Annotated in this window: 51 protein-coding genes and 1 pseudogene (2 of these 52 running past the window's edge); 27 read left to right on the top strand and 25 right to left on the bottom strand. The window is 74.2% G+C overall.

Going from position 1 to position 56,016, the window contains the following annotated elements:
* Both ACZ7BZ_RS25640 and ACZ7BZ_RS25635 read right to left on the bottom strand, forming a co-directional pair.
* On the bottom strand, positions 1-3,331 hold the 5' portion of the coding sequence (locus ACZ7BZ_RS25640) for a Pls/PosA family non-ribosomal peptide synthetase (RefSeq protein ID WP_470360330.1). 557 nt of this gene lie to the left of the window's left edge; the window shows 3,331 of its 3,888 coding nt (coding positions 1-3,331); the start codon lies at positions 3,329-3,331; its stop codon lies off the left edge, out of view.
* Between the two features lie 422 nt (positions 3,332-3,753).
* Positions 3,754-4,929: an FAD-dependent monooxygenase gene (locus ACZ7BZ_RS25635; RefSeq protein ID WP_470360329.1), complete on the bottom strand. Its 1,176-nt coding sequence runs from the start codon at positions 4,927-4,929 to the stop codon at positions 3,754-3,756.
* 164 nt (positions 4,930-5,093) lie between these two features.
* Here ACZ7BZ_RS25635 and ACZ7BZ_RS25630 point away from each other — a divergent pair, with 164 nt between their 5' ends.
* On the top strand, positions 5,094-5,702 hold the full coding sequence (locus tag ACZ7BZ_RS25630; RefSeq protein ID WP_470360328.1) for a TetR/AcrR family transcriptional regulator: 609 nt from the start codon (positions 5,094-5,096) through the stop codon (positions 5,700-5,702).
* Positions 5,703-5,758: 56 nt separating this feature from the next.
* Here the strand turns inward: ACZ7BZ_RS25630 and ACZ7BZ_RS25625 are convergent, their stop codons facing one another.
* Positions 5,759-6,424 carry a TetR/AcrR family transcriptional regulator C-terminal domain-containing protein gene (locus ACZ7BZ_RS25625; RefSeq protein WP_470360327.1) on the bottom strand — a complete coding sequence of 222 codons (666 nt, stop codon included), beginning with the start codon at positions 6,422-6,424 and terminating at the stop codon, positions 5,759-5,761.
* Between the two features lie 131 nt (positions 6,425-6,555).
* On the opposite strand from ACZ7BZ_RS25625, the gene ACZ7BZ_RS25620 reads away from it, so the two are divergent.
* Together ACZ7BZ_RS25620 and ACZ7BZ_RS25615 are read left to right on the top strand one after the other, a co-directional pair.
* Positions 6,556-6,888, top strand: a complete 333-nt coding sequence (locus ACZ7BZ_RS25620) for a hypothetical protein (RefSeq protein ID WP_470360326.1) — start codon at positions 6,556-6,558, stop codon at positions 6,886-6,888.
* A 296-nt stretch (positions 6,889-7,184) separates the two neighbouring features.
* Positions 7,185-8,807: an alpha/beta hydrolase gene (locus tag ACZ7BZ_RS25615; RefSeq protein WP_470360325.1), complete on the top strand. Its 1,623-nt coding sequence runs from the start codon at positions 7,185-7,187 to the stop codon at positions 8,805-8,807.
* Between the two features lie 370 nt (positions 8,808-9,177).
* On the opposite strand, the gene ACZ7BZ_RS25610 is transcribed toward ACZ7BZ_RS25615, so the two are convergent.
* Complete coding sequence (locus ACZ7BZ_RS25610; protein WP_380523486.1) at positions 9,178-9,921, bottom strand: ABC transporter ATP-binding protein; 744 nt, start codon at positions 9,919-9,921, stop codon at positions 9,178-9,180.
* A gap of 402 nt (positions 9,922-10,323) precedes the next feature.
* Here ACZ7BZ_RS25610 and ACZ7BZ_RS25605 point away from each other — a divergent pair, with 402 nt between their 5' ends.
* From ACZ7BZ_RS25605 to ACZ7BZ_RS25595, 3 genes are all read left to right on the top strand, one after another.
* Positions 10,324-13,659: an FtsX-like permease family protein gene (locus ACZ7BZ_RS25605; RefSeq protein ID WP_470360324.1), complete on the top strand. Its 3,336-nt coding sequence runs from the start codon at positions 10,324-10,326 to the stop codon at positions 13,657-13,659.
* The gene (locus tag ACZ7BZ_RS25600; RefSeq protein ID WP_470360323.1) at positions 13,656-16,463 is read left to right on the top strand and encodes a hypothetical protein; all 2,808 of its coding nucleotides are present in this window, start codon (positions 13,656-13,658) and stop codon (positions 16,461-16,463) included. The genes ACZ7BZ_RS25605 and ACZ7BZ_RS25600 overlap by 4 nt, the downstream gene beginning before the upstream one ends.
* A gap of 130 nt (positions 16,464-16,593) precedes the next feature.
* Positions 16,594-17,583, top strand: coding sequence for an ABC transporter ATP-binding protein (locus ACZ7BZ_RS25595; RefSeq protein ID WP_380458124.1), 990 nt, complete (start codon positions 16,594-16,596; stop codon positions 17,581-17,583).
* 7 nt (positions 17,584-17,590) lie between these two features.
* On the opposite strand, the gene ACZ7BZ_RS25590 is transcribed toward ACZ7BZ_RS25595, so the two are convergent.
* Both ACZ7BZ_RS25590 and ACZ7BZ_RS25585 read right to left on the bottom strand, forming a co-directional pair.
* On the bottom strand, positions 17,591-17,773 hold the full coding sequence (locus tag ACZ7BZ_RS25590) for a hypothetical protein (RefSeq protein WP_380458126.1): 183 nt from the start codon (positions 17,771-17,773) through the stop codon (positions 17,591-17,593).
* Positions 17,774-17,923: 150 nt separating this feature from the next.
* Positions 17,924-19,480 (bottom strand): AMP-binding protein, encoded by a 1,557-nt coding sequence (locus ACZ7BZ_RS25585; RefSeq protein WP_470360322.1) that lies wholly within the window; start codon positions 19,478-19,480, stop codon positions 17,924-17,926.
* A 140-nt stretch (positions 19,481-19,620) separates the two neighbouring features.
* On the opposite strand from ACZ7BZ_RS25585, the gene ACZ7BZ_RS25580 reads away from it, so the two are divergent.
* From ACZ7BZ_RS25580 to ACZ7BZ_RS25570, 3 genes are all read left to right on the top strand, one after another.
* On the top strand, positions 19,621-20,262 hold the full coding sequence (locus ACZ7BZ_RS25580; RefSeq protein WP_380458132.1) for an AAA family ATPase: 642 nt from the start codon (positions 19,621-19,623) through the stop codon (positions 20,260-20,262).
* Positions 20,263-20,376: 114 nt separating this feature from the next.
* Positions 20,377-20,946, top strand: coding sequence for a GNAT family N-acetyltransferase (locus ACZ7BZ_RS25575; protein ID WP_470360394.1), 570 nt, complete (start codon positions 20,377-20,379; stop codon positions 20,944-20,946).
* 75 nt (positions 20,947-21,021) lie between these two features.
* Positions 21,022-21,774, top strand: a complete 753-nt coding sequence (locus tag ACZ7BZ_RS25570; protein WP_470360321.1) for a thioesterase II family protein — start codon at positions 21,022-21,024, stop codon at positions 21,772-21,774.
* A 27-nt stretch (positions 21,775-21,801) separates the two neighbouring features.
* Here ACZ7BZ_RS25570 and argJ read toward each other — a convergent pair whose 3' ends face one another.
* Positions 21,802-22,956 carry a bifunctional glutamate N-acetyltransferase/amino-acid acetyltransferase ArgJ gene (gene argJ / locus ACZ7BZ_RS25565; protein ID WP_470360320.1) on the bottom strand — a complete coding sequence of 385 codons (1,155 nt, stop codon included), beginning with the start codon at positions 22,954-22,956 and terminating at the stop codon, positions 21,802-21,804.
* A 277-nt stretch (positions 22,957-23,233) separates the two neighbouring features.
* Here argJ and ACZ7BZ_RS25560 point away from each other — a divergent pair, with 277 nt between their 5' ends.
* Entirely contained in the window at positions 23,234-24,472 is a 1,239-nt protein-coding gene (locus tag ACZ7BZ_RS25560) for a styrene monooxygenase/indole monooxygenase family protein (RefSeq protein ID WP_470360319.1), read from the top strand.
* Between the two features lie 22 nt (positions 24,473-24,494).
* Here the strand turns inward: ACZ7BZ_RS25560 and ACZ7BZ_RS25555 are convergent, their stop codons facing one another.
* A complete protein-coding gene (locus ACZ7BZ_RS25555) occupies positions 24,495-25,985 on the bottom strand; it encodes a carboxylesterase/lipase family protein (RefSeq protein WP_470360318.1) in 1,491 nt (496 codons plus the stop codon).
* 95 nt (positions 25,986-26,080) lie between these two features.
* Between ACZ7BZ_RS25555 and ACZ7BZ_RS25550 the strand changes: the two genes are divergently transcribed.
* The 7 genes from ACZ7BZ_RS25550 (at position 26,081) to ACZ7BZ_RS25520 (ending at position 32,486) form a co-directional block, all read left to right on the top strand.
* A complete protein-coding gene (locus ACZ7BZ_RS25550; RefSeq protein WP_470360317.1) occupies positions 26,081-26,701 on the top strand; it encodes a TetR/AcrR family transcriptional regulator in 621 nt (206 codons plus the stop codon).
* A 197-nt stretch (positions 26,702-26,898) separates the two neighbouring features.
* The gene (locus ACZ7BZ_RS25545; protein WP_470360316.1) at positions 26,899-27,945 is read left to right on the top strand and encodes a TIGR03617 family F420-dependent LLM class oxidoreductase; all 1,047 of its coding nucleotides are present in this window, start codon (positions 26,899-26,901) and stop codon (positions 27,943-27,945) included.
* Positions 27,946-28,242: 297 nt separating this feature from the next.
* On the top strand, positions 28,243-28,611 hold the full coding sequence (locus ACZ7BZ_RS25540; protein ID WP_470360315.1) for a hypothetical protein: 369 nt from the start codon (positions 28,243-28,245) through the stop codon (positions 28,609-28,611).
* Positions 28,608-30,467, top strand: a complete 1,860-nt coding sequence (locus tag ACZ7BZ_RS25535) for a GMC family oxidoreductase (protein WP_470360314.1) — start codon at positions 28,608-28,610, stop codon at positions 30,465-30,467. Before ACZ7BZ_RS25540 ends, ACZ7BZ_RS25535 begins: the two co-directional genes overlap by 4 nt.
* Complete coding sequence (locus ACZ7BZ_RS25530; protein WP_470360313.1) at positions 30,464-31,336, top strand: hypothetical protein; 873 nt, start codon at positions 30,464-30,466, stop codon at positions 31,334-31,336. The genes ACZ7BZ_RS25535 and ACZ7BZ_RS25530 overlap by 4 nt, the downstream gene beginning before the upstream one ends.
* Positions 31,333-32,001: a ribonuclease FAU-1 family protein gene (locus ACZ7BZ_RS25525; protein ID WP_470360312.1), complete on the top strand. Its 669-nt coding sequence runs from the start codon at positions 31,333-31,335 to the stop codon at positions 31,999-32,001. Before ACZ7BZ_RS25530 ends, ACZ7BZ_RS25525 begins: the two co-directional genes overlap by 4 nt.
* 14 nt (positions 32,002-32,015) lie before the next feature.
* The gene (locus ACZ7BZ_RS25520) at positions 32,016-32,486 is read left to right on the top strand and encodes a hypothetical protein (protein ID WP_470360311.1); all 471 of its coding nucleotides are present in this window, start codon (positions 32,016-32,018) and stop codon (positions 32,484-32,486) included.
* On the opposite strand, the gene ACZ7BZ_RS25515 is transcribed toward ACZ7BZ_RS25520, so the two are convergent.
* From ACZ7BZ_RS25515 to ACZ7BZ_RS25495, 5 genes are all read right to left on the bottom strand, one after another.
* Positions 32,452-33,519, bottom strand: coding sequence for a bile acid:sodium symporter family protein (locus ACZ7BZ_RS25515; RefSeq protein ID WP_470360310.1), 1,068 nt, complete (start codon positions 33,517-33,519; stop codon positions 32,452-32,454). The genes ACZ7BZ_RS25520 and ACZ7BZ_RS25515 overlap by 35 nt on opposite strands.
* Positions 33,516-33,821, bottom strand: coding sequence for a hypothetical protein (locus ACZ7BZ_RS25510; protein WP_470360309.1), 306 nt, complete (start codon positions 33,819-33,821; stop codon positions 33,516-33,518). Before ACZ7BZ_RS25510 ends, ACZ7BZ_RS25515 begins: the two co-directional genes overlap by 4 nt.
* Complete coding sequence (locus ACZ7BZ_RS25505; protein WP_470360308.1) at positions 33,818-34,705, bottom strand: isocitrate lyase/PEP mutase family protein; 888 nt, start codon at positions 34,703-34,705, stop codon at positions 33,818-33,820. The genes ACZ7BZ_RS25510 and ACZ7BZ_RS25505 overlap by 4 nt, the downstream gene beginning before the upstream one ends.
* A gap of 279 nt (positions 34,706-34,984) precedes the next feature.
* Complete coding sequence (locus ACZ7BZ_RS25500) at positions 34,985-35,860, bottom strand: class I SAM-dependent methyltransferase (protein WP_470360307.1); 876 nt, start codon at positions 35,858-35,860, stop codon at positions 34,985-34,987.
* Between the two features lie 230 nt (positions 35,861-36,090).
* Complete coding sequence (locus ACZ7BZ_RS25495) at positions 36,091-36,639, bottom strand: PadR family transcriptional regulator (RefSeq protein ID WP_470360306.1); 549 nt, start codon at positions 36,637-36,639, stop codon at positions 36,091-36,093.
* Positions 36,640-36,787: 148 nt separating this feature from the next.
* Between ACZ7BZ_RS25495 and ACZ7BZ_RS25490 the strand changes: the two genes are divergently transcribed.
* Positions 36,788-38,086, top strand: coding sequence for an MATE family efflux transporter (locus tag ACZ7BZ_RS25490; RefSeq protein ID WP_470360305.1), 1,299 nt, complete (start codon positions 36,788-36,790; stop codon positions 38,084-38,086).
* 122 nt (positions 38,087-38,208) lie between these two features.
* Here the strand turns inward: ACZ7BZ_RS25490 and ACZ7BZ_RS25485 are convergent, their stop codons facing one another.
* Both ACZ7BZ_RS25485 and ACZ7BZ_RS25480 read right to left on the bottom strand, forming a co-directional pair.
* Positions 38,209-38,667 carry a flavodoxin family protein gene (locus ACZ7BZ_RS25485; RefSeq protein WP_470360304.1) on the bottom strand — a complete coding sequence of 153 codons (459 nt, stop codon included), beginning with the start codon at positions 38,665-38,667 and terminating at the stop codon, positions 38,209-38,211.
* Between the two features lie 111 nt (positions 38,668-38,778).
* Positions 38,779-39,690 carry an alpha/beta hydrolase family protein gene (locus ACZ7BZ_RS25480; protein WP_470360303.1) on the bottom strand — a complete coding sequence of 304 codons (912 nt, stop codon included), beginning with the start codon at positions 39,688-39,690 and terminating at the stop codon, positions 38,779-38,781.
* Positions 39,691-39,792: 102 nt separating this feature from the next.
* Between ACZ7BZ_RS25480 and ACZ7BZ_RS25475 the strand changes: the two genes are divergently transcribed.
* The 5 genes from ACZ7BZ_RS25475 (at position 39,793) to ACZ7BZ_RS25455 (ending at position 43,701) form a co-directional block, all read left to right on the top strand.
* Positions 39,793-40,362 (top strand): TetR/AcrR family transcriptional regulator, encoded by a 570-nt coding sequence (locus tag ACZ7BZ_RS25475; RefSeq protein WP_470360302.1) that lies wholly within the window; start codon positions 39,793-39,795, stop codon positions 40,360-40,362.
* Positions 40,363-40,582: 220 nt separating this feature from the next.
* Positions 40,583-41,416, top strand: a complete 834-nt coding sequence (locus ACZ7BZ_RS25470) for a helix-turn-helix domain-containing protein (protein ID WP_470360301.1) — start codon at positions 40,583-40,585, stop codon at positions 41,414-41,416.
* Between the two features lie 101 nt (positions 41,417-41,517).
* Positions 41,518-42,420, top strand: a complete 903-nt coding sequence (locus ACZ7BZ_RS25465) for a hypothetical protein (protein ID WP_470360300.1) — start codon at positions 41,518-41,520, stop codon at positions 42,418-42,420.
* 52 nt (positions 42,421-42,472) lie between these two features.
* Positions 42,473-43,201, top strand: a complete 729-nt coding sequence (locus ACZ7BZ_RS25460) for a hypothetical protein (RefSeq protein ID WP_470360299.1) — start codon at positions 42,473-42,475, stop codon at positions 43,199-43,201.
* The gene (locus ACZ7BZ_RS25455) at positions 43,198-43,701 is read left to right on the top strand and encodes an Rv0361 family membrane protein (protein WP_470360298.1); all 504 of its coding nucleotides are present in this window, start codon (positions 43,198-43,200) and stop codon (positions 43,699-43,701) included. The genes ACZ7BZ_RS25460 and ACZ7BZ_RS25455 overlap by 4 nt, the downstream gene beginning before the upstream one ends.
* A gap of 109 nt (positions 43,702-43,810) precedes the next feature.
* Here ACZ7BZ_RS25455 and ACZ7BZ_RS25450 read toward each other — a convergent pair whose 3' ends face one another.
* Positions 43,811-45,211: an MFS transporter gene (locus ACZ7BZ_RS25450; protein WP_470360297.1), complete on the bottom strand. Its 1,401-nt coding sequence runs from the start codon at positions 45,209-45,211 to the stop codon at positions 43,811-43,813.
* A complete protein-coding gene (locus ACZ7BZ_RS25445; protein WP_470360296.1) occupies positions 45,208-45,798 on the bottom strand; it encodes a TetR/AcrR family transcriptional regulator in 591 nt (196 codons plus the stop codon). The genes ACZ7BZ_RS25450 and ACZ7BZ_RS25445 overlap by 4 nt, the downstream gene beginning before the upstream one ends.
* Before the next feature lie 74 nt (positions 45,799-45,872).
* Here ACZ7BZ_RS25445 and ACZ7BZ_RS25440 point away from each other — a divergent pair, with 74 nt between their 5' ends.
* Positions 45,873-46,076, top strand: coding sequence for a hypothetical protein (locus ACZ7BZ_RS25440; RefSeq protein ID WP_470360295.1), 204 nt, complete (start codon positions 45,873-45,875; stop codon positions 46,074-46,076).
* Positions 46,077-46,115: 39 nt separating this feature from the next.
* On the opposite strand, the gene ACZ7BZ_RS25435 is transcribed toward ACZ7BZ_RS25440, so the two are convergent.
* Positions 46,116-46,292: an antitoxin gene (locus ACZ7BZ_RS25435; protein WP_380458184.1), complete on the bottom strand. Its 177-nt coding sequence runs from the start codon at positions 46,290-46,292 to the stop codon at positions 46,116-46,118.
* Positions 46,293-46,560: 268 nt separating this feature from the next.
* Here ACZ7BZ_RS25435 and ACZ7BZ_RS25430 point away from each other — a divergent pair, with 268 nt between their 5' ends.
* Both ACZ7BZ_RS25430 and lpdA read left to right on the top strand, forming a co-directional pair.
* The gene (locus ACZ7BZ_RS25430) at positions 46,561-48,147 is read left to right on the top strand and encodes a M28 family peptidase (RefSeq protein ID WP_470360393.1); all 1,587 of its coding nucleotides are present in this window, start codon (positions 46,561-46,563) and stop codon (positions 48,145-48,147) included.
* 267 nt (positions 48,148-48,414) lie between these two features.
* Entirely contained in the window at positions 48,415-49,821 is a 1,407-nt protein-coding gene (gene lpdA, locus ACZ7BZ_RS25425; protein ID WP_470360294.1) for a dihydrolipoyl dehydrogenase, read from the top strand.
* A 69-nt stretch (positions 49,822-49,890) separates the two neighbouring features.
* On the opposite strand, the gene ACZ7BZ_RS25420 is transcribed toward lpdA, so the two are convergent.
* From ACZ7BZ_RS25420 to ACZ7BZ_RS25405, 4 genes and pseudogenes are all read right to left on the bottom strand, one after another.
* The gene (locus ACZ7BZ_RS25420) at positions 49,891-50,226 is read right to left on the bottom strand and encodes a GNAT family N-acetyltransferase (protein WP_470360293.1); all 336 of its coding nucleotides are present in this window, start codon (positions 50,224-50,226) and stop codon (positions 49,891-49,893) included.
* Positions 50,227-50,381: 155 nt separating this feature from the next.
* A pseudogene (locus ACZ7BZ_RS25415) lies at positions 50,382-50,774 on the bottom strand (zinc-binding dehydrogenase); the annotation flags it as partial.
* A 251-nt stretch (positions 50,775-51,025) separates the two neighbouring features.
* A complete protein-coding gene (locus ACZ7BZ_RS25410; RefSeq protein WP_470360292.1) occupies positions 51,026-52,279 on the bottom strand; it encodes a threonine/serine exporter family protein in 1,254 nt (417 codons plus the stop codon).
* A gap of 178 nt (positions 52,280-52,457) precedes the next feature.
* Complete coding sequence (locus ACZ7BZ_RS25405) at positions 52,458-53,165, bottom strand: Tat pathway signal sequence domain protein (protein WP_470360291.1); 708 nt, start codon at positions 53,163-53,165, stop codon at positions 52,458-52,460.
* A gap of 195 nt (positions 53,166-53,360) precedes the next feature.
* Between ACZ7BZ_RS25405 and ACZ7BZ_RS25400 the strand changes: the two genes are divergently transcribed.
* Complete coding sequence (locus ACZ7BZ_RS25400; RefSeq protein WP_470360290.1) at positions 53,361-53,777, top strand: alpha/beta hydrolase; 417 nt, start codon at positions 53,361-53,363, stop codon at positions 53,775-53,777.
* Positions 53,778-54,058: 281 nt separating this feature from the next.
* Here the strand turns inward: ACZ7BZ_RS25400 and ACZ7BZ_RS25395 are convergent, their stop codons facing one another.
* From ACZ7BZ_RS25395 to ACZ7BZ_RS25385, 3 genes are all read right to left on the bottom strand, one after another.
* On the bottom strand, positions 54,059-54,700 hold the full coding sequence (locus ACZ7BZ_RS25395; RefSeq protein WP_470360289.1) for a DedA family protein: 642 nt from the start codon (positions 54,698-54,700) through the stop codon (positions 54,059-54,061).
* A gap of 65 nt (positions 54,701-54,765) precedes the next feature.
* Complete coding sequence (locus tag ACZ7BZ_RS25390) at positions 54,766-55,383, bottom strand: TIGR03086 family metal-binding protein (protein ID WP_470360288.1); 618 nt, start codon at positions 55,381-55,383, stop codon at positions 54,766-54,768.
* Positions 55,384-55,721: 338 nt separating this feature from the next.
* Positions 55,722-56,016 carry the 3' end of a DUF2599 domain-containing protein gene (locus tag ACZ7BZ_RS25385; protein ID WP_470360287.1) on the bottom strand. Its footprint extends 758 nt past the window's final position, so 295 of the gene's 1,053 nt are visible here — the last part of the coding sequence; its start codon lies beyond the right edge, outside the window; the stop codon is at positions 55,722-55,724.

The raw sequence follows: 56,016 nt of genomic DNA, 5'->3' as shown, positions 1-56,016 counted from the left end.
GCAGCGGGGAGCCGGCCGCCAGCCAGGACAATGCCGCCACTGTCAGCAGGCCCAGCGCCCCCGAGGCCAGCACCGGCAGCAGCCGGGCCAGCTCGACCAGCCCGCGCGCCCAGCGCAGCCGGGTCGGCGGCTCGTAGGTCAGGCTCTGGTCCGCCTGGTCCGCCGAGCGAGGCAGCCGCATCGGCGGCATGCCCAGGTACGAGCTGCCCTTCTTCGCCTTCTTCGGCGTCGCCGACAGCACGCCCACCAGGCCCCGCTTGGGCACCGAGCGGCCCGGCGCGGTCATCCCCGAGTTGCCGAGGAAGGCCCGCTCGCCGATCTTCGCCTCGCCCAGGCGCATCCAGCCGCCGCCCAGCTCGTACGGTGCGATCAGGGTGTCGTCGGCCAGGAACGCACCGTCCCCGACGGTGGTCAGGCTGGGCAGCGCCAGCACCGTGGACACCTCGGCGCCCCGGCCGACCCGCATCCCCAGTGCCCGCAGCCACAGCGGGGTCACCAGGCCGGCGTACAGCGGGAACAGCACCTCGCGGGCCCGGTCCATCAGCTGGCTGACCGTCCAGGCCTGCCAGCTGACCCGGCCGTGCAGCGGGTGCACTCCGGACACCAGGCCGAGGCTCAGCAGCCGGACCAGCACCACCAGCTGCGCCGCGTACAGCGCGCCGTACGCCAGGGTGGCGGGCAGCAGGCCGAGCAGCGCGTCGCCGAGGGCCGGACCGAGCTCCGTGCCCTGGTCGACGAAGCGGAAGAGCACGGCGAGGGCGGCCGCGGCCGGCAGCACCGGGAGCAGGCCGAGCAGGGCGTCGCCGGCGCCGTACACCGCGGCCCAGAGGGGACGGCGGACCGGGGCCTGCTTCGGCCAGGACCACTCGGCCCGGCCCAGCTTGACGGCGGGCGCGCCGCCCCAGCGCTGGCCGGTCGGCACCTGGCCGGTGACGCTGGAGCCGGGCAGCACCTGGGAGTGCTTGCCGACCCGGGCCCCGGGAAGCAGCGTCGAACGGGTGCCGACCACCGCGCCGGCGCCGACCTTGACCTGCCCGACCTCCAGCCGGTCGCCGTCCAGCCAGTAGCCGGACAGGTCGACCTCGGCCTCGACGGCGCAGCCCCGGCCCAGCTTGAGCAGCCCGGTGACCGGCGGCAGCGAGTGGAGGTCCACCTCGGGGGCGACCTTGGCGCCCAGTGCCCGGGCGTAGGGGACCAGCCAGGCGCCGGACAGCCCGGTCGCGCCGCTCAGCTCGGTGAGCCGCTCGGCCGCCCAGAGTCGCAGGTGCACGGAGCCGCCGCGCGGGTAGCTGCCGGGGCGCAGCCCGCGCAGCAGCAGCCGGGCTCCGCCGGCTCCGATTGCCAGTCGGCCCGGCGCGGTGAACAGCACCAGTGCGCCCGCGCCGACCGCCCACCAGGAGGCGGTGGGCGCCCACGGGTAGTCGCCGACGTACGAGAGCAGGTTCCCGGCGGCCAGCAGGGCGACCGTCCAGCGCAGCCCGACCACGGTGAACAGCGGTACCAGCAGCAGCAGTTGGAGCAGCTTGGCCCGGGTCGGCACCAGGGAGACGGTACGGGCCTCGCCGCCCTCACCGGCGGTGCGCTCCAGGTGGCGGGCGAGCTTGCGCAGTGTCGGGTGCTGGTAGATGTCCAGCACGGCGGCGTTCGGGTAGCGGGTGCGCAGCAGGGTGGTCAGTCGGGCGGCGGCCAGGCTGCCGCCGCCGATCGCGAAGAAGTCGTCTCGCGCGCCGCCCACCTGCACGCCGAGGATCTCGGCCCACTGCTCGGCCAGCCACGCCTCGGTGCCGTACAACTGCTCGCTCGGTCCGGCGGCCTCCAGCTCGGGCAGCGGCCAGGGCAGGGCGCTGCGGTCGACCTTGCCGGAGGTGCGGGTGGGCAGGGCGTCGACCGGGGCGAGCAGCGGCACCAAGGCGGCGGGCAGCTCTGCGCGCAGCCGTTCGACGGCCTGCTCGCGGTCGAAGTCGTCCTGGACGACCAGGTAGCCGACCAGCAGCTGGTTGCCGCCGCGCGCGGTGCGCACGGCCGCGGCCGCGCCGGCCACGCCGGGCAGCGCCTGCAGGGCGGCGTCCACCTCGCCGAGTTCGATCCGGCGCCCGCCGAGCTTGATCTGCTCGTCGGTGCGGCCGAGGAACAGCAGGCCGGCCGGGTCGGCCTGGACCAGGTCGCCGCTGCGGTAGGCGCGCTCCCAACCCAGCGAGGGCAGCGGGGCGTACTTCTCGGCGTCCTTCTCCGGGTCGAGGTAGCGGGCCAGGCCGACCCCGCCGATCACCAGCTGGCCGGTGCCGCCGGGGGCGACCGGCTGCCCGGCCCCGTCCACCACGGCGAGGTCCCAGCCGTCCAGCGGCAGGCCGATCCGGACCGGCCCCTCGCCGGTCAGCAGGGCGGCGCAGGCGACCACGGTGGCCTCGGTCGGGCCGTAGGTGTTCCACACCTCGCGGCCCTCGGTGACCAGGCGCTGCACCAGCTCGGGCGGGCAGGCCTCGCCGCCGAAGATCAGCAACCGGACCTCGTTCAGCGCCTCGGCCGGCCAGAGCGCGGCCAGGGTCGGGACGGTGGAGACCACGGTGATCTCCTGCTCGGCCAGCCAGGGGCCGAGGTCGGCGCCGCTGCGCACCTGGGAGCGGGGGACGGGCACCAGGCAGGCGCCGTGCCGCCAGGCCAGCCACATCTCCTCGCAGGAGGCGTCGAAGGCGACGGACAGCCCGGCCATCACCCGGTCGCCGGGGCCGATCGGCTCCTCCTGGAGGAAGAGCGAGGCCTCGGCGTCGACGAAGGCGGCGGCGTTGCGGTGGGTGACGGCGACGCCCTTGGGCTTGCCGGTCGAACCCGAGGTGAAGATGATCCAGGCGTCGTCGGCCGGGGTGGGGCGCCGCTCCACGGCGGGCGGGCGCTCGGTGGTGGTGCTCAGGGCACGCCCGGCGCCGAGCACGGCGGCCACGGCGGCCTCGCCGAACACCAGCTGGGCGCGCTCGTCCGGATCCTCGGCGTCCACCGGGACGTAGGCGGCGCCGGCGGCCAGCACGGCCAGGATGGAGACGTACAGGTCGTTGGTGCCGGAGGGCACCCGGACGCCGACCCGGTCGCCCGGGCGGATCCCGGCGCCGGCCAGCCGGCCGCGCAGCTGCTCGACCTCGGCGGCCAGGGCGCGGTAGCTGAGCACGGTGGTGCCGTCGTCCAGGGCCGGTTCGTCGGGGTGGGCGCGCACGGTGGCGTCCAGCAGGTCCACCAGGGTGCGCGCGGCGGCGGCCGGGCGGCCGGGGAACAGCGCGTGCGCCGGCTCGGCCGACGGCGGCTCGGTGTACCGCTCCGGGTGGATCGGTTCAGTGCTCATCACGGCCGTGCGCTCCTCGTCCTCGCCCCGTTCCTGCCGATGCCCGGCCCCCTGGGGCGGTGGGGGCACCGCCGGGCCGGGGCTCCCACTCCGGGGCCGGAGCGGACAACCCGATCGATGGTAGCCCGGGGCCCGGCGCCCGGCAGGAGCTCGAACTCAGCCCAACTGGGTTCGGACCGGTCGAATCTGACGTTGCATCAGCTGACAACTGATGCCTCGTCTCCCCGATGTGACGGAGCATCAGTCGACTTGACGGATCGTCAGGTGAAGTCGTCGATAGTGATCCACGCCACAGCGAATGCTGCTCCCTTCGGGTGGCGGGCCCGGCGTTTCGGCCTCGCGCCGGTCCGCCACGCCGACGGATCGGCTCGGCGGAAGCGCTCCGGCGGTTCGCCGAGGAGTCGAGGGTGCGGCCGCGCGCCCTACGCGGCGCGCGGGGTGATCCGGGGCGGTGTCCAGTCGGCGTGCTTCAGGACGGTCCGGACCATCGCGCCCGGCGGGGTGAGCCGGATCGCCGCGTTGCGCAGGCCGACCGCGAGCGGGTTGGCGAGCTGCTGCCCCATCCGGCCGGCCCGGCGGGCGTCGCGGGCCACCGTCTGGCTGCGCGGCCGGCGGACGGCGTCGTAGCGGGCGAGCGCGCCCTCCACCGTCGGGCCGCCGGCGACCGCCGCCGCGAGGGTCACCGCGTCCTCCAGGGCCTGGCAGGCGCCCTGGCCCAGGTGGGGCGTCATGGCGTGCGCCGCGTCGCCGAGCAGGGCGATCCGGCCCGAGACGTACGAGGGCAGCGGGGTGGCCAGCTCGTTGACGTCGTGGTGCAGCACCGCCGCCGGGTCGGTCGCCGCCAGCAGCGCCGGGATCGGGTCGTGCCAGCGGGTGAAGCGGCGGCGGACTTCGGCGAGCGGATCCCGGTAGCGCACCCCGGCGGGCGCGTTGAGCACCGCGTGCCACTCGGCCCGGCCGTCCGGGAAGGCGATCTGGCCGAACTCGGCGCCGCGGCCCCAGGTCAGCTCGAAGTCGGCGGTCAGCCCGTCGACCGGGCGCGCGGTGATCGCCCGCAGCACCGTCGAGCCGCTGTACACCGCCCCGGGGTGGGCGGGGAAGAGGCGGCGCCGGATCCGGCTGTGGATGCCGTCGGCCGCCACCACCAGCTCGGCCTCCAGGATGCGGTCGCCGTGGCGCACCCGGACCTTGGCGGGGTCGGTGGTGTCGAGGTCGGTCACCTCCGCACCGATCACCAGGGACTCGGCGGGCAGCGCCTCCCGCAGGATCCGGTGCAGGTCGGCCCGGGGGATCCCGACGATCGGCGCCCCCAACTCCCGCTCCAGCGCCTCGCCGTCCATCAGGGCCAGTCGGCGGCCGTCCGGGGTGCGGGTCCCGCCGGTGTACTGCCGCCGGGACGCCGCCTCGATCGGCTCGGCCACCCCGAGCGCGGCGAGCGCCCGCATCCCGTTGGCGGCCAGCGAGATCCCGGCCCCGGCGTCGTCCAGGACGGCCGCCCGCTCGATCACCGCCACCTCCCACCCGGCCAACCGGAGCCCGATCGCGGCCGCCAACCCACCGATGCCGCCCCCGACCACCACCGCGCTGTTGCCGCCCATGCCGGTCCCTCCGCTGTCTCCGCGTTGCCTTCTACAGCTGTAGAAGGAGCGTACTACGCGCCGATCGGTCCGCCCGGCCGGGGCCCGGCCCCGCCCAGACCCTGTCCGGGGGCGGGTGGGGCTGGTTTTGGGTGGCTGGGGGTGACGGCCGGTAGAAAGGGGGGATGCGGCGAGAGCGGGAGCAGGGTGGCACGGGCGGGGTGGCGAAGCCGGAGCGGCGGACGGTGTTGGCGGATGCGGCGATCGCGGTGCTGGCGGACGCCGGGGTGCGGGGGCTGACGCACCGGGCGGTGGATGCGGCGGCCGGCCTGCCGGTCGGAACCACCTCGGCGTACCTGCGGACCAGGCAGGCGCTGCTGACCGCGCTGGTGCGGCGGCTGGTGGAGCTGGACCAGGCGGAGCTGCAGGGGCTGGGAGAGCGGGTGGAGATCCGCTCGGTGGACGAACTGGTCGAGAACATCCGGGAGTTGATCCGGCAGCGGGTGACCGGCGAGGGGCGTCGGCGCTCCTTGGCGCGGTACGCCTGCGCGGTGGAGAGCGTGCGGGATCCCGAGCTGCGGGAGATCCTCGTGCCGCGCGAGAACGCGGGCCGGGCCGCCGTCCGGGCCTTCCTCGCCGATCGGGGGGTCGCCGACCCGGACGGGCGGACAGCCACGCTGCTGGCCTGCATCGACGGGCTGGTCTTCGACCGCCTGGTGGGCGGCGGCGAGACCGCCGCTGACGAACTCCAGGGTCTGGTGGCGGCCGCCCTCCGCGGCGCGGCGCGCGACTGACCAAGGCTGTTCCTGCGGATTCACCGGCGGTCGATCCCACTCGTCCGTGACGGGTTTCAGGCCTGCTCCGGCGCCAGTTCGGCGGCGTAGCCGGCCAGCAGGATGCGGAGGGTGCGCCGGAAGCGCCGCTCGGGGTCGAGGCCCTCGCCGGTGGTGAAGGCCTGGGCGAGGTGGGGGTAGGTGGCCGGGTCCAGGGCGGAGAACTGTTCGGGCTGGGGTTCGGTGCCTTCGTGGTGGGGGGTTTCGCCGGCCTCGCTGAGGGTGTGGCCGAGGGTCCACATCACCACCGAGTTGAGGACGTCCAGGGCGTCGGCCAGGGGGACGCCGTCCTCGCGGAGCACGGTGACGCCGCGTTCCAGCAGCGCGAGTGCGGCGGGGGTGGCGGCCGGGCGGGTGGCGAGGACGGTGAGCATGGCCGGGTGGTCCAGCAGCATCCGGCGCAGGGCGACGGCGAAGTCGTGGACCACCTCCGTCCACGGGCCGTCAGGTTGGGCGAAGAGGTCGCCGGCGGAGAGTTCCAGCAGCCGTTCGACCATCCCGTCGAGCAGGGCGGCCTTGCTGGGGACGTAGTGGTAGAGCGTCATGCCCTCGCAGCCGAGTGCCGCGCCGAGCTTGCGGTTGGAGAGTGCGGCGAGGCCCTGTTCGTCGACGAAATCGAGGGCGGCGTCGATGATCTTCTCCCGGGTCAGGCCCGTCCTGGGGCGGGCGCGTCGGTCCGGCATCTGCTCCTCCTGGCTCCCGGGGTGGCCGGCCGAGGTGCTCCCGATCGGTCCTTGACAACTCTTGCAGTGCAAGAAAACAATAGCCGACGTCAACTTCTTGCGGTGCAAGAAAACGGATGGGGGAGAACGGCGTGCAGCTCGTCGCGGTGATGGTGCGCAAGCTCAACGAGGGTGTGGAGTACGGGGAGTTCCGCAAGGGCTGGATCCCGGACGAGGTGTTCCCGGACGACCCGCGGACCAGGGTGATCACCGCCACCGCGCTGGAGGACTCCCGGGAGGTCCTCACCATCGCCCTGATCGAGGGCGACCACGGGCCGGAGTCCATGGCGGAGTGGATGGAGCGTCTTGGTCCGGTGGAGGAGCGCCGCTTCGAGCGGATCAAGGACCTGGTGGGCCCGCCCTCGCTGAACGCGGTCTACCAGGTCGTCGCCGAGGACGACCTGTCGCGACCGATCGCCGAGTAGCGGCCGACCGCCGAGTGGCGCCGAGCCACCGAGCCCCCGGGTCACCGAGCCCCGAGCCCCCGAGCCGCGGGTGACGCCGGACCGCCGGACCGGGGGCGGCCCCGGAAACCCGCGGCCCGGCCGATCGGCACGGGTGAGTCACCATCAGGTCAATCAACCGTCAAGTCCGTTCATTCACAGAATGTTCCGTGCGGAAATGACGGGAACTCCGGAAGAATTGCGCCGCCATGAGGTCTTCACACGGAGATCTCCGACTGACAGGCTGGGGCCGCCCTTTTCAGTACGGAGGAGGTTCCTTGTCCCGCATAACCACGTTGGCCGGAGCGGTCACCTGCGCGCTCGTCCTTGTCGCCGGAAGCGCCGTGGCCGCGTCGGCCGCGCCGTTCGACCAGGCCCCGGGTGCGGCGGCCGCCGAGGCGAAGGTCGACCCCGTCGACTGGAAGCCCTGCAATCCCGATCCGAGCAAGCCGGATCCGGGCGGCTTCGACTGCGCCGTCTACCCCGTGCCGCTCGACTACGACGACCCGGCGGGCGAGAAGGTCGGCATCGCCATGATGCGGCACCGCGCGAGTGACCCGTCGAAGCGGATCGGCTCGCTGTTCCTCAACCCGGGCGGCCCGGGCGGCAGCGGCTACCTGTGGGCGACCACCACCCGCTTCGGCGACGAGGTGCGGGCCAAGTTCGACCTGGTCGGCTTCGACCCGCGCGGGGTGGCCCGGAGCAACCCGCTGAAGTGCTTCAAGACCCAGGAGGACGCCGACGCGGTCAACAACCGCATGGTGGGCGTGCCGGTCACCAAGGCCGAGATCGCCGAGACCCTGGACGCCGACCAGGACTACACCGACGCCTGCAGTAAGAACGCCGGCCCGCTGATCGAGCACATGTCGACCATCAACGTGGTGCGCGACCTGGACCGGATGCGCCGCGCCGTCGGCGACTCCCAGCTCACCTTCGCCGGGTTCTCGTACGGCACCCTGATCGGTTCGACGTACGCCGCGATGTACCCGAACAAGGTGCGCGCGGTCATCGTGGACGGCAACGTCGACCCCAACCTGCGCCTGCACAACGGCCTGGAGTACGACCGGCAGCGGGCGGGCGGCTTCGAGATCGCCCTGGACGAGTTCCTGAAGCGCTGCCAGGCCGCCGGTGCCCCGCGCTGCGCGTTCGGCGACGGCGACACCCGGGCGAAGTTCGACGAGCTCCGCGATCACCTGCGGACCAGCCCGATCACCCTGTCGAACGGCTCCCAGGTGACGCTGAGCAGCTTCACCAGCGAGGTGGCCAGCGCCCTGTACTCGCAGGCCAAGCTGGCTCCGCTGGCGAAGTCGCTGCAGGCCACCTACCAGGTGCTGCGGAAGCCGGCCGCGACCGCCCCGCTGGCGCCGAAGGCGAACGAGTCGGACGAGGCGGCCAACGAGCTCACGGTGAACGTCCCGCGGGCGCTGCGCGAGGCCCCGGCCGACTCCGAGTACACCGCCGACGACTCGTACATGGGCGTCAACTGCCAGGACAAGCCGTACCCGTCGGACGACCGGGTCTTCCCCAACGTTGCCAAGGCGTGGGAGAAGGAGTCGCCGACCTTCGGCCGCTACCAGGCCTTCGACGCCCCGGCGTGCGCGAGCTGGCCGGCCCCGGCCCGGGACGCCGAGCGCTTCAGCGGTCCGTGGAACAAGAAGACCTCCAACACCGTGATGGTGATCGGCAACCTCTACGACCCGGCCACCCAGTACAAGTTCGCCCAGCGGATGCAGCAGGAGCTGGGCAACGCGGTGCTGGTCAGCGTGGACGCCATCGAGCACTGCGCGGTCGGTCGCAGCAAGGCGCTGAACACGCTGGTGACCCGCTACCTGGTGGACGGCACCGCGCCGCAGCCGGGCCAGCTGCTCAAGCCGGACGCCGAGATCTTCCCGGCAGTCTGAGGGGACTCGCCCGGGACGACCGGCCGTTGAGGCCGGGGCCGTGGTGGCCGACGGATGCCGTCGCCCACCACGGTCGTGTTCCGGCGGCGGCACGTCCGTCAGGACTTCCCGGAATCCGGCGGGAATGGCGGCGGAAGGTCGTCATCGAACCTCTTCCAGTCCGCCGGTGGGGGAATTCGCCGCAGCCGCGGTGGGGGCATCGGCCAGGGACCGCTCCGGGCGGGCGGATTCCTCTCGGTGAGGCAAAGGGCCTGATGTCCTGTCGCGGCCTTCAGCCGGGTGAATTCACGCCGCGGGGCGGGGAAGCCGCCGAAGCGGCGCCCCGGCCCGGCACCGGGCCGGGGCGCCGCGGGCGGGCGCGCGGCAGCCTTCAGGCCGCCTGCTCCGCCTCCTCGACGATCCGGCCGTCGTGGAGCTCGATCACCCGGTCGGCGAGCCCCATCAGCGTCGGGTCGTGGGTGGCGACCAGGACGGTGACGCCCTCGCTGCGGACCACCGCGCGCAGCAGCTCCATGATCGAGCGGCCGGTCTCCGAGTCCAGCTGGCCGGTGGGCTCGTCAGCGATGATCAGACCGGGCTCGTTGGCCAGCGCGCGGGCGATCGCGACGCGCTGCTGCTGGCCGCCGGAGAGTTCGCCGGGCCGCTGGCCGGCGTGGTCGGCGAGGCCGACCAGGGCGAGCAGGGTGTGGGCGCGCTCCTCGCGCTCGGCCGGCGGGACCTTGCGCAGCCGCATCGGCACGCCGACGTTCTCGGCGGCGGTGAGCATCGGGATCAGCCCGAAGGACTGGAAGACGAAGCCGATCCGCTCCCGGCGCAGGGCCAGGCGGCCGTCCTCGTCCAGTCCGCCGAGGTCGATGCCGTCCAGCCTGATGCTGCCGCCGGTCGGCGCGTCCAGACCGCCGACCAGGTTGAGCAGGGTGGTCTTGCCGGAGCCGGAACGGCCCTTGAGCGCGGCGAGTTCACCGCGTTCGATGGAGAAGTCGATGCCGCGCAGGGCGTGGACGGTCCGCTCGCCGGTGCCGAAGCTGCGCCGGAGGCCGGTCACCTCCACCATCGGGCCGGTGGTCGTCGGGCCGGTCGTCGGGGTGGTGTCGGCGGCCTGGTGTCGTGTCATGCGGCGTCCCCCTGCGGGCGATTGGGCCCGGTTCTCTCCGGGCCAACGGATGTGGTGGCCATTTCGGTTCAGCATCCCGGGCGGAGAATTCGTAACGGAGGAGTTCCCTGGTCAAAAGGGGTGCGCGGAAGCCCGAGTTGTGAAGTGTGCATGGCATTTCAATGGCTTGTCCCCGGTGGGGTGATGGCCAATACAAGGAATTTGCTCATTGCTTACTTGATTCGCGCAAGTCCCTTCCGTTCCCGGATCGAATCTGACAGCATCGTCCGCTATCCGGCGATCGAATGCCGGGGATCACTGCGCCGGTGTGCCCGTGGGGTGTTCGTCCGTGGCCGAGATGTGCCCGGATCGGATCGACAGGTGCCGGGATGCGACCGGGGATGCAACCGGGGGAGGAACTTGATGCTCGGCTTCGTCGTGCGCAGGCTGCGCGGGCGACTGCCGCTGGCTGCTGCCGTCCTGCTGACGGTGCTGATCACCACGGCGGTGCTGACCGCCCTGGTGACCTTCAACAGCGGGGTCGGCCAGGCCGGCCTGAGGCAGGCGCTCCAGGGGCCGGGTCATGCCCGGACCACCGTGGTGGTGACCGCCGAACACGGCCTCGACCAGCGGCAGAAGGACGAGGAGGCGCTTGCCTCCTACCGGCAGAGGCTCTTCGGTGACCTGCCCGTACGCACCGACAGTCTGCTCCGCAGCCGCTCCTACGGCCTGCCGGGCGGTGACGCCCCGGCGGGCGCCTCGACGAACGGCGCCCCGGACGGCGAGTCGGCGGGTGGTCAATCCGGTTCCGGCAAGGCCGACTTGACGGTGCTGGCCGACCTCGACCGGTCCCGGGTGAGCCTGGTCGCCGGTGCCTGGCCGGGCGCCGCCACCGGTCCGGTCCGCTCCGCCGCCCCGCAGGTCGCCGTCCCGCAGGCCATGCTGACCCGGCTCGGCCTGACCGCCGAGGCGCTGCCCGCGGACGTCCGGCTCGCCGACCGGTTCGACGGCTCGCCGCTGACCGTCCGGGTCACCGGCAGCTACCGGGTCGTCGACCCGTTCGCCCCCTACTGGCGGATCGACCCGGTCGGCGGCCACGAGATCCAGATCGGCGGGTTCACCACCTACGGCCCGATGATGGTCGACCAGAGCGCCTTCACCGCGGGCGGCCTGCCGCAGAGCAGCCGCGGCTGGCTGCTCGACGCCGACTTCGCGGGCGTCGACCAGAGCACGGCCGAGGCCATCGGTGCCCGGGCCCAGGGCCTGGGCGCCGACCTGCGGAAGACCTCCAGCCTCACCGCCAGCACCGAAGTCCCCGATCTGGTGAGCGAGTTGTCGGCCAGCCTGCTGGTCGCCCGGTCCACCCTGCTGATCGGCGCCCTGCAACTCGCGGTGCTGGCCACGGCGGCCCTGCTGCTGGTGGTCCGACTGATCTCGACCCGCCAGGAGCGGGAGAACGAACTGCTCGCCGCCCGCGGCGCCTCCGGTACCCGGCTCGGTGGCTTCACCGCGCTGGAGTCGGTGCTGCTCGCCCTCCCGGCCGCCGTGTTCGCGCCGCTGCTCACACCGTTCCTGGTCCGCGTCCTGGCCGGCCTCGGCCGCTCCCATCAGGTCACCCTGGACACCCAACTGCGCTGGACGCTCTGGCCGGTGGCCGTGCTCTGTGCTCTCGGCTGCATCGTGCTGGCCACCGTGCCCAGCCTACTGCGCGGCGCCGGCGCCGCCCTGCGCCGGCGAGCCGGCCGCCGCCAGGCGGTGGTCTCCGGCATCGCCCGCAACGGCGGGGACCTCGCGGTGCTCGCCCTGGCCGCGCTCGCCTACCAGCAACTCGACCAGTACGGCGGCGGACTGTCCACCGACTCCTCCGGCCGGCTCGGCGTCGACCTGCTGCTGGTCGCCACCCCCACCCTGGCCCTGTGCGCGGGAACCCTGGTGGTGCTGCGGCTGCTGCCGCTGGTCGCCCGGCTGGGTGCCCGGGTCGCCGCCCGGGGCAGCGGCCTCGGCCCGGCCATGGTCGGCTGGCAACTGGCCCGTCAGCCCGCCCGGGCCACCGGGCCGGTACTGCTGCTGGTCATGGCCGTCGCCACCGGGGTGCTCGCGTTCGGCCAGCACGCCACCTGGACCGCCTCCCAGGACGACCAGGCCGCCTTCGACACGGCCGGCGGCCTGCGGATCTCCGCCTCGCACGGCTCGCTGATGGGCCAGGGCGGCCGCTACGGCGACCTGCCCGGCGGCGACCGGCTGGTCCCGGTGGACCGCGAGGACCAAGCGCTGCCGAACGGCAACGCCCAGGTGCTCGCGGTGGACACCGCCGCCTTCGCCGACCGCGTCCCGGTCCGCGCGGACCTGCTCGACGGCGCCGACCGGTCGAAGCTGTTCGGCGGGCTGGCCCAGCCGGCGCCGACCGGCGCGAAGGCCGGTGTGCCGCTGCCCGGCCGCCCGCTGCGGATCGACGTCGACCTGACCGTCCGGCAGGAGTTCAACACCACGCCCCCGGCCCCCGGCCTGCCTCCGGTGACCCCCACCCCGCCGGAGCTGACCCTCCTGCTGCGGGACCGCTTCGGTTACGTCCACAAGGTCCTGGTCACCGGTCTGCCGACCGGCGGCGAGCAGCACGCCTCGGCCCCGCTGAGCCCGCTGGTCGACGCCCCGATCGGCTCCGTCGCCGCACCGCTGAGCCTGGTCGGCGCGACGGTCACCTTCAGCGACCGGGCCGGGGGCGAGCTGACCGTCCGCCGGCTGGCCGTCTCGGACACCGCCGACGGGCCCGCGACCGACGTCCCGGTGCCGGCCGGACTCTCCTGGACGGGCGGGGTGCTCGACGGGCCGCGGCTCAAGCCCGGTGAGCCGCCGCTCGCCACCGCACGCCCCGAACCGGCCGACGCCGGGCGGCTGTTCGCCGTCGACTACCGTCCCGGGAAGGGCGTCGGCGGCACCGTGCGGGCCGTCCTCGGCATCGCCGGAGCGGACGCTCCGGCCGTGCTGAGCGGGGTCGCCACCCAGGACTACCTGAAGCTCGTCGGCGCCCGCGTCGGTGACGTCCTCCGGGTGCCGTTCGCCGCGACGATCCTCCAGGTCAAGGTCACCGGGGAGGTCCAGGCCGTACCGGCGACCGGGCGCACGGCGCTGGTCATCGACCTGGCGACCACCGCTCGGGTGCTGACCGCTCAGGGCCGGTCCCTGCCCAGCCGCGCCGAGTGGTGGCTGCCCGCCACCGGGCCGGGCGACCGGGTCCCGGCCCAGGCCGCCGCCGCCGTGCGGGCCACCCCCGGCTCCCAGAGCGTACAGCTCCACGACGAGGTCCTGGAGGGAATGCTCAGCGACCCGGTGGGCGCCGCCCCGCAGAACGCGCTACTGGCCATCGCGCTGGTCACCGCCGTGCTCGCCGCGATCGGCTTCGTCGCCGCCGTGGCCGGCTCCGCCCACGAGCGCGCCCGGGACTCCGCGCTGCTGCTCGCCCTGGGTGCACCGCGCAAGCAGGTGTCCCGCACCGTCGCGGCCGAACAGGCCCTGCTGGTCGGACTCGGCGGGGTGGTCGGGCTCGTCCTCGGCACCCTGCTCGTCCACCTGATCGTCCCGTTCGTGGTGCTGACGCCCGCCGCCCGCCGGCCGATGCCCGAGGCCCTGATCGAGCTGCCGGTCGGCCAGGCCCTGCTGTTCGCGGCCGCGATCGCGGTCGCCCCGCTGCTGTCGGCCTTCCTCATCGGACGCCGCCGTCGAGACGTGGCCAGCCGGCTGCGCCACGTGGAGGAGATGTGACCACCCAGGCCGGCACCGCCGTGCCCACCCCGGAGACCGCCCACCGTCCCGCGCGGTGGGTCCGCACCAGACTGCGGGCGAACCCGTCGGCCGCCCTGCTGATGGCGGCCCTCGCCTTCGTCACCGTCTTCCTGGCGGCGGCCTTCCCCCGCGTCACGGACCGGGGCGCGGACACGGCGCTCCAGGACTTCGTCCGTAAGGCGGGTCTCAGCCAGAGCAGCCTGCAGACCACCTCCAAGACGCTGGACGACGACTACGCCGCCGAACTCGACCGGGGGCAGCGGCAGATCGCCGAGATGGTCGGCCAGCAGCTGACACTGGCCCCGGCGGGCCAGGCCTACGGTGCCCGGGCCCTGGGCGAGCGCGGGATGGGGAACCCGGAGTACGTCCGGTTCGCCGAGAAGCACACCGATCCGACCCTGAGCCTGCTCTACCTGCACGACCTGGCCGCCAGGGCCACCCTGACCGACGGCACCTGGCCGACCCCCGGCGTCGTCGGCGGGCCGCTGCCGGTCGTGATCAGCAAGAAGGCCGCCGAGTCCATCCACATCAAGCTCGGTGACGCCATCGACAACGGCGTCGAGGGTTCGGGCAAGATGCGGACCACCGTGGTGGTCGGCCTCTACCAGGTCAACGACCCGCTGGACCCGTTCTGGGACGACCTCGGCTGCCCGGCCCGGGCCTGCCTGCGGACCGAGCCCGGGCACGAGCACTGGGCGACCACTGGATTCGTCGACGGCGCCAGCCTGCCCGCGATGGCCCGATGGGGGTCCAACGCCGAGAACTTCTGGCGGACGCCCGTCGACATCTCCTCGTTGCACGCCGACGGGCTCGACCACACCCGCAACGTCCTCAGCTCCTTCCTGACCGGGCGCGACGCCACCGCCATGGCCGGTGCCACCGGGCGCGTCGACCTGCACACCTCCTCGGGCCTTCCCGAACTCCTCAGGCGGGCGGACGACCGCTACCAGGCCTCGCTGCCGCTCAGCACGATCGGCCCGGCGGGCGTCGCGGGCGTCGCCACCGTGGTGCTCTTCCTGGCCGCCGCGCTCACCACCGACCGGCGCACCGCCGAGATCCGGCTACTCCGGGCCCGCGGCGGCTCCCGCACCGGGGTGCTGGGACGGCTGCTCGGCGAGGGCGCCGTCACCGTCCTGCCCGCCGCCGTGCTCGGCACGGTCCTCGCCCTGGTGCTGCTGCCCACCGCCCGGTGGGACCGCTCGGTGCTGGCGGCCCTGGCCGCGACCCTGATCGCGCTGCTGGCCTTCCCGGTCCGCGCCGCCCTGCTGTGGTCGCGCCGCAGGCCGGCCGCCAGCCGGCGCCGACTGGTCGGCGAACTCGCCGTCCTGGCGGTCACCGTCGCGGCCGTCGCCGAGGTCCGCCGCCGGGGCGTCGGCACCGGCGGCGGGCTGGACCCGCTGCTGGTCGCCGCTCCACTGCTGCTCGCCGTCACCGGCGGACTGCTGCTGGCCCGGACCGAGCCGGTGGTGGTCGGATGGCTGGCCGCCCTCGCCGGGCGCGGCCGGGGCCTGATCGGCTTCCTCGGCCTGGCCCGCGCCGCCCGCGACACCTCGGGCCGGCGTCGGCCCTCCGTACTGCCGCTGCTCGCCCTGCTGATCGCCGTCACCACGACCGGCTTCGGCGCCAACGTGCTCGACACCGTCGACCACGTCCGGACCCGCGCCGCGCGCGTCGTGACGGGCGGGGACATCAGCGTGTCCCTGCCGGACTACGGCACCCTGTCCGAGTCGTTCGTCAAGGCCGCCGACGCGCTGCCCGGCGTCCGGGCCTCGACCGGCGCCTGGGTCGAACCCAAAGCCCGTTTCGTCGGCGCCGACCAGGACTTCACCGAGGCCTACCTGGTGGTGGTCGAGCCGACGGCGTACGCGGAGATCGCCCGGACGGTCGGCGTCGGCGAGTTCGACCCGGCGAAGCTGGCCGGGACCCCCGGCGGCCGGGACACCCCGGTGCCCGCCCTGTTCAGCCGGGACCTGGCCAAGCGCCTGGCCGGCGGCCCGGCCGGGGTGCGCACGCCCAACGGCAACGAGCTGCGCACCACCGTGGCCGGGATCGTCTCCGCCACTCCCGCCCTGCCCGACCCGGGGAAGCCGTTCGTCGTCGTCCCGTCCGGCCCCGCCTGGGAGCGCCTGCCGGACGTCGCGCGGGCGAACAAGTGGTTCGCCGTCGGCGACGTCGACCCCGAGCAGGTCAGGTCGGCGCTGCGGACCAACGGCGGTGCCCAGCTGACGGGCATCGCCAAGCTGGTCGGGGAGAGTGCCGCGGAGGCCGGCAAGGCCACCCACGGCCTGCCCGCCGGATACTCGGTGCACAGCAGCCGGGAGACCGCCGCCGCGCTCGGCGACGACCCGCTGCAGCACGCGGCCGAGCGGCTGTTCTGGTACGCGGCCGCCGCCGGAGCGGGATACGCCCTGCTCGCGGTGCTGCTGACGCTGTTCCGGGCCGCGCCCGACCGCACGGCCGTGCTCGCCCGGCTGCGCACCATGGGCCTGCGGCCCCGGCAGGGACTGGCGCTGATCATCACCGAGGCGCTGCCGCAGACCCTGGCGGCGGCGGTCGGCGGCGGCCTGGTCGCGGTGGCGGCGGTCGCCCTGCTGGGCGGCGCCTTCGACATCTCGACGCTGGTCGGGGCCAAGGTCGGGGACGTCATCACTCCTGCGCTGCTGCCGGTGCTGCTGCCCACGGCGGGCCTGGCCCTGCTGGTCGGCCTCGGGGTGGTGCTGGAGACGCTGGTCGCCGGCCGGCGCCAGATCGCCACCGAGCTGCGGGCGGGGGAGCAGTCGTGACAGCGAGACCAGCGGCACGGGCCGCGACAGCGCAGAACACCGGGGTCGGCCGGCCGGCCCGCAAGAGCCGGGTCGGCCGGACCGTTCGGACCAGCCAGACAGCCCAGACCGTCGAGACAGGAGAGCAGCCGTGAAGAGCACCCCCCAGGAGCGGCCGGCCGTCGAGGCCCCCAGCCTGCAGGAGCTCCGGCAGCGGGCCCTGGCCGCCGCCTCGCCCAAGGCGTACGGAGCGGGCGCGGCCATCGTCTGCGACCGGCTGGTGCGGATCTTCAGCGCCGAGGGGATCGAGGTCCAGGCGCTGCAGGGCCTGGAACTGACCATCCAGCAGGGCGACCTGGTCGCCCTGGTCGGCGCCTCCGGCAGCGGCAAGTCCACCCTGCTGACCATCCTCGCCGGGCTGGACGTGCCGACCGCCGGCACCGCCACCGTCGCGGGCTGCGACCTGCTGGAGATGTCCGCCAAGGAGCGGCTGCGCTACCGGCGCGAGGTGGTGGGCTTCATCTGGCAGCAGACCGCCCGCAACCTGCTGCCGTTCCTGACCGCCGCCGAGAACATCGCCCTGCCCATGCAGCTGCGTGGCCGCCGCGGCGGGGCGCTCGCTGCGAAGCAGCAGGGGGCCCGGGTGGCCGAGCTGATGGAGGCGCTGGAGATCGGAGAGCTCGCCCACCGGCGCCCCAACGAGCTCTCCGGCGGCCAGCAGCAGCGGGTCGCGATCGCGGTGGCGATGGCCAACGACCCGCCGGTGCTGCTCGCCGACGAGCCGACCGGTGAACTGGACTCCGAGACCGCGGGGGTGATCTTCGAGTCCTTCCGCACCGTCAACCGGGAACTGGGCACCACCGTGGTGATCGTCACCCACGACCCGATGGTCGCGGGCGAGGTCCGCCGGACGGTGGCGATCCGCGACGGCCGGACCAGCAGCGAGGTGCTGCGCCGCACCGTGACGGACGAGCACGGCGAGGAGTCGGTGAACGAGCGCGAGTACGTGATGCTGGACCGCACCGGGCGGGTGCAGCTGCCGGTCAAGTTCCTGGAGGCGCTCGGCATGGAGCACCGGGTGGCGGTCGACCTCGCGGCCGACCACATCGAGGTCCGCCCGGGCGACCTCGCCGGGAGCTGAGGTCCGCTCAGCCGTCGCCGCCCATCCGCTGGAAGAGGCCGCTGCCCTCGGCGTCCTTCCGGAGGTCGGGCGGCGCGGCGCCGTCGGCGCGCTCGCCTCGGGAGGCGGCGGTGCAGAGGGCGAAGACGAGCAGGGCACTGGCCGCCGCGGCGAGGATGCCCAGTGCGGTCAGGACGCGTAGCCAGGTCAAGGGAGTGCCTCCTGGGGACGGTGCGAGGGAGCGCCGCCGGGGTGTATCGGCAGCTCGGCCCGCACGGTCGAGTGCCCACGCTTGGTTCTTCCCGCCGACTGCGGTGCGACAGGTGGTCTGCGCGGGCGCTCGAAGCATCGAAGGGGCGTGTCACACCCACTCGCGCGCCCCCGCGGCGGTGCCGGTCCGTCCGGTGCTTTCCTCGACCAGGGCGCGCAGCGCCGACAGGTCGGGCTTGCCGAGCCCGTTCAGCGGGATCGCGGGAAGCACCAGCACGGTGTCCGGGGCGCACCGGGCGTCCGCGTGCTCGCGCGCCCAGCGGCGCAGTTGCTCCGGCGTCACCGGGGCGTGCGGCCGGACGGCCACGGCGGCGTGGACGCGCTCCAGGCGGTCCGGGTCGGTGGTCGCGAACATCACCGCCTCGCGGACGTCCGGGTGGGTCCGTAGCGACTCCTCGACCTCCCGGGGGAACACATTGTGCCCCTCGACGATCGCCATCTGGTCCCGCCGACCGGCGACCGTCAGATAGCCCGCCGTGTCCAGGCTGCCCAGGTCACCGGTGTGCAGCCAGCCGTCCCGCAGCACCCGTGCGGTCGCCTCCGGATCCCGCCAGTAACCGGCCATCACGGTCGGGGTGCGGACGCAGATCTCCCCGCTCCGCCCCGGCGGCAGCGCCGTGCCCTCCTCGTCCAGGATCCGCACCTCGGTGTCCTCGAACGGGCGCCCGGCGGTGGTCAGTCGTCGGGGGTCCAGGTGCTCGTCCGGACTCAGCCGGGACACCGGCCCGCACTCCGTCAGGCTGTACGTCTGGTGCAGCACCCGGCCCAGCCGCCGGGTCGCCTCCGCCAGCCGGCGCGGCGAGGGCGGGCAGCCGGTGTAGCCGATCCGACGCAGACTGCCGGTGTCCGTCGAGGCCAGCAGCGGGTGGTCCAGCAGCCGGTAGAGCAGGTGCGGCGGGAGGTACACCCGGGACACCCGGTGCCGCTCGATCGCCGCCAGCACCTCCTCGGCGACGAACCCCTCCTGCAGCACCACGGTGCCGCCCGCCGCCAGGGCGAGGTCGGCGGTGGTGCCGCCGCCGTGGCACAGCGGGGTGCAGAGCAGGAAGCACGCACCCGACAGCAGCGCGGGCCGGGCGGGCCGGGCGAAGCGGCGCAGCACGCCCTTCGGCCGGCCTGTGGTGCCGCCGGTGAACCGGAGGGCCATCACGTCCTCGGGGCGGTAGCGCGGCTCCAGCGGGGCGGGGGAGCATTCCGCGGCCGCCTCCGACAGGTCGGTGCCCAGGGTGCTCGGGCCGAGCTCCGGCCCGAGGGCGAGGACGCCCGCGGCGGGGAGCGCCCGGGCCACGGCCGCGGCCGCGACGGAGTGGCGCAGCGGATCGAAGACCAGCGCCGTGGTCTCCGCGAACCCGGCCAGCGCCACCAGATCGGCCACCGGGACGTCCGGGTACGGCATCGCCACCCGGCAGCCCAGCAGATTGGCGGCCAGCCGCACCAGCAGCGCCCCGGGGGTGTTCCCGGCGAGCACGGTGACGCCGTCCCCGCGCCCCAGCCCGGCCCGGTCCAGCGCGCGGGCCGTCCGGTACGCCGAATCCAGGCACTCCTGGGCGGTCAGCGCCACCCCGCCGTGGTGCAGGGCCGTTCGCCCCGGATCCCGGGCCAGCCCGTGCAGCACCAGCTCGGTGTACGTCCGACCAGCCTCTGCCATGCTCACCCTTCCCACGACTGACGGGCCGTCAGCCTAGGGCCTGGCCGGCGGCACGCACGGAATCCGCCTCGCGGACCGCCGGTGCGGGCGCGGGCGACGGCCTTGTTAGGGTCGGTCGGTCGGTCGGTGACGGGGGAGCGGTGGGCGGCGAGGTGGAGGCGGCGGTCGTGGCGCCGCGCGGGGTGCTGGACCTGCGGGGCGAGGCCGGGGCGGGGCTGGTGGTGGCCTACCCGGCCGGTGCCGTGGTGGTGGTGTCGGGCCTGCCGGGGGCCGGCAAGAGCACCCTGCTGCGGCGCTGGGCGGCGACGGGCGGAGCCGTGGCGACGGTGGATCCCCGGACCGTGCACGAGGCCTGCGAGGCGGTGATGCCCGCGCGCCTCCCGTACGCGGTCTACCGGCCCTGGGCGCGGTTGGAGCACTTCCGGCTGCTGCGCGCCTCGGTGCGGCGCGGCGGCCCGCTGCTGGTGCACGACTGCGGCAGCCGCGCCTGGATGCGCCGCTGGCTCGCTCGGGAGGCCGGCCGGCAGGGCCGGGAACTGCACCTGGTGCTGCTCGACGTCGGCGCCGCCACCGCCCTCGACGGCCAGCGGGCCCGTGGACGGCGGGCCTCCGCCCGGGTGTTCGCGCGTCATCGTCGGGGCCTGGGGCGGTTGTCGGCGGCGTTCACCCGGTACGCGCGCTGCGGCGGGCCGGTGCCGACGCCGGAGGCGGCGTCGGTGCTGCTGCTCGACGCCGTCTCCCGGGCGCGGGCGGAGGCGGTCACGTTCCGGACGGCTCGTTGAGCTCGGCCGCGGGCCGGGTGTCGCGCCTCGGTTCCGGCGGATCGGCGGATGCCCCCGGTGCGGCGGGGCACAGCACGGCATGATGGCACGGACCCGGAGGGATACGTGGAGCGGATGGTGCGGATCGAGACCCCACGGCTGGTGCTGCGGCGCTGGCGGGAGAGCGATGTGCCGGTGATGGCCCAGGTGCACGGCGACCCGGAGGTGATGCGCTGGATCGGCGAGGGGAGGGCCCTCACCCCGGAGGAGAGCCGCCGGGCCGTCGAGCGGTTCGAGAACACCTGGGAGACCGAGGGCTTCGGCCTGTTCGCGGTGGAACTGCGCGACACCGGTGAACTCGCCGGGTTCACCGGCCTGGCCGTGCCGTACTTCCTGCCGGAGGTACTGCCCGCCGTCGAGATCGGCTGGCGGCTCGGCCGGGCGTACTGGGGCCGGGGCATCGCCACCGAGGCGGCGTGGGCGGCACTGCGGTTCGGCTTCGAGACCGCGGAGTTGGACCGGGTGGTCAGCATCGCCCAGATCGGCAACACGGCCTCCGAGCGCGTGATGGCCAAGCTCGGCCTGCGGCCCGAGCGCGAGACCACCCGCCCGGACAGCGGCACCCCCCTGCGCGTCCACGAACTGACCCGCGCCGACTACCTCGCCCGCCCCCGGCGGGCGCACGAGGAGGGCGGCACGCCGTAACCGTTCCCCGGGGCGGCGGGCGCGCTGCGAGACTGGGGTGAACAGCGTCCGACACGGAGAGAGGTCACACCCCGCATGTCCAGCAGCGCCGCCGTCGACAACCCGTGGTTCCGCCGGTTCAACCCCTCGGACTCCGCTCCCGCCCGGATCGTGATCTTCCCGCACGCGGGCGGCTCGGCCAGCTACTACCTGGGGTACGCCAACGCGCTCGCCCCGTACGCGGACGTGCTGGCGGTGCAGTACCCGGGCCGGCAGAACCGCTTCGCGGAGCCGACGATCCCCTCGGTGCCGGAACTCGCCGAACAGCTCTACCGGGAGCTGCGCGCGTGGATGGACCGTCCGGTCCTGTTCTTCGGGCACAGCATGGGCGCGGCCGTCGCCTTCGAGGTCGCCCGCCGCTTCACCCGGGACGGACTGGCCGGGCCCGAGCGGCTGTTCGTGTCCGCGGGTCGCGCGCCCTCGCTGCCGCGGGACAGTTCGGTGCACACGCTCTCCGACGACGGCATGCTGCGGGAGATCGTCCGGCTCGGCGGGACGGACGAGCGGATCCTGGACGTGCCCGCCCTGCGCGAGCTGGTCATCCCGGCGCTGCGGGCCGACTACACCGCCATCGAGACCTACCGGGCCGAGCCGGACGCCGTCGTCCCCCAGCCGATCACCGGTCTGGTGGGGGAGAGCGACGGCAACGCCACGTCCGAGCAGGTCGCCCAGTGGGAGCGGCACACCAGCGGCGGGTTCAGCCTGCGGACGTTCCCGGGCGGGCACTTCTACCTGGCGGAACAACTCGACGCGGTGGTGAGGCTGTTGGCCGCGCACCTGCGCGGCTGAGGCCCTCGGGCCGCTCGGGCAAGCGGGTCAGGTGGTGTAGTCGGCGTTGAGCTTGACGTACTCCTCGGTGAGGTCGCAGCCGTAGACGGTGAACGCGCCGTCGGCGATGCCCAGGTCGATCCCGATGACCACGGCCTCGCCGCCCAGGTAGGCGCGGGCCCGCTCCAGCAGGGCGGCGTCCGGGTCCTCGGGGTACATCGGGAGGTCGCCGAACGCGATCCGGACGGCGGTCGGCTCGATGTCGGTGTCGTCCTGGAGCTTGCCGACGGCCATGGTGACCCGCCCCCAGTTCGGGTCGGCGCCGTGCACGGCCGCCTTGACCAGCGGGGAGTTGACCACGCTCTTGCCGACCCGCTTGGCCTGGGCCGCGTCGCGCGCCCCGGTGACCCGCACCTCGATCAGCTTGGACGCCCCTTCGCCGTCCGAGGCGATCTCGCGCACCAGGTGCAGGGCGCACTCGTACAGCGCCCGTTCGAAGGCCGCCGGGTCGACCGGTCCGGCCAGTCCGTTGGCGAAGACCGCGGCGGTGTCGCTGGTGGAGGTGTCGGTGTCGATGCTCAGCGCGTTGAAAGTGCGGTCCATCACCCGGCGGAACAGGGCGTCGAGTTCGGCGCCGGGGAGGTCCGCATCGGTGAAGAAGAAGGTCAGCAGGGTCGCCATGTTCGGCTCGATCATGCCGACGCCCTTGGCGATGCCGACGAGCACGGCGTCCCCGCAGCGCGCGTGGACGTACTTGGGCCGGGTGTCCGTGGTCATGATCGCGCGGGCCGCCGCCGGGTAGTCGGCCTCGGGGAAGGGCCAGGTCAGGGCGGAGAGCCCGGCGCGGATCCGGTCCATCGGGTACGGGCGCCCGATCACGCCGGTGGAGCCGATGACGAGTTCCTCCGGGGCGATACCGACCACCTCGGCGACCCGGCGGCGCACCTCGGCGGCGTTCTCCGCCCCGGTGCGCCCGGTGGCGACGTTGGCGTTGCGGGACAGCACGACCATCCCGCGGCTGCGCCGGAGCCCGGCCGCCTCGCGGCTGAGCAGGACGCTGGGGCCGGCGAACCGCGAGCGGGTGAAGACCGCCGCGGACCGGCAGGGGACTTCGGAGACGACGGCGGCGAAGTCGTCCTCGACGTCCTTGAGGCCCATGTTCGTCGTGATGGCCCGGAAGCCGCGGGGTGTCACCGGTTGCATGGTCGATCGACCCTCTCGGAGTGGTGGAGTGACGGGATTGCTGGATAGATTTGCAGAGGAACGGATACCTTGGCAATCAGTTTTGGTCAACGGACAGGCTGAATCAGGTGTTTCACTCTCCGCCACTGCATGAATATGCGGGAAGTGGGGTGGCGCGGCGGGCGATCGGTCCGGCCCGACCCCTGCCCGCGGCCCGGGCGCTCGGCTACTGTGCGAGCTGCACGCACCGTGTTCGAAGAGACGACAGACCGTCAGCAGACCACCGGGAGGCTGCCGTATGAGCCCGATCGCCGTCGTCGGAGCGGGCCAGGCCGGCCTGCAGCTCGCGCTCGGGCTGGTGGACGACGGGTACGAGGTGACGCTGGTCGCCGAGCGCACCCCGGAGCAGGTCCGGGCCGGGCGGGTGCTGTCCACCCAGGCGATGTTCGGCCCGGCACTGCGGATCGAGGCGGCGGCCGGGCTGGACCACTGGGCGGGCGAGGCCCCGGCGGTGGACTCGGTGGACGCGGCGCTCGTCGCGCCGCCCGGCACCCGGGCCCTGGAGTTCACCATGACCCTGGACGAGCCCGCCCGGTCGGTGGACCAGCGGATCAAGCTCGCCCACTGGCTGGAGCTGCTCGCCGAACGCGGCGGCCGGATCGAGTACCGCTCGCTGGACCGGGCCGGGCTGCACGGGCTGGCCCGGCGGCACCGGCTCACCGTGGTCGCGACCGGGCGCGGCGAACTGGCCGGGATCTTCGAACGCGACGCCGCGCGCTCGCCGTTCGACCGGCCGCAGCGCGCGCTGTCCTGCCTGTACGCGCACGGCGTCGGCTCGCCGGACCCGGCCGCCGGGCCCAGGGCCCGGATGTACGCCCTGCCCGGCCTGGGCGAGCTGTACCTCCAGCCCGCCCTGACCCGCTCCGGCCCCTGCGACATCCTGCTCTGGGAGGCGCTGCCCGGCGGACCGCTGGACGTGTTCGGCGACGGCCCCGCGCCCGACGTCCAACTCGACCGGATCCGGGCGCTGTTGGCCGCGTACCTGCCCTGGGAGGCGGAGCTCTGGCAGGCCGCCGAGCCGACCGACGCCGGGGCCGGGCTGTGGGGCGCGGTGACCCCGGTGGTCCGCCGCCCGGTGGCCGAACTCGGCTCCGGCGTCGACGCGGTGCACGTGCTGGGCCTGGGTGACGCGGTGGTGGTCAACGACCCGATCACCGGGCAGGGCGCCAATGGCGCCGCCCGCGCGGCGGAGGCGTACCGGCGGGCGATCCGCGAGCACGGCGACGCGCCGTTCACCGCGGACTGGATGTGCCGGACCGCTGAGCGCTTCTGGCAGCGACACGCCCGCCACAGCGTCGAGTTCACCGCCGCGATGCTGACCATGCCGGACCACCTGCAGGGGGTCTTCGCGGCCGCCGCCGAGCACCCGGAGGTCGCCCGGCGGCTGGCCAACACCTACGCCGAGCCGAGCGACCACGCCGCCTGGCTGGCCACGCCCGAACTGACCGCCGGGTACCTGTCGACGCTCGGCGGCTGACCGCCGGCCGGGCGGGGGAGCGTCACACCAGGTCGTAGGCCGTCGGCCCGCGCCCGGCCCAGATGGTGCGGGAGGCCTGCCCGGGGTAGCGGACGGTCTCCGGGGCGGCGCTCAGCACCCGGGTGAGCTGCCGCTCCGGCTCATGGGCGGCCCAGCCGGGCTCGCCGGTGGTGACGAACCGGGCCCAGGCCTGCCGCAGCTCCCGGGAGAGTTCGACGGCCTCCGGGGCGGGCGGGGCGCCGAGGAAGTGCCGGCCCATCGGGCTGTCCAGGGTGCCGAAGGCCAGCGGGACGTCCAGCCCGTGGCAGGCGCCGAACGCCCCTTCCAGTGCGGGGGCCGGGTAGCCGAGTTCGATGAGGTACGAGGTGCCGCCGGCCGCCGTGTTGCCCTCGGCGAGGTGGAGCGAGGGCATCCGGAACAGCGCGTCGGAGAAGACGGCTTCGACCAGGTCCCCGGGCGTGGCTGCGGGGAAGGCGGCGCGGTAGGCGTCCGGGCCGTCCGGGTGCGGGGCGAGCTGGTCCAGGGCGAGTCGGGCGTCCTGCTCCGTGAAGGTGCCGTGCCGGCCGGCCAGCACGGCGAACAGCCGGAACTCGTCCCGGGCGTGGCTGACCAGCAGCTCCGTACCGGCGGCCCGCCCGGCGGACAGGGCGGCCCAGGGCACCTCGGGCAGCACCTCTCCGTCGACCACCGGGACGGCGGCGACGCCGGTGTGGGCGAGCCGCCCCCAGCGGGCGAGGTGCCCGGGGAGTTCGGCGCCGAGGTCGGTGACGGCCGCGGCCAGCTTCCAGGGGTCGACCTCGGCCAGGCCGGCGGCGGTGGGGGCGGCGCCGAGCCGCTCCGCCAGGGTGGCGGTGACCTCGGCGGCCAGCGCGGGGGTGGCGAGGTTGCCGCCGACGGAGTGGGCGATCGCCCGGCGGAACAGGCCGCGGGCCCGGGGCATGGTCAGCAGCGCGGCCACCGAGGAGGCCCCGGCGGACTGGCCCGCGATGGTCACCCGGCCGGGATCGCCGCCGAACGCGGCGATGTTGCGCTGCACCCACTCCAGGGCGGCGATCTGGTCGAGGAAGGCCCGGTTGGCGGGGGCGCCGTCGAGGAGCGCGAAGCCCTCCGCCCCCACCCGGTAGTTGATGGTCACCACGACCAGACCGGTCCGGGCCGTCTCGACCGGGTCGTACAGCGGGTCGGCGGCGGTGCCCGCGATGAAGCCGCCGCCGTGGATCCAGACCAGCACCGGCAGCCCGGCCGCGTCCGGGGCCGGGGTGCAGACGTTGAGCGTCAGCCAGTCGGTGCCGGTGGTCGGTTCGGCCTGCAGCGGCCCGGACTGGGGGACGACGGGGCCGAACTCGACGGCCTGGCGGACGCCGTCCCAGCGCTCGGGCGGGACGGGCGCGGCGAACCGCAGCGCTCCGACGGGCGGTCGGCCGTACGGGATGCCACGGAAGACGGCGAGGCCTTCGTCCAGGAGACCGCGGACGGCTCCCTCGGTGGTGTGGGCGACGGGCTGGACAAGCATGGGGCGCTCCTCCCTCGGAATGCCCCCAGCGTTATCGGTCGCCTGTATTATGTCAACCGTATTGGAACGAGGGAGTCGTCGAGGAGAGCCGGGCCATGCCCAAGCAGGTGGACCGCCAGGAGCGCCGAGAGACCATCGCCCGGGCGCTGTGGCGAGTCGTGGAACAGCGCGGCGCCACGCAGCTGACCCTGCGCGAGGTGGCCGGCGAGGCCGGGATCTCGCTCGGGCAGCTTCAGCACTACTTCCGCTCCCGGGCGGAGCTGCTCGGCTTCGCGATGGACCTCGCCGGGGAGCGGAGCGGCCGGCGGGTCGCGCGGGCGCTGGCGGATCTGGGTGAACGGCCCCACCCGCGGGCGGTGCTGCGGGCGATGCTGGTCGAACTGCTGCCGCTGCACCCGGACTCGCGGGTGACCAGCCGGATGAGCGCCGCCTACGTGCTGGAGGCGCTGCACGACGAGGAGGTCCACGCACGGGTGCGCGGCGGGCTGGTCCGGGGGCGGGAGGCGGTGGAGCGGGTGGTCCGGCAGGCGGTCGCCGACGGGCTGGTCCCGGCCGACCGCGACCCGGTGGTGGAGACGGACCTGCTGCTCGCGCTCACCGGGTTCACCACGCTGCTGGAGCTGGACGTGGTCGAGCCGGACGCCGTGCTGACCGCCGTGGACCGGCACCTGGACCGGCTGTTCGCGGGGGCGGAGGGCCGGTCGGCCGGGTCGTGACGGCGCGGGAGGATCGGTCGGCGGGCCCGTGGCGGCGCGGGAGGATCGGTCGGCGGGCCCGTGGCGGCGCGGGAGGATCGGTCGGCGGGCCCGTGGCGGCGCGGAGGGCCGGTCGGCCGCACCGTGGCGGCGTGGGAGGCTGATGGGCGCCCACCGCCGTCTTCCGGGACGCCGCCCCCGTGACCAGGAGCACCCGCATGGACCGACCCGCCGTCCTCCGCCTCGACGCCACCGCCTCCGGGAACCCGGCGGGCATCCTGGACGCCGCCGAGCAGGCCGAACGCCGGGGCATGGACCGGCTGGTTGTCGCCGAGACCGCCTACGACCCGTTCCTCCAGCTGGCCCGGGCCGCCGACCGCACCCGCGAGATCGAGCTGGCCACCGGGATCGCGGTGGCCTTCGCCCGCACCCCGATGACGCTGGCCTACCAGGCCTGGGGCCTGCACGCGGCCTCCGGCGGACGGGCCGTCATCGGGCTGGGCTCGCAGGTGAAGCCGCACATCGAGAAGCGCTTCGGGATGCCCTGGGACCGTCCGGCCGCCCGGATGCGGGAGTACGTGCACGCGGTGCGGGCGATCTGGCACAGCTGGCAGACCGGTGAACGGCTGCGGTTCCGGGGCGAGTTCTACACCCACACGGTGATGACGCCGGTCTTCTCGCCCGACCCGATCCCGGCCGGGGTGCCCCGGATCCTGCTCGCGGGCGTCGGGCCGCTGATGACCCGCACCGCCGGGGCGGTGGCCGACGGCTTCCTTGCCCACCCGTTCTCCTCCACCGCCTACCTGGCCGAGCAGGTGCTGCCCGGGCTGGTCGAGGCGCGCGGGCAGGCGGAGGCCGAGGGCGCCGGGTGGACCGGGCGGCCGTTCGAGATCGTCGGCAACGTGCTCACCGCCACCGGCCGGACGGAGGAGGAGCTGGCGGCCAACCGGGCCGGGGTGCGGGAGCGCCTCGCCTTCTACGCCTCCACCCCGGCCTACCGCCCGGTGCTCGCGCAGCACGGCTGGGAGGGCCTCCAGGAGGAGCTGCACACCCACTCGGTACGCGGGCGCTGGGCGGAGATGACGGCGCTGATCTCGGACGAGGTGTTCGACACCTTCGCGGTCTCCGGCACGGTGGAGGAGGCGGCCCGGGAGATCCACCGCCGGTACGCGGGGCTGGTCACCCGGCTGTCCGTCAACCTGCCGGAGGACGCGGACCAGGAGCTCGGCCTGGACGTGCTGGCGGCGGTGCGTGCGCTGGGCTGAGGCGGGCATCGGGCTGAGGCGACGCGCCGGGTTCGAGGTGAGCGGGGCTGGGGGTCCGCGGGGCTGGGGGTGAGCGGGGCTCGGTAGCTGCGTCGGGCCGAGCGAAAGCGGTCCGGGTTCCGTCCTTGCGGGGCGGTGACCGGTCATGAGCCGACCAAGAAAGGTCACCTTCCGGCAAGCGGCCCCCGGCGGTCCGTCCGGGCGGCAGGATCGCGCTAGCAGGTGGACCGTGCCGGGCGGCGCGCATCTGTCATGCCTTGGCCATCCGCCGACGATCGTGGGGGTGCCCGCGTGTCCGTGTCCGATGATCGCCCGGTCGATGACGACCCGTACGGGGAACAGGCGCCCGTCGAGGACGACGAACTGGCCGACCTCGACGAGTTCCTGCGCGTCTGCGCCGACCTGACCGGCTTCGACGTCCCCGACCTGCGCGCCACCGGGATGGCGCACGAACACCACCGGACCACCCTGGCCCACCGGGTCCGGGACGAGCACGCCCTGGTCCACCTCTGGTACGTCGGCGCCTGGCCCGGCGAGGCCCCCAGCTCCGCCCGCGCCCACGACCAGGGACTGGTCTGGCGGACCTTCCGGGCCAGACCGCCCGGCGCCGCCGCCCCCGGCCACGGCAGCTGGGCCGAAGCGCCGCTCGGGGGTGAGCAGCGGTGAGCGCCCAGCGGGTCGGTACCGGGAGCGAGGACGCGCACTGGGACGCCGTGGTCGTCGGCGCGGGCTTCGCCGGGAGCCTGGTCGCCCAGCGCCTCGGCGCCCGAGGCTGGCGGGTCCTCGTCCTGGAGGCCGGACGCACCGCGCCCACCGCAGCCGAGACCGCCACCGCCCACCGCGCGGCCGGTGGCGGCCCGCCCACCGCGCCGTACCCGCACAACCCCGACGCGCCGTCACCCGACGTCACCGACCTCACCGGCCACCCCGACGGCGGCTTCACCGCCACCGGGTACCTCCGGCAGTACGGCCCGCTGCCCTACGCCAGCGGCTACCTGCGCGCCAACGGCGGCACCGGACTTCTCTGGACCGGCCTCGCCCCGCGCATGCACCCCGAGGACTTCCGCACCGGCGAGCTCGGCCACGGCCGCGACTGGCCGATCGGCTACCACGACCTGGAACCGCACTACCGCGACGCCGAACGGGAACTCGGCGTCGCCGCCGACGCCGAGGAACAGCGCCGGGCCGTCGGCCTGCCCATCCCGGACGACTACGCCTTCCCGATGCGGGCCATCCCGGCCAGCTACCTCGACCGGCGACTCGCCGACGCCCTCGACGGCCGGACGGTGCACGACCCCGCCGCGCCCGACCCGGCCCGGCTCGCCGTGACCTCCACCCCGCACGCCCGCAACGGTCGGCCCACCCGCCCCGGCACCGGCGACGGCCCGCTCTGCGCGGGCAGTGCCAGCTGCGTCCCGGTCTGCCCGAGCGGCGCCAAGTACACCCCGCTGCGCACCCAGGCCCGCTGGGCCCCGGCCGTCGAACTGCGCACCGAGGCCGTGGCCGGCCGGGTGCTCGCCGACCCGGTGACCGGACGGGCCACCGGAGTCGAGTACCTGGCCGGCGGGGCCACCCACCGGGTGACCGCCGACCTGGTGGTGCTCGCCGCGCACGCGATCGAGAACGCCCGACTGCTGCTGCTGTCCGGCCTGGCCAACCGCAGCGACCAGGTCGGCCGCAACCTGATGGACCACCCTGCGCTGCTCACCTGGGGGCTGATGCCCGACCAGGTCGGCCCGTACCGGGGGCCCGGCTCCACCAGCGGGCTGGAGGCCTTCCGCTTCGGCGGGGCCCGTCGCCGCCGGGCGCCGTTCCGGATCGAGATCGGCAACTGGGGCTGGTCCTGGGCCGGCGGCAGCCCCGAGGCCGAGGCCGCCGCGCTGCTCGCCGCCGGACTGCGCGGCACGGAACTGCGCGAACGCCTCGGCGACCGGCTGGGGCGGCAGTTCTCGCTCCAGTTCGAGCTGGAGCAGCCCGCCGACCCGGCCAACCGGGTCACCCTCGACCCGCACCGGCGCGACCCGCTCGGCCTGCCCGCCCCCGCCATCCACTACGACCTGGACGGCTACGTGCGGGAGGGCATGGTCTCCGCCCGCGCCGTCTCCGACCAGCTCTTCGCCCTGCTCGGTGCCGAGGACCACACCGCCTACCCCGGCGCCGGCTGGCCAGGCCGGCTGGAGCACCGGGGCGAGGCGTACGGCTACCGGGGCGCGGGCCACGCCGGCGGCACCCACCTGATGGGCGACGCGCCCGGCACCTCGGTGGTCGACCAGTGGCAGCGCTGCTGGGACCACCCCAACCTGTACGCCGTCGGCTGCGGCTCGATGCCCTCGCTCGGTACCTCCAACCCCTCGCTCACCATGGCCGCCCTCGCGCTGCGCAGTGCCGGACGGATGCACCAGGACCTGCTGGCGCTGCGTCGGCCGGCGACCCTCTCCGTCCAGCCCTTGCGTTCCGTCCCCTCCGTCCCCTCCGCACCTTCCGCGTGTTCCTCGCCTTCCTCGCTTTCGGAGCCCTCATGACCGGCCTGCCGCTGCCGCCCGTCCCGGAGCCCTACTGCCTGCCCTTCCACTACGGCGCGCTGCACAACATCGGCGTCGACTACCTGGTGGAGCCCGAGCAGGCCCGCCGACTGCTCGACAAGCGCCACCCCGGCCTGGCCGTCGCCGCCTTCGACGGCGGGGCCTGCGTCTCGCTCAACTACCAGCTGTACTTCGCCCAGTACCCCAACGGCGGCGGCATCACCGAGGAGCTGGAGATCAACCTGATCGCCCATCCGGTGTTCGCGGAGGACCGCGTCCCGGTGGTCAACTACGGTCAGTACGCCAGGGGTTACGACCAGACCAAGCTGCTCGGCATCGCCCGGCTGCACGTGCTGTGCGACAACCCGCTGGCCATCGACGCCGGGCGCCGGCTGTACGCCGAACCCAAGCACCCCGGCTGGTTCGAGACCACCCTGCCCTCGCTCAACGCGCCCGCCGTGCACGAGCGGTGGAGCGTCTCCTGCCGCCGGGCCGAACTGGCCGCGGACGGGCCGGGTGAGGACGGGCCTGGCGTGGGCGGGCTGCGTCGGCACCAGGAGGAGATCCTCGGCCTGGACGTCGACCTGACCGGCCTCACCCCCGAGTCCGTCAGCAACACCCCGATCACCGGCTACGGCACCGACGACGAGGGCAAGCTGCTGGCCGGCCCGCTCAACGTCCACCAGCCTTACCGCTACTACGCGTTGGACGACCGCAGCGCTGGCCGGGTCCGGCTCGACCTCGGCAATCCGGCCGAGGAGGCCGCCCGCGACCTCGCCCTGCTGATCGGCGACGCGCCGGCCGCCGGGGTCTGGACCTACCAGTCCGCGCCGGTGGCCGCCCACCAGCGCCCGTACTACGTCCGGTGACGGGCGCCCCCTTCCCGGCCGGCAGCACCGCCGTACGCCGGGACGTCGTGGGCGGCCGGATCTGGACGGCCATGCCGTACACCGTGCTCGCGGACGACGGCACCACCCTGACCCTGACCGCCCGCCCCGGCACCGAGAGCCTCGCCCCCGCCAGCTGGACCGCCTCCCGGCGACACGGCGACGCCGCCGCCCGCAGACGCGGCATCGACGACCTCGCCGCCGGGAGCTGGGAGCTCGACCACTGGGTCTGGCGCGACACCGTGGTGATCAGCCGCTTCACCGCCGGGGAGCCGTACAGCGTGCACCGGTTCCTCAGCCCCGAGGGCCGCCCGCTGCGCTGGTACGTCAACTTCGAGCTGCCGTACCGGCGGACGGCCATCGGCATCGACACCTTCGACCTCTACCTGGACCTGGTCGTCACCCCCGACCTCGCCTCCCACACCTGGAAGGACGAGGACGAGTACGCCGAGGCCCGGCGGCTCGGCGTGATCGACGAGGCCACCCACCGCGAAGTGGACCGGGCTCGCGACCACGCCCTCGCCCAACTCCGCGACCGCACCGGCCCGTTCGCACCCGACCCGGCGTCCTGGACGCTCCCCGCACCGGGCCCGCTGCCCGTCCTGCCGGCCGCAGCCCTCAGCACCCCGACCGCCCGCTGGGGGTAGGCTCGCGTTCCGACATGGGCGACAGACACGTGGACGGGCCGAGCGACATCGGGGCGCTCGACCGCCTGCACGAACCCGGGGCCTACCTGCGACTGGCCGCAGGGACCGCGGACCCCGGGGTGCTGCGCGTGCTGGGCCGGTGCGAGTACCCGTTCGTCTGGCACGCGATCGCCCGGAACGCCGCCGCGCCCGTCGACGTGCTGATCGCCCTGGCGCCCCGGCGGCACGACACCTGGAACGACAACTGCCTGCTGAAGCTGCTCGCTGCCCACCCCGAGCTCACCGGCACGGCCCTGGACGCGCTGGTCGAGCTGGTGGGCGCTCGACTGGAGGAGGGCGAGCGCCCGTACGCGGCGGTGCTGGAGCTGGCCCGGCGGCCGGAGCTGCCGGACGAACGGCTGAGCCGGCTGGGGCACCTGCCGGGTGCCTCCAGCCGGCTCCGCCGGGGGATCAGCCGGGTGCTGGCGGCCCGCCCGCCCGGCTGAGCTCGGCCGTCGGCTGCCCGCCGGCCGGGACCGGCGCGGGGGTTCGGGCCCAGCGCCCGGCGAGGACGGTGCCGACGACCAGTTGGAGCTGGTGGTAGGCCATCAGCGGCAGCACCATCACCCCCGCCTCCGACCCGAACAGCACGGTGGCCATCGGCAGCCCGTTGGCCAGGCTCTTCTGCGAGCCGCACAGCATCGCCGCGATCGCCGCCGGGCGGTCCAGTCCCAGCCCGCGCGCGCCGAGCCCGGTGACCGCCAGGGCCGCGACCAGCAGGGCCAGCAGCACCACGAGCATCCCGAGCAGGGCGACGGGCGTCGCCTGGTGCCAGATGCCCTGGGCCACCGCCGCGCTGAACGCCGTGTAGACGACCAGCAGGATCGAGCCGCGGTCCACCGGGGTCAGCAGCCGTTTGTGACGGGCCACCAGGCCGCCGATCCACGGCCGCAGCACCTGCCCGAGCAGGAACGGCGCCAGCAACTGGGCCCCGATCCGCAGCAGCCCGTCCGCCGACAGCCCGGCGTGCGAGCCCAGCAGCCCGGCGACCAGCAGTGGGGTGAGCAGCAGCCCGGCCAGGCTGGAGTACGTCCCGGCGCAGATCGCCGCCGGGACGTCACCCCGGGCGGCCCCGGTGAGCGCCACCGAGGACTGCACCGTGGACGGCACCAGGCAGAGGAACAGCACCCCCGCCTGCAACTGTTCGGTCAGCGGAACCGGCGTCAGCAGCGCCGTGGCCAGCCCGAGCAGCGGGAAGAGACCGAAGGTGGCGGCGAGCACCAGCCCGTGCAGTCTCAGGTGGCGCAGCCCGGCCAGGGTCTCGCGGGTGGACAGCCGGGCGCCGTAGAGGAAGAACAGCAGCGCCACCGCGATGTCACAGGCCGCCGCGGCGACCCGGGCCGAGGCGCCGGAGGCCGGGAACAGCGCGGCCAGTGCGACCGCCCCGGCCAGTGCGAGCAGGTACGGGTCGAACCTGCGCCACCATCGTGCGCGGGCCGGCCCTTCGGCGCGGGCCGGTCCTTCGGTGCGGACTGTCATGGCGGCCCCCCGCCGCCGGCCAGACCGTTGGCCAGACCACCACCCAGACCCCCGACCAGTGATCCGGCGCCGTCGTGGTCGCTCCCCGCCGAGCCGCCACCCTGCTGGACGTTGGCCGTACGGTCGATCTCCAGCCAGGAGTCGGCGTTCGAGTTGTCGATGACCGTGACCAGGCTGCCACCGGCGACGGCCGGGGCCGCGCCGACCGCGAGCAGGGCGCACGCCCCGGTCAGCCCCAGGACGGTGGCCCGCAGCGCGGCGGCCGCCGAGGGCGGGGCGGGGCGGCGCGGCCCGGGGCTCAAGCCGTCACGTCCGCGAGGCGGCGGGAGCGTGCGATGTTCCGCTCCAGCAGCTCGGTGGACTCCCGCACACCGACCGGCCTGCTCTCCCCGGCCGGGGCGGGCAGCCGCCCGTCGGCGGTCTTCAGTCCGGTGAGTGCCTCGTCGATCGCCCGGTGGGCCGCGAACAGGCACGGGGTGCTGTAGATCGCCACGTCGACGCCGAGCTCGGTCAGCTCGGAGAGCGACAGCCGGGGGGACTTGCCGCCCGCGATCTGGTTGAAGAGCAGCGGCTTGTCGCCGACTTCCTTGCGGATCCGGCGGATCCACTCCTCGCTGCGCACGCCGTCGACGAGCACCACGTCGGCATCCGTCTCGGCGAGCGCGCGGGCGCGGCGCAGGATGTCCTGCTCGTCCGTGGCGTCGGTGCGGGCGACCACCAGCAGGTCGGTGCGGTCGGCGAGGACGAGTTCGAGCTTCGTCAGGTACTCCTCCAGCGGGAGGACCTGCTTGCCGTCGGCGTGCCCGCAGCGGCGCGGGCGCTTCTGGTCCTCCAGGATCACGCCGGAGGCGCCGATGGCCTCCAGCCGGCGCACGACGTGGCAGGCGACCTCGGGATCGACGTAGCCGTCGTCGATGTCGACCAGCAGGTGGTGCCGCGGGAACGCGCCGCGCAGCCGTTCGACGAACGCGACCATGTCGGGCCAGGCGATGAACCCGATGTCCGGCAGGCCGTAGTAGGAGGCGGCGAAGCCGAAGCCGGAGACGAACATGCCGTCGTAGTGCTCGGCCGCGATGGAGGCCGAGTACATGTCGTGGACGCCGATCAGGGGCGTGGCCCCCTGGTCCGCGATCGCCGCGCGGAGCCGCTGCCCGGGGCCCGCAGGGGTGGAGGAAGCGTGGAACACAGGTCTCTCCTCACTCGCAAGGACTTTGCCTGGACTTGGTGATCTCAAGACCAAGTCGAGGTGTCATCACTATGAGGTCTTTAATGTTCCTTGAGCAAACCTTTAAGGGTGATTCACCCGTGTGAGTGAGTGGATTTTCGACAATTAATTAGTCGTATGAATAAAACGCCCAGGGTGGCGTCAGGCCGGTGTGCCCCCGGGGCATGCCGGTGGACCCGACGGCTGTGCCGGCGGGTCCGGAACCGGCCGGGTCTGCGGGCCGAGTTCGTGGGTCCGGGGTCAGGCGCTCGGGGTGGGGCGGACGGCGCGGCGCTCGCGGAGGGTGTGCAGGACCCGGCGGGTGGCCCGGGTGGCGACCGGGGGCAGCAGGTCCAGGGCGAGCCGGCGCGGGGTGGAGCGCTGGAGCTGGGCGGGCGTCTTGACCTGGTAGTTCAGCCGCAGCACCCGGTGGCCGGCGATGACGTCCTCGTCGACGGCGTAGTCCTCGGCCCGCCAGTCGCGCTCCAGCAGCACCTGCCGGGCGGCGTCGGCGTCGCCCCAGGTGCCGTAGAACTTCATCGGGGTGAGCAGCACCGGGCGCAGACCGCCGGTGAACACCGCCTCCCAGACGGCGGCCGAGACGCCCGGGGTGTGTTCGGAGCGGTAGTCGTCCAGCGAGACCAGGCCGTTCTCGGTCAGCGCCGACCTGGCCACCCGGATGTCCCCGCTGACGTGCTCGTACAGGTGCGAGGCGTCGACGTGGACGAAGCGGCAGCTGCCCGCCGGGATCCGGCCGTCGGCCAGGACGGAGGTCGGCGCCTGGACGATCTCCGGCAACTCGCTGTGGAAGGCCAGGTAGTTGGACTCGAAGGCGCTGCGGGTGAGCGTCTTGCGGTAGGACATCGCCATTTCGGCGGCGTTGTCGGCGTCCCCCGCCTCGGAGTCGAAGAGGTCGCAGACGGTCAGCCGCTCGCCCGGCCGGAGGTGGTCCCCGAGCAGCACGGCGCTGCGGCCGAGGTAGCTGCCGAGCTCCAGGATGTCCCCGGTGACCCCTGCTGCCGTCTGGGCGGACAGGAGATGGGAGAACGCGGCCCGGTCCAGCCCGAAGAACCAGCCCGGGATGTCGTCCCGCTTGATCGGGGCGGCGCTCGCGGCGGCGGTCACTTCACTGGGCACGGCTGCCTCCAAGGCGGGCGGGGCGCGGTGGTGGGTCACGCCGCGGAAGGCGCCGAGGTCGTGAGACGGATCATCATAGCGAGGCCCGGGCGCCCCGGGGTCGGGTGCCGAAAGGCGCAAGTCCGGTCCACCGCCCCGCTGTTCGACGCGGGCTCGCGGGCTCGCGGACGGGTGGCCGGTCCCGGCCGGTCCCGGCCGGTGGACCGCCCGCGGTCCGGGTCGTTCGGGTCCTACCGGTCGCGCGCGGCCTCCGCGCCCTCCAATTCGGCGATGGTCTCGGCCAGCCAGGCCCGCTCGGCGGCGCCGGAGGCCCGGGCGACCAGCAGCATGCCGCGCCGGAACGGGTTCGGCTCGCGCTCGGCGGTGACCGGCCGGCCGGCCCCGTCGTAGAAGAAGCTGCTCGGGGCCTCCAGGAAGGCCAGCCGGCGGCGGAGGACGGCGGCTTGCCGGGCCGGGTCGGCGAGCTGGTGGAGGAAGGCGGCGAGGGCGAAGAAGCGGATCTGGTCGGTGATTTCGGCCTGTTCCGGGTCGGCCAGCCGCCGCAGCAGGTCCGCCCGGCCCTCCCGGGTGAGTTCCAGGGTCTGGCGCGGGGCGGCCCCGGTGCCGGGCTCGGTGCGGCGGTGCAGCAGTCCGGCCTTCTCCAGCCGGGTGATCGCCGGGTAGAGCGCGCCGTCGCTGACCGGCCGGACGTGGCCGGTCAACCCGGTGATCCGGGACTTGAGTTCGTAGCCGTGCAGGGGCTGGTCGTACAGGAAACCGAGGATCGCGAGGGTCAGCACGGTCGGAGCCCTTTCGTCGGAGTGCGCCCCATGATGCGCCCCATCCCGCGGGCGGTGCTACCTCTTGTCGTGGTGCATCGAATCGATGTATATCCATTCGAGGTAGCTGCCGCGGTGGAGCGGGCGGCGCGAGAAGAGGGGGGTGGCCGTGCGCGAACAGTCGTTCCGGCTGGCCGTACTGGCCGGACCGGTCTACGCCGAACTGCTGTCCGGGGTGATCGCGACGGTGATCGGCACACTGTGGGTGGCCGGCCTCGGCGGAGCCGCCGTCGCCGCCGTCACCCTGGCCGGAACCCTGGAGAACCTGCTGCTCGGACTCGTCCTGGTGGTGTCCTCCGGCGTCAGCGTCCGGCTCGCCCGCGCCCTCGGCGCCGGCGACCGCGACGAGGCCGCCCGTACCACCCGCGCCGCCTGGCGGCTCTGCGTCCTCGGCAGCCTCGCCCTCGCCGCCCCCGGCTACCTGCTGCGGGACCGGATCGCCGCCGCCTTCCTCGACGGTGAGGCCGCCGCCCGGGCGGCCGACTACCTCACCGTCGCCTTCCCGGCCTTCGCGCTGTTCTTCGCCCAGCGCGTCGCCGACGAACTCTTCAAGGGCGCCGGGGACACCCGTACCCCGATGCGGATCGCCCTGCTCTCCAACGCCCTCCTGCTCGTCCTCGACCCGCTGCTGATCCTCGGCCCCGGCCCGCTGCCCGCCCTCGGCGTCCCGGGCGCGGCCCTCGCCCTGGCCGCCTCCCGGGCGGTCGCCCTCGCCGTCACCCTGCGGCTACGGCCCCGCACCGGCGGGCCGGTCGCGGGCGTCGGCGCGGCCGCCGCCCGGATCCTGCGGGCCGGCGCGCCCTACGGCCTGGACTTCACCGCCCGGATGGCCGTCGGCACGGCCCAACTCGGCCTGGTCGCCGGCTTCGGCGTCGCGGCGGTCGCCGGGTACGGCATCGGCTACCGGCTCCTGCTCGTCCTCACCATGGCCTTCTACGCGCTGCGCCAGGCCACCGCCATCCAGGCCGCCCGGCTCACCGGCGCCGGCGCGGACGCCCCACTGGACGCCCTCCACCGCGCCAGCGCCCGTTTCGCCGTCCTCCTGGGCGCCGTCGCGGCCCTGCTCGCGGCCTGCGCGGCCGGCCCGTTGACCGCCCTGTTCACCGACGACCCGGCGGTGACCGCCCGTTCCACCGGTTTCCTCCACCTGGCGGCCCTCTACCTGCTCCCGTACGCCCCGGCCGTCGCCCTCGGCGGCTACCACCAGGCCACCGGCGCCGGCCGGCCGCTGGTGCTGTCTGCGGTCACCGGCCTCGGCGCCCAACTCGCCACCGCGGTGGCCCTGTCGGGACCGCTCGGGGTGAACGGGGTGTGGCTCGGCCAGGCCGTCGGGGCGGTGGTGCAGCTGGGGATGCTGGTGGCGCTGACCCGGGGCGGGGGTGCCCGGGTGGCGGTGGCGGTCGAGTGAGACGGGTGGGCCCTCGGGGGTGCGCGCGGTGGGGCGGGCAGCTCGGGCTTCCAGGGGTGCGGTGGTGGGTCAGGGGCGGGCCCGACCCCCGTGCGGGTCCGCCCCGGACGGTCACCGGACGGTCAGCAGTGGAGGGACTCGGCGAAGGTGCGGGCGGCGGCGAGGTCGTGGGGGTCGGGGCGGTGCTTGCTGATGCCGCCGACCAGGCGGAAGGGCAGCCAGGTGTCGTGCCCGCGGGCGGTGAAGGTGTCGACGACCTGGAAGCCCTTGGGTGTCAGGAGGCGGGCCAGCGGGCGGGTGAAGGGGCGGAAGCCGGGCTCGGGGAGGCCGCTGGTGGCGAACACGAAGGCCCGGGTGGGGTGTTCGGCTGCCGGCAGGGTGCGGACGAAGTGGCGCAGGCGCGGGTGGAGCCGGCCGGTGAAGACGCCCGAGCCGAAGCCGACCAGGTCGTGGTCGGCGAGGTCGGCCGGGTCGAGTTCCTCCGGTTCGACCACCCGGGCGGCCAGTGGGCGGGCCATGGCCTCGGCGATCCGGCGGGTGTTGCCGTGGGACACCGAGACGCACACGATGACGGCCTTCATGATGATGACGCTCCCTTCGTTCTGCACGTACCCGGATGGACCGGGTGGGGCGGCGGAACGTGACATCGGGAGCGGGGCGTCCGGTGAAAGTGCCGGTCGGCGGGGCCGGGTTCAATTGCCGGCGATGCTCCAGGTGCCGTCGCCGGTCGCGGCGGCGGTGCCCAGCGCGGTCCAGGCGGTGTCGTCCAGCCGGAAGGCGTGGCGGAGGTAGGCGGAGATCGCGTCGGCGACGAGGGTGACGCGGGCGGGATCCTCGTCGGTGGTCTCGGCGACCTTCTCGCCGGCGATGCCGCCGAGGGTGTGCTCGCCTTCGGCGATGGTGAGCAGGCTCTTCGGGGACGGGCTGAGGTGGTAGGCGTCGGTGAACCACTCCGGTCCGCGGGTGGAGAGCAGGGACCGGTCCCTGCCGCCCGCGACGATCAGGGCCGGGGTGGCCATGGTGGAGTAGTCCGGCCGCATGAACGGAAGGTGCTCGGCGGCGAAGGGGGTGAGGCTGTCGCCGGTGCCGGTCGCGGCGATGAGCGCACCGGCGGTGACCGCCGGGTGGGAGAAGTCCGCTCCGGGCACGCCGTCGGCGTCGAACACCCGCGCCCCGAGGAGTGCACCGGCGGTCTGGGCACCCCAGGAGTGGCCGACGACGGCGATGCGCCCCCGGTCGACCCGGGCGTCCAGGCCGTCCGCCTGGGCGAGGACGTCGTCGAGGCCGTCCAGGATCGCGTGGAGGTCGGCGATCCGGACGCGCCAGATGGCGGCGAAGCGCGGGTCGTCGAAGCCGATGCCGTTGCGGCGGGAGTCCAGGTGGGTGGGCTGCACCACGACGAATCCGGCGGCGGCCCAGCGGTCGACCAGGGGCTCGTACGCGTCCAGGGACCAGGCGTTGCCGTGGGAGAACACGATGACGGGCAGCTGCCGTCCCGACAGTGGGGCGGTGACCTTCACCCGCAGTTCGACGCCGCGGTCGGGCGCGGGGACGCTGATCGGCTTGACCGCGAGGATCCGCTGGTCGGAGTGGCTGGAAGACATGGGGGACCTGCGCCTTCTCCAGGAGACCGCTCTGCCATACTTTGGCGGAGCGCTGTTCCGCCAAGTTAGCGGAACATTGTTCCGCGAGTAAAGGGAGGGCCCGTGCCGGAGGCGGTCGGAGTACGGCAGGCACAAGCGCAGCGCACCCGCAGCGGTGTACTGGCGGCAGCGGCGGCGGTCTTCGTGGACCAGGGCGTCCAGGCCCCCATCCGCGACATCGCCGAACGCGCCGGCGTCGGCGTCGGGACGATCTACCGGAACTTCCCGACCCGGGCGGACCTCGTCACCGCCGTCTACCGGCACCAGATCGACACCTGTGCCGCACTCGCGCCCCGGCTCCTGGCGGAATCGGCCACCCCGTTCGCCGCCCTGAGCCGTTGGGTGGACGCGTTCGTGGAGTTCCTGGTGACCAAGCACGGCCTCGGCGCCGCGCTGGGGTCCGGCGACCCAGGGCTGGAGAACCTCCACGCCCTCATGCTCGACACCCTCGTCCCGGCCTGTGCGACGGTGCTCGACGCCTGCGCCGCCGCCGACGAGATCAGCCCCGACATCACCGCCTACCGGCTCATGCGCGCCATCGGGAACCTCTGCATCACCGGCCCCGACTACGACCGGGCCGACGCCAGGCACATGGTCGCCACCCTCCTCGCCGGATGCCGCCGCACGGCATAGGCGGAGGCGCCGGGTACGGCGGTGGGCGGCACCGGACGTGCGGCACCGGACGTGCGGCACTGGGTAGGCTGGCGCCCGCTGGTGGCGGCGACGTCAGGGAGGGCCCGTGCGATCCGAAGGCAGCGGCTTCTGTGACCGGAACGACCCTCGGCCGCCCGAGAGTTGTGCCCGGGCCCGGCGGGCCGGGCAGGACGGGTGGGCCGGGCGGGGTGTGGGGGGTGTGCGGGTCACCCGGATCGGCAGCCGGTGGCGGGCCGACCGCCCCCGGCATCCCGGGCTGCGTCCGTTCGTCCACAGCTACGCCGGCTACTGGGAGACGGAGGCCGTGCCGTACCGGGTGCGGCTGGTTCCGACCGGGCGGGCCGTCCTGGTGATCAACATCGCGGAGCCGTTCAGCGAGGTCCGCCGACTGGGCGAGCGGCCCGGGGGGAGCACGGTGGTCGGCTCGCTGGTCGCGGGTCTGGAGGACGGCCCGCGGGTGTGCGCGCACCCCGGCGGCCAGGAGGCGATCCGCCTGGAACTGACGCCCCTGGGGGCGTACCGGCTGTTCTCGCTGCCGATGCGCGAGTTGACCAACACGGTGGTCGAACTCGCGGACGTCCTGGGGCCGGTGGCCGGGGAGCTGGTGGAACGGCTGGTCGGCACCAGGGACTGGGCGGCCCGGTTCGACCTGGTGGACGCCGCGCTGCTGGACCGCCTCGGGCGGGGACTGCGCCCCGCGCCGGAGGTCGCCCAGGCCTGCCGGCTGCTGTCCGAGACCGCGGGCGGGATCCGGGTCGCCCGGCTCGCCGCCGAAGTGGGCTGGAGTCATGGCTACTTGGTCCGCCGGTTCGTCGAACAGGTCGGTCTGACGCCCAAGGCCTTCGCCCGGGTGCTGCGCTTCCACCGTGCCGCGGGAATGCTGTCGGGCGGCGGCGTCGGCCTGAACGAAGCCGCGGTGGCCTGCGGCTTCTACGACCAGGCCCACCTCAGCCGGGACGTCCGCGCCCTGGCGGGCCTCACGCCCGGCCGGCTGGCCGCCGCTCACTGGGCGGACGGTGCCGTGGCCCTCTGATCCTGCTGAGGGCAGGTCAGATTCTTCCAATCCAGGCCCGCCGGACCGCCACTAGGCTCCCGGCTCGGCGCGGTTCCGCCCCCGCGGCCGAGGAGGGGTCGATGGTCGCGTCACGATGCGGGTCCGGTTCGAGCGCGGTGGCCGCTCTCGCGGCCGCCCTCGTCCTGTGCGGCGCGGTGCTGGTTCCCGCGCCCTCGGCCGAGGCCGCCACGCCGACGGACCTGTGCGCCCCGCAGTACGCGGCCGCCCAGGCCGTCCAGGCCAAGATCAAGAGCCACAACGCCCAGCCGCACGAGTTCCCGCCCGAGCAGAGCGGCGCCCTCGCGGCGTACAACGCCGAGGCGGCGGCGCTCAACGCGGAGAGCGCCAAGGCCGTTGCCGCATACACCGCCTGCTTCCAGGCGATGATGGCGATGGTCGACGCCACCGGCGCGGGCAGCATGGACCTCAAGGACCTCACCCCGACCAAGCGCACCCAGATCGACGACGCCAAGCGACGCCTGGGCACCGGGTGGACGGCACCGCCCCCACCCGCCCCCGGGAAGAACTGGCGGGTGCCGAAGACCTCACCGGCCCGACCGCTGTACGACGCCCTCCGGGCGGGGAACCCCGGCAACCTCCCCTACAACTATCTGAAGGGCGGCACCAAGCTGACGGTCGGCCGGCCGGACCCGGCCTATCCGGCGTCCTCCCGGCGGGTCATCATGCCCAATGCGAGGGGCAATCCGAAGATCAGCGCGGACCACATAGTCCCGCTGGCCGAGCTCATGCAGATGCGCGGCTTCACCAAGCTCAGCACCGAGAACATGTTCGTCATCAGCCGCGCGCCGGTCAACTTCCAGTGGCTGTCGTCCGCGGCGAACCTGTCGAAGCAGTCGCGCAGCGCGGCCGCCATGACGGGCGTGGATCCCAAGTGGCAGGCGAGTCAGGTCACGTTGGAGAACGCGACGCGCAAGAAGCTCCAGGACATCATCGACCAGCTGCTGAAGAGCCAGGGAAGTTGATGTGACAGGGAGGCTGACGTGACAGGGAAGTTGATGTGACAGGGAGGCTGACGTGACCGGAGTCGACGCCGCCGGGATCGCCCGGACGCTCCCCGCATGGTCGCTGGCCTTCGTCGAGCCCGGGTCGGAGCGGATCGCCTCGCTCCCCGAACGCTGGCGGCCGATCGCGCTGACCGGCCGACCCGAGGCCCGGTACCGGCTGGCGCGATCCCTGTGGAACCAGGACTTCCTCGCGCTCCTCCCGAGGTTCGTGGCCGCGATGGACGCCCGCTGCGTCGACGTCAGGGCCTGCCTCACGGACGGCTGCGCCGCCCTGGTGTACGTGATGGCCGACGAAGGCGGCGGACTGGTCTCCTGGGTCGGCTACGACCCCCGCAGCTTCGGCCCCGAACCGGAGTTCTGGCCGGCCTTCCCCGAGCCGCTGCGGGATTTCCTGCGCGGAGTGCACGCCGGATTCGTCTCGGGGGGCGACGGGACGTCGTTCGGTCTGGCCCGGCCCGTCCACATGACGACCCTGGCGGAGTTCGCGGACTTCCCCGAGGGCATCCCGGGCTGGGACGAGGACCAGATCGATTCGACCAGGCTGCTGCGGGTCACCTCGGACGGCGGGAACCTGCACTACTGCCTGTCGCCGGAGCTCGCACCGGGGGAGATCGCTCTCGTCGACGCGGGCGAGGTCGACCCGGGGGACTGCGGCGCCGCACTGGACGAACTGATGGTGTCGCACTTCGCGCCGTCGACCCGAGGGCCCGGAGCCGACGGACGGGAGCACCCACGATGACCCAGGACCCATTCCGGCCGCCCGCACCGGCAGGTCCGCCCGAGATCCCGCGAAGCGCGCCCCGGAAGCGCTGGCCGTACCTGCTCGGCGCGGCCGTGCTGCTGCTGGCGGCGGCGGGCATCGTCGGGTACGTCACGACCGACCGGGCGCCCAGTGAACCGGACCGGGTCCGGCAGCTGGTCGGCCGGTTCGCGACCGCGGTGGACCAGGGCGACGTGGCCGGAAGCGTCGGGATGCTCTGCCCGGAGGAGGCCGGGGACATCGCCGACAGCGACCTCCCGTCCGACGGCGTGAGCCCGTCGGCGGACGAGCAGCAGCCCGCGGCCTCCGGGCCGCCGGTCGAGGTCTCCGACGTCAGGATCGAGGGCGACGTCGCGAGCGCCCATGTGACCAGGCCCGGCGTGGACACCACGATCTACCTGCGGAAGGAGGCCGGTGCCTGGTCGGTCTGCGCGCCGGCCGCGGCACGGCTGCCCGGGGCGGCCTCGCCCCGAACCTGAACCGACCTGACCCGGCCGTGGAGCAGGTCGCGTCAGCGCTGGTCTGATCTTCAACCACAGCGCTCTCCGCAGCTATTGACGGGCCGTCACGAACCTCAGGATGGCGCCGTCAGGTCAAGTCCGCCAAGGGGCGCGGTGGTTGCCGGCGGGGGAGGCGCAGGGCGAGCAGCGCGCCCGTGGCGGCGACGGCGGCGGTCGCCAGGGCGACCGGGGTCAGGGCGGCGCCCGGCGCGGCACGGCCGGTGACGGTGGTGGCGAGGGCGATGCCCAGGGCCGGGCCGACGTTCATCATGGTCTGCTGGAGGCCGCCCGCGACGCCGGACTGGGCCGCGGGGGCGCCCTGGACGATGACCGACGTGGCGGTGGCCATCACGGTGCCGAGACCGCAGCCGAGCAGCAGGAAGCAGCAGCCGATCGCCGGGTCCCCCGAGTCCGGGCCGAGCCGGGCGGTCAGCAGGATGCCCGCCGTGATCAGCACCATGCCGGCCAGCACGGTGTCGCGTGCGCCGTGGCGCTTGGCCAGCCAGGCCGAGGCGGGCGCGGCGAGGATCATCGTCGCCGCGAGCGGCGCCGCCCGCAGGGCGCTGCGCAGCGGGTCGAGGCCGAGGACGTCCTGCAGGAAGTAGGTGGTCGGGAACAGGACGCCCAGCACCGCCGCCGAGGCCGCCAGCAGGGCGCCGAGGGCCGGCCCCACGGCGGGCGAGCGCAACAGGGTGGCGGGCAGCAGTGGGCGGGCGGTGCGCCGTTCGTGCCGGGCCAGGGCGAGGCCGGCCAGGGCGGCGGCCGCGAGGGTGAGCGCAGTGCCGGGGGACCAGCCGTCGGTCGGCAGGGTGACCAGGGTGTGCACCAGGCAGACCAGGGTGAGCGCGAGCAGGCCCGCGCCCGGAAGGTCGAGGTCCGCCCTCGTCGAACTCGTGCAACTCGTGGACCGTGCGGACCTCGCGGGCTCGGCGGGCTCGGTGGGCACCGCGAGGACGGCGAGCAGGGCGGCCGTGGCGGGCAGCAGGCCGAGCAGGAACACCGCCCGCCAGCCGAGGTGGGTGGTGAGCGCCCCGCCGATCAGCGGCCCGGCCGCGGCCGCGAGGCCGATCGCGGCGGTGCGGGCCGCGATGGCGGCGGGCAGCCGCTCGGCGGGCCAGCCGGTCCGCAGCAGGCCGAGGGTGGCGGGCTGGAGCAGGGCGCCGGCCACCCCCTGGGCGACGCGCAGGGCGATGACCCAGCCGATGCCGGGGGCGAGGGCGATCCCGGCCGAGCTGGCGGCGAAGCCCGCCACCCCGAGGGCGAACAGGCGCCGGTGCCCGTACCGGTCGCCGAGCCGGCCGGCGAAGACCAGCAGGGCGGCGACGGTGACCAGGTAGCCGGTGCTGGTCCACTGGACGGCGGCGACGGAGGCGTGCAGATCGCGCTGGAGGGTGGGTTGGGCGACGCTCAGCACCGTGCCGTCGAGGGCGACCAGGACGGCGCCGGTGATGCTGGCGGCGAGGGTGAGCCCCCGGTGGTGCCGCCTCACCGGAGGGCCGGGCCGAGGTGGGCGTCCAGGGTGGCCCGCAGCAGCGGTTCCACGTCCTCGCCGCCGGTGACCAGCCGCAGGCTGCCCCAGGCGCGCAGTTGGGCGAGGCCGTGCAGGTTGGCCCACAGTGCGGCGGTGGCGGGGGTCGGGTCCGCCGACCGCGGGTGGACCTCGGCGACCAGGCCGGCGAAGGTCCGGAACAGCGGCAGGGTGGTGCGGCGCAGTTCGGCGCCGCTTCCCTCCAGCAGATCGTGACGGAACATCAGCTCGAACATGCCGGGGTTGGCCGCGGCGAAGCCGAGGTATCCGCGGGCGAGTGCGTCGATCCGGGTGCGGGCGCCGGCCCCGGTGGCGGCGGCGAGTGCGTCGGCCCCGGCGAGGGTGTCGGTGAGCCGGCCGAAGCCGTGCCGCGCGACGGCGGCGAGCAGTTCCCGGTGGGTGGGGAAGTGGCGGCGCGGCGCCCCGTGCGAGACCCCGGCGTGCCGGGCGATCTCGCGCAGGCCGAGTGCGTGCACGCCCTCGCGGCTCACCAGCTCGACGCCGGCGGCCACCAAACGGGTGCGCAGGTCCTGATCCTGTTCGGTCATGGACACTGTCTACCCGATCTTCGTAGACAGTGTCTACTCGCCACGGCGGTGACCCGCCGGGCAGAATCGGAGGCATGGACGAAGGCGGCGAGTCGGCCTGTTGGCTGGACCGGGTCTGCCCGGAGTGCGGACGCCTGCGCGAGCGGCCCGGCCCGGGGCCCTGCGAGAACTGCGGCGGGGGCGGGGAGAGCGGCGCCGGCGAGGACAGCGGCGCGGGCGAGGAGATCGAGCGCGACACCGGCGGAGAGCCGGACCAGCTCGGCCGGGGCCGGGGCTGAGCGCCACCGGCCCCGGCCGGGAGGTCCTGACCGGGCCCGCTACTGCGGCGGCTGGTCGCGGAACTGCTCTTTCAGCTTGTCCTGGGCCGTGTCGACCTGGCTGGTGTACTTGCCCTCGGTGCGTTCGTCCACGTAGTCCCCGGCCTTGTCGACTCCCTTGCTGGCCTGGTCCTCGTGGCCCTTCAGCATGCTCTTGAGCTTATCCAGCATGGACATGTGGTCACCCTCCTGGATGAGACCGCCCCCACCCCTCCAGGATCACCGCCCGCGGCGTCCTCCGCATTTCGCGGCGCATGGCGTGTGGCGGCCTTGGCAAGCCAGGGCGGTTCGGGTCCAATCGTGAGTCCACGGACCGTCGGAAGGAGCCGCTTTGAAGCCGCGCACCCGTCGCGAGACCTCCCCGCTCGACCCCGCAACCCCGTTATCGCGCCCGCGCACCGCCCGTCACCCGCTGACCTGGGCCTCGGCCCTGACCCCGACCCTGATCCGGACTCCGACCCGCAACCGCGCGGGCGCCGCGCTGACCGCCGCCGCCCTGGCCGCTCCGCTGCTGTTGGCCGGCGCGGGCAGCGCCAGCGCCGAGCCGGACCAGGCACGCCGGGGCGCCCGGCTGGCCGAGCGGCTGGTCGAGGCGAGCGACGCCGAGTCCGCCCACCGCACGCTGGCCGCGCTGCAACGGTTCGCCGACCGCAACGGCGGTACCAGGGCGGCCGGTTCGAAGGGCCACGACGAGTCCGCGCGCTACGTCTACGAGCAGGCGCGGCGGGCCGGGCTCAAGGTGTCCCGGCAGGAGTTCGAGTACACCTTCTTCGAGGCCCGCGCCGAGCACCTCGACGTGCTGTCGCCCCAGGCCGAGTCGGTGCCGGTGCTCGCCATGACGTACTCGGTGAGCGGCCCGGAGGCGGGCCTGACCGCCGAGTTGGGCGTCGCCCCGGTCACCGCCACCACCGGCTGCGCGGCCGCCGACTACCCGGCCGGCTCCGTCTCCGGGCGGATCGCGCTGATCCGGCGCGGCGGGTGCACCTTCGCCGAGAAGCAGGCGGCCGCGGCGGCCGCAGGTGCCCTCGGGGCGCTGATCTACAACAACACCGATGGAGACCTCAACGGGACGCTCGGCGAGCCCGCCGCCGGCAAGGTCCCGACCGGCGGGATCAGCCGGGCGGCCGGTGAGGCGCTGGCCGCGAAGGCCGCCGCCGGGCCGGTGCGGGTCACCCTGGACCTCCGGACCTTCATGGAGCCGCGCAAGACCTGGAACGTCATCGCCGAAACCCGCGGCGGCGATCCGGCGAACACCGTGATGATCGGCGCCCACCTGGACTCCGTCCCCGCCGGGCCGGGCATCAACGACAACGGATCCGGCGCGGCCGGCATCCTGGAGGTCGCCAGGAACCTCGGAGTCCGCCCGGTGAAGAACAAGGTCCGGTTCGCCTGGTGGTCCGCCGAGGAGTTCGGCCTCAAGGGCTCCGAGGCGTACGTGAAGTCGCTCTCCGAGGCAGACCGGAAGAAGATCCGGCTCTACCTCAACTTCGACATGATCGCATCCCCCAACTACGCGCAGTTCGTCTACAACGGCTCCGGCAGCGCGGGCGGCGACGCGGGCCCCGAGGGCTCGGCCCAGATCGAGCGGGACCTCACCGACTACCTGGACGGCCGGGAGCTGCCGCACGACCCGTCCGCCTTCAACGGCCGCTCCGACTACGGTCCGTTCATCGACGCGGGCATCCCGGCCGGCGGCACCGACACCGGTGCCGAGGTGATCAAGTCCACCGAGCAGCAGGCCCGTTACGGTGGCACGGCGGGCACCGCCTTCGACGCCTGCTACCACAAGGCCTGTGACGGCCTGGACAACATCGACATGGACGCCTTCGATGTCAACATCGACGTGATCGCCCACGCCGTCGGCACCTATGCCTGGGACCTCTCCTCGCTGCAGCGGCCGGCACCGACCCCGCAGCCGGCCCGGCGCCCGGCCGGTCAGCCGGCCGCCGGAACGGGTATGAGCACCCCGGGCAGTGCCGGATCGGGCAGTGCCGGCACGACCGGCGCCGAGGCCCACGAGGTGGTGGCCTGACGCCCGGGTGGGCCCGCTGCCGTCCTCGGGCGGCGGGCCCACCCGCCCGCCGTACGCGTTCCGTCCATCCGGAACCCTCCCTCCGTCATCGCCCCTGGTGGGGCCGGGTGCGAGTGACCGTATCGGACACCACTGACAATCGGCCCCCAGCCCTGTACGGTGCCGCGCGGAGCGCGTCCGCCGAGACCCGGTGGGTGCGCCTGGTCCGGTCCTGACACCATGGGATCGAGATCACGACACCGTGACACCCTCGGAGGAGTCAGCAACATGAGCACGCACTACGACGTCGTCGTCCTCGGCGCGGGGCCCGGCGGCTACACCGCCGCCGTCCGCTCGGCCCAGCTGGGCCTGAAGGTCGCGGTCATCGAGGCCAAGTACTGGGGCGGCGTCTGCCTCAACGTCGGTTGCATCCCCTCCAAGGCCCTGCTGCGCAACGCCGAGCTGGCCCACATCTTCACCAAGGAGGCCAAGACCTTCGGCATCAAGGTCGAGGGCCAGGTGACCTTCGACTTCGGCGAGGCGTTCCGCCGCAGCCGCTCGGTGGCCGACGGCCGGGTCAAGGGCGTCCACTACCTGATGAAGAAGAACGGCATCACCGAGTACGACGGCTGGGGCACCTTCGTCGACGACCGCACCCTCCAGGTCGCGCTGAGCGGTGGCGGCTTCGACGTGGTCACCTTCGACCACTGCATCATCGCCGCCGGTGCCACCACCCGCCTGCTGCCCGGCACCAGCCTGAGCGAGCGCGTGGTGACCTACGAGGAGCAGATCCTCACCGAGCAGCTGCCGGAGAGCATCATCATCGCGGGCGCCGGCGCGATCGGCGTCGAGTTCGCGTACGTGCTGCACAACTACGGCGTGAAGGTCACCATCGTCGAGTTCCTGGACCGGATGGTGCCGCTGGAGGACGTCGAGGTCTCCACCGAACTGGCCAAGCAGTACCGCAAGCTGGGCATCGAGGTGCTCACCTCGACCCGGGTCGAGTCGATCGACGACAGCGACCCGAACGCCAAGGTCCGGGTCACCGTCACCAAGGACGGGCAGCAGCAGGTGCTGGAGGCCGACAAGGTGCTCCAGGCGATCGGCTTCGCGCCCAGGGTCAACGGCTACGGCCTGGAGAACGCCGGGGTCAAGCTCACCGACCGCAACGCCATCGCGGTGGACGGCCGCGGGCGCACCAGCGTCGAGCACATCTTCGCCATCGGCGACGTCACCGCCAAGCTGATGCTCGCGCACGCCGCCGAGGCGATGGCCGTGATCGCCGCCGAGACCATCGGTGGGGCGGAGACCATGGAGGTCGACTTCGCGATGATCCCGCGCGCCACCTACTGCCAGCCGCAGATCGCCTCCTTCGGCTACACCGAGGCCCAGGCCCGCGAGCTGGGTCACGACGTCAAGGTCGCCAAGTTCCCGTTCACCGCGAACGGCAAGGCGCACGGCCTCGGCCACCCGATCGGCTTCGTCAAGGTGATCAGCGACGCCAAGTACGGCGAGCTGCTCGGCGCCCACCTGATCGGCCCCGAGGTCACCGAGCTGCTGCCCGAGCTGACGCTGGCCCAGCAGTGGGACCTCACCGTCCACGAGGTCGCCCGCAACGTGCACGCCCACCCGACCCTGGGTGAGGCGGTCAAGGAGGCCATCCACGGCCTCGCCGGTCACATGATCAACATGTGACGACCCGGCAGCCCGACGGGGCGCTTCCGCGCGGCGGTGGCGCCCCGTCGTGGTCAAGCGGTGCCCTGACTACTGCAGTTGGGAGCGCAGCCAGCCCTTGACCTCCGGGGTGACCTCGTCGGTGAGGTCGGTGAACTCCTGGTGCTTGGTCAGGAACTGGGCCACGTAGGGGCAGATCGGCACGATCCGCTTTCCGGTGGCCCGGGCGTCCGTCAGGGCCGCCTGGACCAGCTGCCCGGCCAGGCCGCGGCCGGCGAAGGCCTCCTCGACCAGAGTGTGGTAGAAGACCCGCTGCCCGTCGTGGTCCAAGTACTCGGCGAATCCGGCGAGTTCGCCGTCGACCCGGATCTCGTAGCGGTGCAGCGCGTCCGCCCGCTCGACGACGGGGGTGTTGGGGGTGCTCATCGGGGTGGCCTTCCGTTCGCGGAGCCCGTACGGGCCTTCGGTGCGGGGCCAGGGTAGCCCCGGCCCCCCGCAGTCGGCGTACCCGCTTGATCAGAGCGACTGGTCAGGGCCGTTGCTCTGGGCCGCTGGTCAGGGCCGCTGATCAGGGCGGTTGATCAGGGCAGCAGCAGGATGCGGCCCAGCTGGGCGCGCTCCTCCATGATCCGGTGGGCGGTGGCGGCCTCGGCGAGCGGGAGGCGGGCGTGGACGGTGGTCCGCAGCCGGCCGGTCGCGAAGTGGTCGACGGCTTCGTCGACGTCCCGCCGGGCGAGGTCCGGCCGGGCCGCGCGCCAGGCGTTCAGGGAGTAGCCGACGGCGGCGCGAAGCCCGAACAGCCGGGCCGCCGGCACGCTGCCCGGCTCGCCGTCGGCGGAGCCGTACAGCACCACCCGGCCGAGCGGGGCCGTCAGTTCGAGGCTGTGTTGCAGGACTTCACCGCCGACCGAGTCCAGGACCACGTCCACGCCCTGCGGCGCGGCCGCCCGTACCCGCTCGGGCCAGTCGGGGGCGTGGTAGTCGACGGGGCGAGGGGGAGCGGCTCGCCGACGCCCTGCGGGTGCTCGTCACCCCGCTGCTCGACGCGCCCACGGGCTGAGCCGGGCGCTGCGCACCGGGCCGGCCACTGCGGACCGGGCCGTTCACCGGCGACTGGGGCTTCCTGCGACGTCTGGGCCGTTCACCGGCGACCGGGCCGTCCGCCCAGTGGGCCGTCTGCCGGCTGGGCCGTCCGCCGACTGGGCCGAACGGGCGCGGGGCGGGGTCAGGCCCGCAGCTGGAGCACGGCCGGCCCGGGGCGCGGGATCCGGCTGATCACCGAGCCGATCAGGGTGCCGATCGACACCCCGAACACCGCCGACACGGCGGCCAGCACCGACTGCGCCCCGTTGCCGACCTCGATCTGCGCGGTGTTCAGCAGCCCGAAGGAGCCCGGCACCACGATCCAGAACGCCGGGAGGTAGAGCACCTGCCAGAGCGGGCCACCGGGCAGCCAGTGCACCACGGTGGCCGCGACGGCGGCGCTGACGGCGCCGGCCAGGCCGCCTATCGCGGCACCGTGCACCGAGCCCACCACCACCTGCACGGTGACGCTGACCGCGATCACCGCGACGATCCACGGGATGGCCGAGGGCGGGGTGTTCACATTGACCACGACGCCGGCCACGGCGATCGCCAGCCCCACCCCGATCACCCACCAACTTGGCTTGGCCACCTGGACGTTGGCCAGCGCGCTGGCCGGCATCCCGATCGCGGTGGTGGCCGCCGCCACCCCGGCCAGGAACAGCGCCAGCTGCACCGCGCCGGACACCAGCCGGGCCGTGCCGGCGCTGGCGGCGCCCGCCGCGATCTCCGACAGCCCGGTGACCAGCAGCCCGCCCGGCAGCAGGATCGCGAGGGTGGCGACGATCGTGCGCAGCGGCCCCTCCAGCAGGCCGACCCGGGCGAGCGACAGGACGAGCAGCGCCACCAGGAACCCGGCCGTGACGGGCAGCAGCGGGCGCAGCCGGGGCAGTCGGCGGGCCAGCACGGTCAGGCCCGCCACGATCACCGAACCGGCCCCGGCGGCCAGCACGTTCGCCGTCACCGGCTGGAGGAACAGGCAGACGCCCACCCCGACCGGCAGCGCCCCGAGGTCCGCGACCCAGGCGGGCCAGCGGGCCGGCGCCCGGCGGATGCGGTCCAGCTCGTCCAGGGCCCGGGGCCCGTCCAGCTCGCCCGAGCGCAGCCGGTGCACCAGGTGGAGGACGTCCGCCGTCTGCTCGAACCGCAGTGCCGCCCCGACCGGTTGGAATCGGGTGGCGTCCGCGCTGTCGAGGGCGATGAACAGGCCGTTGGTGAGCGCGGCGACCCGTACGTCGGGGGCTCCCGACGCCCTCCCGAGCCCGCGGAGCTCCTCCTCGACCTCATGGACGGGCAGGCCCCCGCCCAGCAGGGCGTCGCCCAGTTCGAGCAGCAGGCGGCGGAGCTGGTCGGCGGGGGCCTCGTCGCCCCGGACCGATGGAGACTTGCTAGACATGGCAGGTATCGTCCCATCCCGCCCGGTTGGGTCCGAATCTGCCCCGGTCTGATCGCTTCCAGGCCGAGGATCGCGTTTCCCTGGGGTGGGGCGGGTGGTGCGCCGGCCGGTCCGCGGGCGCCGGTGAGTCCGCCCGGACCGGTCGGCTCACGTATACCAGCCAGTCAACTCATACCGATCAGTTCACGTACACTGCCGGTGCGCCGGCCTGGCTGGTGTCGGCGAGCGGGCCGTAGCCGGCCGAGAAGTAGCCGTCGGCGGGGCAGAGGCCGGAGCCGCCGCTCTTGGCGAAGTGCTCGTTGGTGAAGGTCAGGCCCTGACTGCCGTTGTCGGCGCTGCCGGTGAAGGCGCCGCTGAGCTGGTAGGTGCAGGTGATGGTGCCGAACCAGCTGTTCAGGACGGCGGTGGCCTGGATCGGGCCGGCGCTGCCGCCGGTGAGGGTGACGGGCAGCCCGGTGCCGTCGTCGACGGAGAGGCCGTAGGGGAGGGTGTCGACCGTCAGGCTCTGCACCGAGGTGACGCCGGTGACGTCGGCGGTGCAGGAGTCGAAGGTCAGCCCGGTCATCGACTCGGTGGCGGTGCCCGGAGCGGCCGGGTTGGTCAGCACCGTGGCGGACAGCCGGGAGGTGGCACAGGTGACGCCGGTGGTGCTGGTGGCGGTCGAGTAGAAGGTCGCGGAGGTGTTGGCGGCGAGCGGCGCGGCGAGCGCGTCACCCGCCGCCACTGCGGTGCCGCCCATGCTGCCGGTGGTGAGCACCGGGCCGGCGGCGTCGGCCGGGGCTGCGGGGGCTGCGGGGGTGGCGGAGGCGGGGGCCACCGCGGTCAGGGCGAGCGCGGTGAGGGCGGCCAGGGCGAGCGGTGCGGTGCGGCGGGGGAGTGCGCGCATGGGAAAGCCTCTTCTTCGGTGAGGGGCGAGAAGGCGAACTTTCGCTGCTCCCGGGGGGTGGGGGAACGGGGAGCTGACTCCGTTCTAGGACCGTGTCGGTGCGCCGTCAAGGCGCTGCGGCAATGTTGTTGACGTTTCGTCAACAAGCTTGCCGGTTGACGTGCCCGCCGTCCGTACCAGACCCAGGTTCTCGGCGTGCTGTGCGCCGACACCGCCAACCCGCCCGCGGACGCCGACTGCCCGGCGCTCGCCGACCTCGCCCAGGAGCGCTCCGGCGCCCTCGGTCCGTACTGGGTCCGGCAGACGCAGCGTTGCGCGGGCCGGCCGGCCGAGGCTGCCCGGGACCGCTACGACGGGCCCCGGGGCCGCCGCACCGCCGCGCCCGTGCTGGTCGTCGCCAACACCGGCGACCCGGCCTGGCCCTGCCAGGGCTCCCGCACGCTGGCCGACACCCTGGCCCGGGGCCGGCTGCTGACCGTCGACGGCCCGGGCCACACCGTCCTCGGCAACCCGAGCGCCTGCGCCGCCGGCTACGAGGAGCGCTACCTGCTGGACGGCGAACTCCCGCCGCCCGGCCAGGTCCGCGCACCGGACGGGCCGCCGTTCCCGTAGCGGTTCGGGGACGGTCGAGGAGGGCTCGGCGGCATCGAGCGGGACCGGCGAGAGGGGCGGCCACGGGCGGGACCAGTCAGGACCGGGGCAGCTGAGCGGGCGGATCTGCGTCATCGCCGGTGCGGGCGGAGCCATCGCCGACGCCGTCGCGGGGCGGTTCGCCGCCGAGGGCGGGCAGGTGGTCGGAATCGACCGACAGCCGCTGGACGTCGGCCTCCGAGCTCCCCGTCCACGGCGGCATCCGCGCCGCGCAACCGTCCCCGAGGGCTGAGCCCCCTGGTTCAGGGCTTGCCTCCATCGTCGTCCTCCGACTGCTCACCGCCCCGGGTGCGGTGCCGCCGCAGGTACCAGACCACGAGGGCGACGGCGACGAGCACGGCGATCGTGAGGGCGGCGACCCGGCCGACGGTGCCCTCGACCCGGGCGTAGGCGGCCCCGGCGAAGTAGCCCAGAAGGGTGAACCCGATGCCCCAGGCGAACCCGCCGAGGGCGTTGTAGAGCAGGAAGCGGCGGTACGGCATCCGGGACATCCCGGTCAGCGAGGGCACCAGCGGGCGGAAGAAGGCGATGAACCGGCCGACGAAGACGGCGGCCGGACCGCGCCGGCGGATCAGGTCCTGCACCGAGTCGACCGGCTTGGCGTGGCGCCGCAGCGGGCGGGTGCGCAGGATCGCCGGGCCGAGGTGCCGCCCGATCTCGTAACCGGCGGAGTCCCCGAGGACGGCCGCGCAGACCACGACCAGGATCATCCAGCCGAGCGAGACGCTGCCCTGGTGGGCGATGAAGCCGCCGATGACGGCGGCGGTCTCGCCGGGGATGAAGAAGCTGAAGAACAGGGCGTCCTCGGTGAAGACCATGCCGCCGACGACCGCGTACACGACCGGGCCGGACAGGCCGCGCAACCAGTCGGTGATCGAGTGCATCCGCCACACCCCGTCGGCGATCGGGCCCCTTTCAGCCCAAATGTAACGCTTGTCCGGATCGAGCCTCAGCCTCCGCCGGCCGGCAGCCGCCCCATCCGGTGCAGCAGGCGGACCTGGGGTGACGCGTCCCGGGTCGGCGCCGCCTCGGGGGCGGCGAAGAACCGGTGGGTCGTCTCGGCGGCGGTGGGCGTCTCCGGCAGGCCGGCGTAGACGGCGTCGAGATTCCCGTCGATCCACCGGACGAGCTCGGCGTCGAGGGCGTCGTCCAGACCGACGGCCCGTGCGAGGTCCCAGGCGTGGACGGTGCTGTCCGTGATCCGCACGGCGAGCGCCTGCCGCCCAGCCACCGGACCCAGGGGATAGTCCAGGACCCGCTCCAGAGCGCCGACCCGGCCGAACTCCCGCGCCACCTCCCCGACGGACCGGACGTAGGCCTCCAGCGGATCGGCGCCGAGCGCGTCGACGTCCCGCAGCCGCAGGAACTCCGCCGCGTCGCCACCGTGCAGCAGACGCACGTAGGCGAGGTTCCCCCGGGTCATGTGGTTGACCAACTGCCGCACGTTCCACTCCGCGCACGGGGTCGGCGCGGCCCACTGCCCGGCTCGGACGCATCGCAGCCGCCGCTCGAACTCCCCACTGGACAGCAGGAACCGGTCGATGAGCCCGTCGAAGGTACTGGTCATGCACCCCAGCATGTCGGCCGCACGCCGCCGGGACCGGCGGCTATCGGACATCGACGCAGGACCCCGCGACCCCGCCCATGAGAGACCGGCCACCGGCTGCAGACGGACGTGAAGTTCGTGCGTCCGGGGTTCGACACCGATACGCCCGGATGGAACGACGACGCAGACGGCGCGTTCCGAGTCGTCACGTACCGGTGGACCCACCCGCAGAACGGCCGTGTCTGCTACGTCTGTTTCCTGGAAACCCCTCGAAATGGCCGGGCGTTGGTGACGGTCGGCGATCGGGCTGCAGTCGCAGCAGGTGTTCTTCCGGCGGTGGGGGGGGTGTTGCCCGGGTGCTACGAGTCGGTGTCCCAGTTGCACTTGGAGGCGAGCATCTTCTTGAGAATCGCGTCGGCATTTCCGGTGAGTTCGGGGCGCCAGGTCTCCAAGTCCCAGGTCGGGCCGCCGAAGTGCCCGCCGTCGGGGTTGGGGTAGGAGAACTGCGCGTGGCAGAAGAGCTGTTGGTAGGTGGACTTCTGCTCGGTCTGGGTGGCGCCGGGGAACATGCGGGTGTTGGACCACACCTGCTTCCAGTCGTCCTGCACGTCGCTGGCGGCGTCGTCGTTGCCGGTGACGGTCTTGAACGCGGCG

Source organism: Kitasatospora sp. NPDC036934, assembly GCF_055608425.1.
This window is presented reverse-complemented; position numbering and strand designations above follow the sequence as displayed.

Coding starts and splice junctions, on each gene's coding strand:
- ACZ7BZ_RS25520 (WP_470360311.1), top strand. CDS start 32,016: ATGGGCGACAGACACGTGGACGGGCCGAGCGACATCGGGGCGCTCGAC.
- argJ (WP_470360320.1), bottom strand. CDS start 22,956: ATGCAACCGGTGACACCCCGCGGCTTCCGGGCCATCACGACGAACATG.
- ACZ7BZ_RS25555 (WP_470360318.1), bottom strand. CDS start 25,985: ATGCTTGTCCAGCCCGTCGCCCACACCACCGAGGGAGCCGTCCGCGGT.
- ACZ7BZ_RS25545 (WP_470360316.1), top strand. CDS start 26,899: ATGGACCGACCCGCCGTCCTCCGCCTCGACGCCACCGCCTCCGGGAAC.
- ACZ7BZ_RS25455 (WP_470360298.1), top strand. CDS start 43,198: ATGACCCAGGACCCATTCCGGCCGCCCGCACCGGCAGGTCCGCCCGAG.
- ACZ7BZ_RS25610 (WP_380523486.1), bottom strand. CDS start 9,921: ATGACACGACACCAGGCCGCCGACACCACCCCGACGACCGGCCCGACG.
- ACZ7BZ_RS25625 (WP_470360327.1), bottom strand. CDS start 6,424: ATGCCGGACCGACGCGCCCGCCCCAGGACGGGCCTGACCCGGGAGAAG.
- ACZ7BZ_RS25570 (WP_470360321.1), top strand. CDS start 21,022: ATGTCCAGCAGCGCCGCCGTCGACAACCCGTGGTTCCGCCGGTTCAAC.
- ACZ7BZ_RS25605 (WP_470360324.1), top strand. CDS start 10,324: ATGCTCGGCTTCGTCGTGCGCAGGCTGCGCGGGCGACTGCCGCTGGCT.
- ACZ7BZ_RS25630 (WP_470360328.1), top strand. CDS start 5,094: ATGCGGCGAGAGCGGGAGCAGGGTGGCACGGGCGGGGTGGCGAAGCCG.
- ACZ7BZ_RS25420 (WP_470360293.1), bottom strand. CDS start 50,226: ATGAGCACCCCCAACACCCCCGTCGTCGAGCGGGCGGACGCGCTGCAC.
- ACZ7BZ_RS25445 (WP_470360296.1), bottom strand. CDS start 45,798: ATGACCGAACAGGATCAGGACCTGCGCACCCGTTTGGTGGCCGCCGGC.
- ACZ7BZ_RS25395 (WP_470360289.1), bottom strand. CDS start 54,700: ATGCACTCGATCACCGACTGGTTGCGCGGCCTGTCCGGCCCGGTCGTG.
- ACZ7BZ_RS25390 (WP_470360288.1), bottom strand. CDS start 55,383: ATGACCAGTACCTTCGACGGGCTCATCGACCGGTTCCTGCTGTCCAGT.
- ACZ7BZ_RS25435 (WP_380458184.1), bottom strand. CDS start 46,292: ATGTCCATGCTGGATAAGCTCAAGAGCATGCTGAAGGGCCACGAGGAC.
- ACZ7BZ_RS25550 (WP_470360317.1), top strand. CDS start 26,081: ATGCCCAAGCAGGTGGACCGCCAGGAGCGCCGAGAGACCATCGCCCGG.
- lpdA (WP_470360294.1), top strand. CDS start 48,415: ATGAGCACGCACTACGACGTCGTCGTCCTCGGCGCGGGGCCCGGCGGC.
- ACZ7BZ_RS25485 (WP_470360304.1), bottom strand. CDS start 38,667: ATGAAGGCCGTCATCGTGTGCGTCTCGGTGTCCCACGGCAACACCCGC.
- ACZ7BZ_RS25560 (WP_470360319.1), top strand. CDS start 23,234: ATGAGCCCGATCGCCGTCGTCGGAGCGGGCCAGGCCGGCCTGCAGCTC.
- ACZ7BZ_RS25635 (WP_470360329.1), bottom strand. CDS start 4,929: ATGGGCGGCAACAGCGCGGTGGTGGTCGGGGGCGGCATCGGTGGGTTG.
- ACZ7BZ_RS25440 (WP_470360295.1), top strand. CDS start 45,873: ATGGACGAAGGCGGCGAGTCGGCCTGTTGGCTGGACCGGGTCTGCCCG.
- ACZ7BZ_RS25515 (WP_470360310.1), bottom strand. CDS start 33,519: ATGACAGTCCGCACCGAAGGACCGGCCCGCGCCGAAGGGCCGGCCCGC.
- ACZ7BZ_RS25575 (WP_470360394.1), top strand. CDS start 20,377: ATGGTGCGGATCGAGACCCCACGGCTGGTGCTGCGGCGCTGGCGGGAG.
- ACZ7BZ_RS25465 (WP_470360300.1), top strand. CDS start 41,518: ATGGTCGCGTCACGATGCGGGTCCGGTTCGAGCGCGGTGGCCGCTCTC.
- ACZ7BZ_RS25410 (WP_470360292.1), bottom strand. CDS start 52,279: ATGTCTAGCAAGTCTCCATCGGTCCGGGGCGACGAGGCCCCCGCCGAC.
- ACZ7BZ_RS25405 (WP_470360291.1), bottom strand. CDS start 53,165: ATGCGCGCACTCCCCCGCCGCACCGCACCGCTCGCCCTGGCCGCCCTC.
- ACZ7BZ_RS25480 (WP_470360303.1), bottom strand. CDS start 39,690: ATGTCTTCCAGCCACTCCGACCAGCGGATCCTCGCGGTCAAGCCGATC.
- ACZ7BZ_RS25585 (WP_470360322.1), bottom strand. CDS start 19,480: ATGGCAGAGGCTGGTCGGACGTACACCGAGCTGGTGCTGCACGGGCTG.
- ACZ7BZ_RS25530 (WP_470360313.1), top strand. CDS start 30,464: ATGACCGGCCTGCCGCTGCCGCCCGTCCCGGAGCCCTACTGCCTGCCC.